The 57,375-nt window shown below is 70.4% G+C and carries 50 protein-coding genes (2 of these 50 running past the window's edge); 40 read left to right on the forward strand and 10 right to left on the reverse strand.

Features of this window, described 5'->3' with window-relative positions; all coding sequences use genetic code 11:
- Positions 1–1,167: the 5' portion of an Ig-like domain repeat protein gene (locus tag ACFWGD_RS05215; protein ID WP_377777533.1), read on the reverse strand. 1,422 nt of this gene lie to the left of the window's left edge; the window shows 1,167 of its 2,589 coding nt (coding positions 1–1,167); it begins with the start codon at positions 1,165–1,167; its stop codon lies off the left edge, out of view.
- 270 nt (positions 1,168–1,437) lie between these two features.
- Here ACFWGD_RS05215 and ACFWGD_RS05220 point away from each other — a divergent pair, with 270 nt between their 5' ends.
- Together ACFWGD_RS05220 and ACFWGD_RS05225 are read left to right on the forward strand one after the other, a co-directional pair.
- A complete protein-coding gene (locus ACFWGD_RS05220; RefSeq protein WP_377777534.1) occupies positions 1,438–2,910 on the forward strand; it encodes an NAD-dependent succinate-semialdehyde dehydrogenase in 1,473 nt (490 codons plus the stop codon).
- A gap of 7 nt (positions 2,911–2,917) precedes the next feature.
- Entirely contained in the window at positions 2,918–3,373 is a 456-nt protein-coding gene (locus tag ACFWGD_RS05225) for a hypothetical protein (protein WP_377777535.1), read from the forward strand.
- 1 nt (position 3,374) lies between these two features.
- Here the strand turns inward: ACFWGD_RS05225 and ACFWGD_RS05230 are convergent, their stop codons facing one another.
- Together ACFWGD_RS05230 and ACFWGD_RS05235 are read right to left on the reverse strand one after the other, a co-directional pair.
- On the reverse strand, positions 3,375–4,682 hold the full coding sequence (locus ACFWGD_RS05230; protein WP_377777536.1) for an MFS transporter: 1,308 nt from the start codon (positions 4,680–4,682) through the stop codon (positions 3,375–3,377).
- Positions 4,683–4,722: 40 nt separating this feature from the next.
- Positions 4,723–5,031: a chorismate mutase gene (locus ACFWGD_RS05235; RefSeq protein WP_377777537.1), complete on the reverse strand. Its 309-nt coding sequence runs from the start codon at positions 5,029–5,031 to the stop codon at positions 4,723–4,725.
- A 54-nt stretch (positions 5,032–5,085) separates the two neighbouring features.
- Between ACFWGD_RS05235 and pcrA the strand changes: the two genes are divergently transcribed.
- Positions 5,086–7,557 (forward strand): DNA helicase PcrA, encoded by a 2,472-nt coding sequence (gene pcrA, locus ACFWGD_RS05240; protein ID WP_377777538.1) that lies wholly within the window; start codon positions 5,086–5,088, stop codon positions 7,555–7,557.
- On the opposite strand, the gene ACFWGD_RS05245 is transcribed toward pcrA, so the two are convergent.
- Together ACFWGD_RS05245 and ACFWGD_RS05250 are read right to left on the reverse strand one after the other, a co-directional pair.
- Positions 7,554–8,075 (reverse strand): hotdog fold domain-containing protein, encoded by a 522-nt coding sequence (locus ACFWGD_RS05245; protein WP_377777539.1) that lies wholly within the window; start codon positions 8,073–8,075, stop codon positions 7,554–7,556. The genes pcrA and ACFWGD_RS05245 overlap by 4 nt on opposite strands.
- An 817-nt stretch (positions 8,076–8,892) precedes the next feature.
- Positions 8,893–9,615, reverse strand: a complete 723-nt coding sequence (locus ACFWGD_RS05250; RefSeq protein ID WP_377777540.1) for a M23 family metallopeptidase — start codon at positions 9,613–9,615, stop codon at positions 8,893–8,895.
- Positions 9,616–10,061: 446 nt separating this feature from the next.
- On the opposite strand from ACFWGD_RS05250, the gene ACFWGD_RS05255 reads away from it, so the two are divergent.
- Genes ACFWGD_RS05255 through ACFWGD_RS05275 form a run of 5 tightly spaced genes read left to right on the forward strand, consistent with a single transcriptional unit; the run spans position 10,062 to position 16,128 of the window.
- Positions 10,062–11,750, forward strand: coding sequence for a DUF6350 family protein (locus ACFWGD_RS05255; RefSeq protein WP_377777541.1), 1,689 nt, complete (start codon positions 10,062–10,064; stop codon positions 11,748–11,750).
- A gap of 52 nt (positions 11,751–11,802) precedes the next feature.
- Positions 11,803–12,444, forward strand: a complete 642-nt coding sequence (gene purN, locus ACFWGD_RS05260) for a phosphoribosylglycinamide formyltransferase (protein WP_377777542.1) — start codon at positions 11,803–11,805, stop codon at positions 12,442–12,444.
- Complete coding sequence (gene purH / locus ACFWGD_RS05265; protein WP_377777543.1) at positions 12,441–14,045, forward strand: bifunctional phosphoribosylaminoimidazolecarboxamide formyltransferase/IMP cyclohydrolase; 1,605 nt, start codon at positions 12,441–12,443, stop codon at positions 14,043–14,045. The genes purN and purH overlap by 4 nt, the downstream gene beginning before the upstream one ends.
- A 55-nt stretch (positions 14,046–14,100) precedes the next feature.
- On the forward strand, positions 14,101–14,790 hold the full coding sequence (locus ACFWGD_RS05270; protein ID WP_377777544.1) for a TetR/AcrR family transcriptional regulator: 690 nt from the start codon (positions 14,101–14,103) through the stop codon (positions 14,788–14,790).
- Positions 14,791–14,808: 18 nt separating this feature from the next.
- Positions 14,809–16,128, forward strand: a complete 1,320-nt coding sequence (locus tag ACFWGD_RS05275; RefSeq protein ID WP_377777545.1) for a flavin-containing monooxygenase — start codon at positions 14,809–14,811, stop codon at positions 16,126–16,128.
- Here the strand turns inward: ACFWGD_RS05275 and ACFWGD_RS05280 are convergent.
- Positions 16,125–18,242 carry an AMP-dependent synthetase/ligase gene (locus tag ACFWGD_RS05280; RefSeq protein WP_377777546.1) on the reverse strand — a complete coding sequence of 706 codons (2,118 nt, stop codon included), beginning with the start codon at positions 18,240–18,242 and terminating at the stop codon, positions 16,125–16,127. The two genes, ACFWGD_RS05275 and ACFWGD_RS05280, sit on opposite strands and share 4 nt — an antisense overlap.
- Positions 18,243–18,511: 269 nt before the next feature.
- On the opposite strand from ACFWGD_RS05280, the gene ACFWGD_RS05285 reads away from it, so the two are divergent.
- From ACFWGD_RS05285 to ACFWGD_RS05330, 10 genes are all read left to right on the forward strand, one after another.
- Positions 18,512–20,083, forward strand: a complete 1,572-nt coding sequence (locus tag ACFWGD_RS05285) for a carboxyl transferase domain-containing protein (RefSeq protein WP_377777547.1) — start codon at positions 18,512–18,514, stop codon at positions 20,081–20,083.
- Positions 20,084–20,121: 38 nt separating this feature from the next.
- Complete coding sequence (locus ACFWGD_RS05290) at positions 20,122–22,113, forward strand: acetyl/propionyl/methylcrotonyl-CoA carboxylase subunit alpha (RefSeq protein WP_377777751.1); 1,992 nt, start codon at positions 20,122–20,124, stop codon at positions 22,111–22,113.
- Positions 22,114–22,152: 39 nt separating this feature from the next.
- Entirely contained in the window at positions 22,153–23,313 is a 1,161-nt protein-coding gene (locus ACFWGD_RS05295) for an acyl-CoA dehydrogenase family protein (RefSeq protein WP_377777548.1), read from the forward strand.
- Positions 23,314–23,324: 11 nt separating this feature from the next.
- Complete coding sequence (locus ACFWGD_RS05300) at positions 23,325–23,816, forward strand: MaoC family dehydratase (protein ID WP_377777549.1); 492 nt, start codon at positions 23,325–23,327, stop codon at positions 23,814–23,816.
- On the forward strand, positions 23,813–24,658 hold the full coding sequence (locus ACFWGD_RS05305; protein WP_377777550.1) for an HpcH/HpaI aldolase/citrate lyase family protein: 846 nt from the start codon (positions 23,813–23,815) through the stop codon (positions 24,656–24,658). Before ACFWGD_RS05300 ends, ACFWGD_RS05305 begins: the two co-directional genes overlap by 4 nt.
- A gap of 27 nt (positions 24,659–24,685) precedes the next feature.
- Entirely contained in the window at positions 24,686–26,383 is a 1,698-nt protein-coding gene (locus ACFWGD_RS05310; RefSeq protein ID WP_377777551.1) for an AMP-binding protein, read from the forward strand.
- A 5-nt stretch (positions 26,384–26,388) separates the two neighbouring features.
- Positions 26,389–27,114, forward strand: coding sequence for a CoA transferase subunit A (locus ACFWGD_RS05315; protein ID WP_377777552.1), 726 nt, complete (start codon positions 26,389–26,391; stop codon positions 27,112–27,114).
- A 1-nt stretch (position 27,115) separates the two neighbouring features.
- A complete protein-coding gene (locus ACFWGD_RS05320; protein ID WP_377777553.1) occupies positions 27,116–27,784 on the forward strand; it encodes a 3-oxoacid CoA-transferase subunit B in 669 nt (222 codons plus the stop codon).
- Between the two features lie 126 nt (positions 27,785–27,910).
- Entirely contained in the window at positions 27,911–29,119 is a 1,209-nt protein-coding gene (locus ACFWGD_RS05325; protein WP_377777554.1) for an acetyl-CoA C-acetyltransferase, read from the forward strand.
- Between the two features lie 30 nt (positions 29,120–29,149).
- Positions 29,150–30,016 (forward strand): HpcH/HpaI aldolase/citrate lyase family protein, encoded by an 867-nt coding sequence (locus ACFWGD_RS05330; RefSeq protein WP_377777555.1) that lies wholly within the window; start codon positions 29,150–29,152, stop codon positions 30,014–30,016.
- Between the two features lie 3 nt (positions 30,017–30,019).
- Here ACFWGD_RS05330 and ACFWGD_RS05335 read toward each other — a convergent pair whose 3' ends face one another.
- Positions 30,020–31,618 carry an LCP family protein gene (locus tag ACFWGD_RS05335; protein ID WP_377777556.1) on the reverse strand — a complete coding sequence of 533 codons (1,599 nt, stop codon included), beginning with the start codon at positions 31,616–31,618 and terminating at the stop codon, positions 30,020–30,022.
- A 132-nt stretch (positions 31,619–31,750) separates the two neighbouring features.
- Between ACFWGD_RS05335 and rfbD the strand changes: the two genes are divergently transcribed.
- The 5 genes from rfbD (at position 31,751) to ACFWGD_RS05360 (ending at position 37,802) form a co-directional block, all read left to right on the forward strand.
- Positions 31,751–32,632 (forward strand): dTDP-4-dehydrorhamnose reductase, encoded by an 882-nt coding sequence (gene rfbD / locus ACFWGD_RS05340; protein ID WP_377777557.1) that lies wholly within the window; start codon positions 31,751–31,753, stop codon positions 32,630–32,632.
- Positions 32,633–32,998: 366 nt separating this feature from the next.
- Positions 32,999–34,855, forward strand: coding sequence for an HNH endonuclease signature motif containing protein (locus tag ACFWGD_RS05345; RefSeq protein ID WP_377777558.1), 1,857 nt, complete (start codon positions 32,999–33,001; stop codon positions 34,853–34,855).
- Positions 34,856–35,089: 234 nt separating this feature from the next.
- Complete coding sequence (locus ACFWGD_RS05350) at positions 35,090–36,064, forward strand: glycosyltransferase family 2 protein (protein WP_377777752.1); 975 nt, start codon at positions 35,090–35,092, stop codon at positions 36,062–36,064.
- A gap of 53 nt (positions 36,065–36,117) precedes the next feature.
- Positions 36,118–37,212 (forward strand): sugar phosphate nucleotidyltransferase, encoded by a 1,095-nt coding sequence (locus ACFWGD_RS05355; RefSeq protein ID WP_377777559.1) that lies wholly within the window; start codon positions 36,118–36,120, stop codon positions 37,210–37,212.
- A gap of 224 nt (positions 37,213–37,436) precedes the next feature.
- A complete protein-coding gene (locus tag ACFWGD_RS05360) occupies positions 37,437–37,802 on the forward strand; it encodes a WhiB family transcriptional regulator (protein WP_377777561.1) in 366 nt (121 codons plus the stop codon).
- Positions 37,803–37,822: 20 nt separating this feature from the next.
- Here ACFWGD_RS05360 and ACFWGD_RS05365 read toward each other — a convergent pair whose 3' ends face one another.
- On the reverse strand, positions 37,823–38,281 hold the full coding sequence (locus ACFWGD_RS05365; protein WP_377777563.1) for a metallopeptidase family protein: 459 nt from the start codon (positions 38,279–38,281) through the stop codon (positions 37,823–37,825).
- 123 nt (positions 38,282–38,404) lie between these two features.
- Here ACFWGD_RS05365 and ACFWGD_RS05370 point away from each other — a divergent pair, with 123 nt between their 5' ends.
- From ACFWGD_RS05370 to manA, 4 genes are read left to right on the forward strand one after another with little or no spacing between them, the layout of a single operon-like run.
- Entirely contained in the window at positions 38,405–38,797 is a 393-nt protein-coding gene (locus tag ACFWGD_RS05370; RefSeq protein ID WP_377777564.1) for a DUF3499 domain-containing protein, read from the forward strand.
- A 52-nt stretch (positions 38,798–38,849) separates the two neighbouring features.
- The gene (locus ACFWGD_RS05375; protein ID WP_377777566.1) at positions 38,850–40,229 is read left to right on the forward strand and encodes a phosphomannomutase/phosphoglucomutase; all 1,380 of its coding nucleotides are present in this window, start codon (positions 38,850–38,852) and stop codon (positions 40,227–40,229) included.
- Between the two features lie 24 nt (positions 40,230–40,253).
- Positions 40,254–41,249 (forward strand): hypothetical protein, encoded by a 996-nt coding sequence (locus tag ACFWGD_RS05380; protein ID WP_377777567.1) that lies wholly within the window; start codon positions 40,254–40,256, stop codon positions 41,247–41,249.
- A gap of 7 nt (positions 41,250–41,256) precedes the next feature.
- Positions 41,257–42,447, forward strand: a complete 1,191-nt coding sequence (manA, locus tag ACFWGD_RS05385) for a mannose-6-phosphate isomerase, class I (protein WP_377777568.1) — start codon at positions 41,257–41,259, stop codon at positions 42,445–42,447.
- Between the two features lie 3 nt (positions 42,448–42,450).
- On the opposite strand, the gene ACFWGD_RS05390 is transcribed toward manA, so the two are convergent.
- Positions 42,451–43,092: a hypothetical protein gene (locus tag ACFWGD_RS05390; RefSeq protein WP_377777569.1), complete on the reverse strand. Its 642-nt coding sequence runs from the start codon at positions 43,090–43,092 to the stop codon at positions 42,451–42,453.
- 217 nt (positions 43,093–43,309) lie between these two features.
- Between ACFWGD_RS05390 and ACFWGD_RS05395 the strand changes: the two genes are divergently transcribed.
- The 10 genes from ACFWGD_RS05395 (at position 43,310) to secA (ending at position 54,930) form a co-directional block, all read left to right on the forward strand.
- On the forward strand, positions 43,310–43,675 hold the full coding sequence (locus ACFWGD_RS05395) for a hypothetical protein (RefSeq protein WP_377777570.1): 366 nt from the start codon (positions 43,310–43,312) through the stop codon (positions 43,673–43,675).
- A gap of 39 nt (positions 43,676–43,714) precedes the next feature.
- A complete protein-coding gene (ahcY, locus tag ACFWGD_RS05400; protein WP_377777571.1) occupies positions 43,715–45,169 on the forward strand; it encodes an adenosylhomocysteinase in 1,455 nt (484 codons plus the stop codon).
- 2 nt (positions 45,170–45,171) lie between these two features.
- Entirely contained in the window at positions 45,172–45,822 is a 651-nt protein-coding gene (locus tag ACFWGD_RS05405) for a dTMP kinase (RefSeq protein ID WP_377777572.1), read from the forward strand.
- A 10-nt stretch (positions 45,823–45,832) separates the two neighbouring features.
- Positions 45,833–46,507, forward strand: coding sequence for an MtrAB system response regulator MtrA (mtrA, locus tag ACFWGD_RS05410; RefSeq protein WP_377777573.1), 675 nt, complete (start codon positions 45,833–45,835; stop codon positions 46,505–46,507).
- A gap of 10 nt (positions 46,508–46,517) precedes the next feature.
- Positions 46,518–48,176 (forward strand): MtrAB system histidine kinase MtrB, encoded by a 1,659-nt coding sequence (gene mtrB, locus ACFWGD_RS05415; protein WP_377777574.1) that lies wholly within the window; start codon positions 46,518–46,520, stop codon positions 48,174–48,176.
- Entirely contained in the window at positions 48,173–49,939 is a 1,767-nt protein-coding gene (locus tag ACFWGD_RS05420; protein WP_377777575.1) for an LpqB family beta-propeller domain-containing protein, read from the forward strand. The genes mtrB and ACFWGD_RS05420 overlap by 4 nt, the downstream gene beginning before the upstream one ends.
- 10 nt (positions 49,940–49,949) lie before the next feature.
- A complete protein-coding gene (locus ACFWGD_RS05425) occupies positions 49,950–50,603 on the forward strand; it encodes a ComF family protein (RefSeq protein ID WP_377777576.1) in 654 nt (217 codons plus the stop codon).
- Between the two features lie 171 nt (positions 50,604–50,774).
- Positions 50,775–51,428, forward strand: a complete 654-nt coding sequence (gene hpf, locus ACFWGD_RS05430) for a ribosome hibernation-promoting factor, HPF/YfiA family (protein ID WP_377777577.1) — start codon at positions 50,775–50,777, stop codon at positions 51,426–51,428.
- A 105-nt stretch (positions 51,429–51,533) separates the two neighbouring features.
- Positions 51,534–52,118, forward strand: coding sequence for a hypothetical protein (locus tag ACFWGD_RS05435; RefSeq protein ID WP_377777578.1), 585 nt, complete (start codon positions 51,534–51,536; stop codon positions 52,116–52,118).
- Positions 52,119–52,227: 109 nt separating this feature from the next.
- On the forward strand, positions 52,228–54,930 hold the full coding sequence (gene secA, locus ACFWGD_RS05440) for a preprotein translocase subunit SecA (RefSeq protein ID WP_377777579.1): 2,703 nt from the start codon (positions 52,228–52,230) through the stop codon (positions 54,928–54,930).
- On the opposite strand, the gene ACFWGD_RS05445 is transcribed toward secA, so the two are convergent.
- Positions 54,927–55,367, reverse strand: a complete 441-nt coding sequence (locus ACFWGD_RS05445; RefSeq protein ID WP_377777581.1) for an Rv3235 family protein — start codon at positions 55,365–55,367, stop codon at positions 54,927–54,929. The two genes, secA and ACFWGD_RS05445, sit on opposite strands and share 4 nt — an antisense overlap.
- Before the next feature lie 36 nt (positions 55,368–55,403).
- Here ACFWGD_RS05445 and ACFWGD_RS05450 point away from each other — a divergent pair, with 36 nt between their 5' ends.
- The 3 genes from ACFWGD_RS05450 to ACFWGD_RS05460 form a co-directional block, all read left to right on the forward strand.
- Positions 55,404–55,889, forward strand: coding sequence for an HAD family hydrolase (locus ACFWGD_RS05450; protein ID WP_377777582.1), 486 nt, complete (start codon positions 55,404–55,406; stop codon positions 55,887–55,889).
- Complete coding sequence (locus tag ACFWGD_RS05455; protein ID WP_377777584.1) at positions 55,889–56,389, forward strand: DUF6912 family protein; 501 nt, start codon at positions 55,889–55,891, stop codon at positions 56,387–56,389. The genes ACFWGD_RS05450 and ACFWGD_RS05455 overlap by 1 nt, the downstream gene beginning before the upstream one ends.
- 127 nt (positions 56,390–56,516) lie before the next feature.
- A protein-coding gene (locus ACFWGD_RS05460) for a ferredoxin reductase (protein ID WP_377777753.1) crosses the window boundary here: on the forward strand, positions 56,517–57,375 show its 5' portion. The gene runs 128 nt beyond the window's last position; 859 of the gene's 987 nt are visible here — the first part of the coding sequence; the start codon lies at positions 56,517–56,519; the stop codon falls past the right edge of the window.

The following is a 57,375-nucleotide window of genomic DNA, read 5'->3' on the forward strand; positions in this document are numbered from 1 at the left end:
CGCACCCGGCTCGACGGTCGCGGTGGCCTCGACGTTGTTGCGCGCCGGGGCGGACTCGGCGGCGGTGACCGCCAGGTTCGACGCCTGGCCGGCGACGGTGACCGTGCTCGTGGCCGACGACGCGGTGTGCGCTTCGGCGTTGGCCGGGGTGAATGCGGCGGTGACCTCGTAGTCGCCGGCCTCCGGGAACGTCAGCTCGCCGGTGGCGCGGCCGTCGACGACCTCGACCGGCTCGGAGACGTGCTCGCCCGAGGAGAACACGACGGTGCCGGCGGCGTCGGCCGGATCGATGGTCGCCGTCAGTGCGACCGGGTTGCCGGCGACGGCCTCGGAGACCTCTCCGATGGCCAGCGACGTGTCCACGGCCGCCGGCTTCGGGTTGACCTTGACGGTCGCGAGCTGGCTGGCGCGAGTATCGATCGGAGCGCTTTCCGACGCCCGCGGCGAACACTGGGTCGGGGCCCAGATCTGGCCGACGGGGAAGACCCACGACGTTTGAGCGTTCATCGTGAGGAAGTTCTCGTCGGCGCCGAAGTTGCCGGCGGCCCCGGCGGTGCGGACGCCGAAGTTCTTGTCGCCCTCGGTGTCGGCGCGAAGGTTGAGCTTGATCACCGGGAACCGCAGGTCGATGGTCGAGCCCGTGATGTTGTAGCGGATGCCGCCGTGGGCGTTCTTGTTGGAATTCGGCCCATTGCCGATGGTGGCGTTGTCGGCGCTGGTCAAGCGGAGGATGCGGCCATTCGGGTCGGGATGTCCCGACTCGTTGACCTGCAGGACGCGGAAGCCGTTGAGGTTGGCGTTGGACTCGTCGATGTCCGCGCCGGTGAAGGTGACGCCATCGGGCAGCGCGAAGTCCAGCTTGAGGCGGGACGCGGATTCGAGCCGCGCGCTCATCGGCAGCGAGGGAACCGCGACGCTGACCGGATCGATGGTGTAGGTGGTGCTGAACTCTTCGCCGATCTCCACGTCGGTGGGGGAGGTGACGTTGACCGAAACGTCGTCGGCGGAGAAGACCTGGGGGCCGGCCAGCGAGGTGCTGGGCGTGGCCTTGCACGTCAGGGACATGGAAGCGGTGTTGGTGACCTCGTCGGCGGTTGCCAGCGGCAGTACGACGAAGCCCGCGACGGCCACTGCTGTGGCCGATGCGAAGGCGGTGATCTTGCGCATGCTCATCCTCGGGTTTCGGGTGATGCGTGTGAAGGTGCCCGGCGGGCGGTGGGGAAAATCTTGGGTCGTTCACAGACTTTATTGACGTTAAGTAACGAATCGTTACGCGTCCACCGCAGCCGTGGTCACCCGTTTTTCGGCGACCTGGGGTTATCCGTCGAAAAGCCCGAACATTGTTCACCTTTTAGATGTTGATGTGACCCCGAAGCGGGGTGGCCCATCTGCCGGGCACCGTCGACAAATCCCGCCCCCGCGCGCACCATGGACGCCATGGGACATTCAGTGAACGACATTCTTTCCGGCGCCCCGACCCAGCTTTTCCTGGGCGGCGAGTTCCGCGACGCGTCCGATGGCGGCACCTTCGAGGTCCGCGATCCCGCCACCGACCGCGTCCTCGTCGAGGTCGCCTCCGCCACCGAGGACGACGCCCGCGCCGCGCTCGATGCGGCCTGCGCGGCCCAGGCCGACTGGGCCGCCACCCCGCCCCGCGCGCGCAGCGAGATCCTGCACCGCTCCTTCGAGCTGATCCTGGAGCGTGACGACGACCTGACGTACCTCCAGTCCCTCGAAATGGGCCGGGCGCTGCCGGATTCGCGCGGCGAGGTCAAGTACGCCGCCGAGTTCTTCCGCTGGTTCTCCGAGGAGGCCGTGCGCCTGCGCGGCGACTACCGCATCTCGCCGGACGGCAGCTCCCGCCTGGTCACGGTGCGACAGCCGGTGGGGCCGGCGCTGGCCATCACCCCGTGGAACTTCCCGCTGGCAATGGGCGCCCGCAAGATCGCGCCGGCGCTGGCGGCGGGGTGCACGATCATCGCCAAGCCGGCGTCGAAGACCCCGCTGACCATGCTGTACCTGGCCAAGTTGCTGGAGGAGGCCGGCGTTCCCGCCGGCGTGGTACAGGTGCTGCCGACGGGCTCGGCGAGCAACGTCTCCGCCATCCTCGACGACGATCGCCTGCGCAAGTTCACCTTCACCGGCTCCACCGAGGTCGGCCAGAAGCTGGCGGCGAAGGCCATGGAGACGTCGATGAAGGTCTCCCTGGAACTGGGCGGCAACGCCCCGTTCGTGGTGCTGGAGGACGGCGACGTGGACAAGGCGGTCAAGGCCGTCAAGGCGTCGAAGCTGCGCAACGGCGGCCAGGTCTGCATCGCGCCGAACCGGTTCATCGTCCACGCGTCGCTGGCCGGGGAGTTCACCGACGGCGTCGTCGCCATGTTCCGCGAGCTGGCCCTGGGCCGCGGCACCGACGAGGACACCGAACTCGGACCGCTGGCCATGCGGGATCAGCAGCGGACCGTCGAAAAGCTCGTGGACGATGCCGTCTCGCGCGGCGCCACCGTGCGCTGCGGCGGAGGGATCCCGGACCTGCCCGGTGAGCTCGCCGACGGCTACTTCTACGAGCCCACCGTGCTCACCGGCTTCCCGCTCGACGCCGACGTGGTCACCGAGGAAATCTTCGGCCCCGTCGTCGCCGTCACCGAGGTCGCCAGCGACGAAGAGGCCATCGAGCGCGCCAACGACACCATCTTCGGCCTCGCGGCCTACGTGTTCAGCGAAAACCTCACCCGCGCCCTCGGGGCGGCCGAGTCCATCGAGTCCGGCATGGTCGCGGTGAACAAGGGAGGGCTTTCCGACGCCTCCGCGCCCTTCGGCGGCGTCAAGCAGTCCGGGCTCGGCCGCGAAGGCGGATTCTCCGGCATCGACGAGTTTCTCGAGGACAAGCTCATCTCGATGGAGGGGTAGGTCCGGGGTGACGTTCACGGTGGCGCCGGCGCCGTGGTGGAAGTGGGCGATGGCCGCCGCGGCGATCCTCGGTGCGGTGGTGTCTCTGCTGGTCGGGTCGGCCGTGGTGGCGGTCGTGTCCGCGGTGATCATCGCCGGGGCGATCTGGTGGTGGCTGGCGTGCGTCCGGCTGCACATCGCCGTGGGCGGCGGGCGCGTCGAGGTGCGCGGCCCGTTCCACCGGACGGTGCTGCGGGTGGCCGACATCGCCGGTGTCGACGTCGTGCCCGTGGCCGACGGCAATGAGCGCCTGTGGAAGTGGCCGGTGATGAAGGGCGCGCCGAAGCCGGGCGACCTCCGGCTCGACGTCGGGGGAACGGTCGGCGTGCGCATGGCGGCCAGGACGGGCGGGGTGGTCCTGGTGGTGTTCCGCGACCACGACGATGCCCGGCGGTGCGCCGCCGCGATCCGCGGGGCGGGATGACCTACGCCCGGGCTTCGGCCACCTCGACGGCGGGGGCGGCCGGGTCCTTGGGCACCAGCGCGAAGAGGATCATGCCCACCACCAGCACCAGGGCGATGCCGGCGATGCCCGCCCGATCGGTGCCGAAAATGGCGACCATCGCGGCGAAGGCAGCCGGCGCCATCCAGCTCACCGCGCGGCCGGTGGTGACGTACAGGCCGAACATCTGCCCCTCGCGGCCCTCCGGCGCGATGCGCGCCAGATACGACCGCGCCGCCGACTGCGCCGGGCCGACGAACAGGCACAGGGCCAGGCCCAGCGGCCAGAACCATGCGGGCCCGTCGACGAACAGCAGCGCGACCGACGTGACCACCATCAGGCCCAGCGACCACAGGATCACCGGGCGCGGGCCAATGCGGTCGTCGAGGAACCCTGCGGTCAGCGCGCCCAGCGCCGAGACGACGTTGGCGGCGATGCCGAAGAGCAGGACGTCGGCGGCCGACAGCCCGTAGACCGTCACCGCCAGGATCGCGCCGAAGGTGAACACGCCGGCCAAACCGTCGCGGAACACCGCCTGGGAAATGAGGAACTTTATCGACCGCGGATCCTCCCGCCACAACTGGCGCAGCTCGCCGAACAAGCGGCGGTAGGAATCCGCGTAACTGGAATCCAGCGCAGCATCCGGCTCGATCTCCGGCACCCGGAAAAACGTCGGCAACGCGAACAGCAGGAACCAGGCGGCCGCCACCAGGGCGACGACGCGGACGTTCATTCCATCGGACGTCGTCAAGCCCAACGCGCCACCCTCGCCCGCGATGAACCCGACGTAGCAGATCAGCAACAGGAAAATGCCCCCGAAATACCCCGCCGACCAGCCGATTCCCGACACCCGGCCCACCGTCTCCGGGGTGGAGACCTGCCGCAGCATGGCGAAGTAGGAGACCTCCGCGAACTCGAACGCCACCGCGGCGACCGCCATGATGGCGATGCCCGGCCAGAAGAACGCCGGCTCGTTCTCGATGAAGAACAGCGACGCCATCAGCGCGATGACAACCAGCGTCCACATGGCCATCGACCACCGCCGCCGGCCCTTCGCATCCGCGCGGCGGCCCTGCACCGGGGCGACCAGCGCAATGATCACGCCCGCCGCGGCCATTGCCCAGCCGTACCACGACGACGCGGGGATCGACCCGCCGATGTCCGCGCCCACCGACTCGGTGAGGTACACGGAATAGATGAACGTGACCATGACCGCGTTGAACGCGGCGGAACCCCAATCCCACGACGCCCAGGCGGCGACGGTGGTGCGGTCCGTGCGGGAGGTGCTCATGTTCCCCAGGCTAACTAGCCGGGGCGAAGTTGGCGGGGCTTTACCCCAGGCGGCCGCGGCCCATCCGCAGCAGTGCGGTGGCGATGGCCGGGCCCTCCGGGCCGAGGGCGTCGCGGAACTCGTTGATGATCTGCACCTCGCGGGTGTGCACCAGCCGCGTGCCGCCCGAACCCATCCGCGTCTTGCCCACCGCCTTGCTCACCTCGGTGCGGCGCCGGATGGCGTCGATGATCAGGTTGTCCAGGCGATTGATTTCCTCGCGGTACTTCTCGATCTCCGACGAGCTCAGAGGATCGTCCGTGCCGGTGGGCGTGCGGACGTCGAAGGCGGCGATGAGGTCGTCGTTCATGCGTTCCATTCTGCCAAATGGGCCATCCGGGGGCTGGGCTAGGCTTGGCCCATCATGGTTGATTCGTTCGGTTTTGCCACCTCCCGCCCCAATCCCGCCGCGGCCGCGGCCGATTCCCGCGACGCGTTCGGCTCGCGCGACGATTTGCTCGAGGGCCTCAACCCGCAGCAGCGGGCGGCCGTGCTCCACGCCGGCCGCCCGCTGCTCATCGTCGCCGGTGCGGGGTCGGGCAAGACGGCGGTGCTGACCAGGCGCATCGCGCACCTCATCGGCGCCCGCGGCGTGCACCCGGGGCAGATCCTGGCCATCACGTTCACCAACAAGGCGGCGGCGGAGATGCGCGAACGCGTCGCGTCGCTGGTGGGGCCGACGGCGCAGCGGATGTGGGTGGCCACGTTCCACTCCACGTGCGTGCGCATCCTGCGCATGCAGCACGCGCTGGTGCCGGGATTGAACTCGAACTTCTCCATTTACGATGCCGACGATTCGCGCCGCCTGCTGTCCATGATCGCCCGCGACATGGACCTGGACGTGAAGAAGTTCACGGGCCGCGTGCTGTCCAACCGGATCTCGAACCTGAAGAACGAGCTGATCGGACCGGACCGGGCGGCGTCGGATGCCGAGGCGACCCGCAATCCCTTCGACGAGGTCGTCGCCCGCGTTTTCCGCGAGTACCAGGTGCGCCTGCGGGCGGCCAACGCGCTGGACTTCGACGACCTCATCGGCGAGACCGTCCGCATCTTCCGCGAGCACCCGGACGTCGCCGAGTACTACCGCCGCCGTTTCCGCCACGTGCTCGTCGACGAGTACCAGGACACCAACCACGCGCAGTACGCGCTGGTTTCGGCGCTGGTGGGCAAGCCGGGCGGGGAGGTCCCGCCGAGCGAGCTGTGCGTGGTGGGCGACTCCGACCAGTCGATCTACGCCTTCCGCGGGGCGACGATCCGCAACATCGAGGAGTTCGAGGAGGACTACCCCGACGCCGAGTCGATCCTGCTGGAGCAGAATTACCGCTCCACGCAGACGATCCTGTCGGCGGCCAATGCGCTGATCGCGCGCAACGAGAATCGCCGCGAGAAGAAACTGTGGACCGATCTGGGCGAGGGCGAGCAGATCAAGGGCTACGTCGCCGACAACGAGCACGATGAGGCGCGGTTCATCGCCAATGAGATCGACGACCTGGTGGATCGTCGCAAAGCAACCTATTCCGACATCGCGGTGTTCTACCGCACGAACAACTCGTCGCGCCCGCTGGAGGACGTGTTCATCCGCATGGGCGTGCCGTACACGGTGGTCGGCGGCACGCGGTTCTACGAGCGGCGCGAGGTCCGCGACATCGTGGCGTACCTGCGGGTGGTCGCGAATCCGGACGATGACGTGTCCATGCGGCGGATCATCAACACCCCCCGCCGCGGCATCGGCGACAAGGCGCAGTCCCACGTCGCGCTGCACGCGGAGGACACCGGCACGTCCTTCGGGGCGGCGCTGCGGGCGGCGGCGCGCGGCGAGGTGGCGATGGTCGCGGCGCGGTCGCGCAACTCCATGAAGGGCTTCGCCGAGCTGCTCGACGGCATCGCCGCGGACATGGGCACCGGCGACATCGGCGACATCGGCGACCTGGTGGAGGCCGTGCTCGACCGCACCGGCTACCGCGCGGAGCTCGAGCGGTCCTCCGACCCGCAGGATGCGACGCGCCTGGACAACCTCAACGAGCTGGTGTCGGTGGCCCGGGAGTTCTCCGCGGAGACGGCGTTGCGGGAGGGCATGGAAGAGCTTGACGACGATGCGGTGGGCGGTGCAGCGGCCGGCGACGGCATGGACGATGGGCAGCCCGAGCCGGGGAGCCTGCAGGCGTTCCTGGAGCGCGTGTCGCTGGTCGCCGACGCCGACCAGATCCCCGACGACGAGCGGGGCGTGGTGACGTTGATGACCCTCCACACCGCCAAGGGCCTCGAGTTCCCCGTGGTGTTCGTGACCGGCTGGGAGGACGGCCAGTTCCCGCACCTGCGGGCGATGGGCGATCCGAAGGAGCTGGCGGAGGAGCGTCGCCTGGCGTACGTCGGCCTGACGCGCGCGCGGAAGCGGCTGTACATTTCGCGGGCGCAGACGCGGTCGTCGTGGGGTACGCCGCAGAACAATCCGCCGTCGCGGTTCCTCGGCGAGATCCCCGATGAGCTGGTCGAGTGGCTGCGCGAGGAGCCGGCGTCGTCGTGGGGCGGGGGATCGGCGTTCGGCCGCAGCTCCGGCTTCGGGTCGTCGGCGCGGTCGGGCGGCTTCGGCCGGTCGGGGCGGTCCGGCGGTGGCGGCGCGGGCGTGGGCCCCGGCGTCGGGTCGGCCGGCGGGCGCAAGAAGAACACGGAGCTCCAGCTCGCCGCGGGGGACAAGGTGGTCCACGACAAGTACGGCCTGGGCACCGTCCTGTCCGTCGATGGCGTGGGCCCGCGGGCCACGGCGACCATCGACTTCGGGTCGGCGGGCAAGGTCCGCCTGATGCTCATCGGCGGCCTGCCCATGGAGAAGCTCTAGCGTCGCTTCTTCGCGGTGATCCAGCAGGTGATCACCGCGTCCTGGACCAGGGTGCCCTCGGCGTCGACGAGCTCGATGCGGACGTCGAGGTTGCGGCCGCCGGACTCCGGGGTGATCTCGGCGAAGTCCGGCAGGTCGGCGGTGGCGGTGGCGGTGAGGCCGCCCTGGGAGATTTTGAGGTAGTTCGTCGTCATGCTCTTGGGCACCCACCGGTGCGAGGAGGGGACGGAGGCCTCGCAGAGCAAGCCCATGACGAACTCCGCGAGATTGCAGGCGGCGATGGCGTGGAACGTGCCGATGTGATTTTGCACCCCCCACCATTTCGGCGCCGACGCGACCGCCAGCCCGGGTTCCATGACGCGCAGCCGCGGCAGCGACGTGCGGAAGTACGGGGCCTTCAGCGACACCGCTGCCGAGAACAGCCGCGTGCCGACCATCGGGATCCGCGACAGCTTCGCCCACATCTCGGCGGTGGCGGTGCGGCTGGCGGGCGCGGCGGGGAGGTTCGTTTCGCTCATCCCGCCAGCGTAGGTCGCGCGCCGCCGGGCCCGGGCGGATTTCCCGCGATCGGTGGGGGTGCGGGGCGGGGCCGCTCCAGGCCGCGGGTCGCAAACTCGGGCGGCAGCGAGCCTTGCGACGGTTCGTCCCCGGCCACATCCGCTCGCGGGCCGCTCGGCCGGGCGCGGGCGTATGAAACTGCACATTTTCGTCGTCGCGAAAATGCCGACCTGGGCTTTTGCGTGGCGGTGGTAGTACTTAGCGACGCCCGCGCCTCGCCGCTCCGGGTTTCCGGCGGCTCGGACGCGGCTCGGGCGTCGAAAGCGACCACAAAACGTTGCCGCCGAAAACACCGACCTGGGCTTTTGTGTGTCGGTGGTAGTAGTTTGCAACGTCCGTGCCCCGGCGTTCGCGATTGGCTGACTGGTTGGGTGGGCGGCAGCGAGCTTCGCGACGGACCGTCCCCGGCCGTATCCGCTCGCGGGCAGCTCAGACGGCGCGGGCGTATGAAACTGCACATTTTCGCGGCCGCGAAAACGGCGACCTGGGCTTTTGCGTGGCGGTGGTAGCACTTTGCGACGCCTGCGCCCCGGCGGACCCGGTTGCGGGGCGCTTCCGCGGAGTCGAGCGTCGAAAGCGACCACAAAACGTCGCTGCCAAGAACGCCGACCTGGGCTTTTGCGTGGCGGTGGTAGTAGTTTGCGACGCCCGCGCCCCGCCGCTACCGGTTGTGGGCCGCAGATGCGGGCGGCCGGGGAGCGGCGCAGCGGGACGTCGTCAAGCAAAAAGGCCGGCCCCGCACGAAGCGGGACCGGCCAGCAAACCGAGGAACGGGGCCTAGAACAGGCCGCCCGAGACGACGTCGAGGCCGCGCTGCAGGAACCACGACACCGGGTCAACCGGGGTGGTGCCGTCGGGGTGGATCTCGAAATGCAGGTGGGTGCCGGTGGAGAAACCGCGGTTGCCCATGCCGCCGATGACCTGACCGGCGGAAACGCGCTCGCCCACGGCAACGCCGAGGGTCTCGAGGTGGCCGTAGACCGACACGGCGCCATCATCGTGGAGCACGCGGATCCACTGGCCGTAACCCTGCGCCGGGCCGGAATCGACGACGGTGCCGTCCATGACGGACATGATCGGGGTGTTCATGACGTTGGCGATGTCGATGCCGTTGTGCATCGTGCCCCAGCGCGGGCCGAAGCCGGAGGTGAAGGCGCCGAGGGCCGGCACGGACAGCTGCGGCGCGCGGGCGGCGCGGTCGGCGGCGGTGCGCTGGTTGTTGTACTCCAGGGCCGTGGCCAGGTGCGTGCCCAGGTCGGACGCCGGGCGGAAGTCGCGGACCGACAGGACCATCGGGGTGGAGGACATCTGCGCCTCGGCGGCGTCCTGGGCGACGAGATCCTTGTCGGCGTCCTTCGCGTCGGCGGCCGCTGCGGTGGCGGCGGCGCCGGAGACGGACACTGCGGAGGAGGTCAGAGCGACCATCGCGATGCGGCTCTTGATGGACTTGCCCGGCTTGCGGTGGGCACCGCCCTTGCGTCGCGTCATCGTCTGCGTCACGTTCACTCCCTGTAGTCCTGTGATCTCTCGGTTACCTTTGGGCCTCGTGTCCTGCCCGGAGGCCGCAAAACGTAACCATGTCGTTATGCAGCGCGTGTAACGATAACGAAACGGCAACTGTCGAGCAAGCCGTTTGACGGCAAAGTCGGGATTATGTGATTTGTTCCTCTCTTCGCCGGTCCGGGCCGCGATTCAGGGGGCTCGTTTTTTCACATAAGCCCCGCTGGTAACGGTGGTCGGCATTTTGTTGACGTGTCCCTGCCCGATTTTCACCCCCGTCACCCCCGCTGCGACGGTCCGCGACGTAACACCGCGACACGGCTTTACGACGACCGCCGCGCCGCCCGTGCCCGATCCGCGCATCGCGATAGTCTCGTCGAAGACGTCTCGGGTGGGCAGAGGCGGCCCGGACAAGTTCGCCCACGGAGGAAAGGCACGGCATCGAAGTGAGTGACGCCAATCCGCGCAAGCGCACCCCGGGGCGGGGCACCCGCCGCACGGGGCCGTCGTCCCGCCGTACCCGCGGCCGTTCCCCGCGCAGGGAGCCGGCGCGCCCCGCCGAGATCACGTCGGTGTCCGGGCCGGCCGTCGATGAGGCGGCCCCCGCGGCCGGCACGCCCCGCCCCGCCGCCGCCACCGCCCGCGCCGCGCGCATCCGCCGCTTCCTCCTCGCCGCCGCCGGCGTGCACGGGGTGGCGCTGCTGTTGATCATCTCGGTCGCGGTCATCGGCGTGACGGTGGCGGGCGCGGGCTTCACGCCGCTGCCGGCGACCATCGCGTCGTCGTGGATGCTGCTCAATCTCGCGCCGTTCGAGTTCGGCGGCACGGACCTGGGCCTGGTGCCGGCGCTGCCGGCGATGGCGTATTTCGCGGCGGTGGCGTGGAAGATCCGCCGGGAGGTGTCGGGCCCGGTGAGCATCCGCGACGTGCGCACCATGGCGGCGGTGTTCGCGGGCGTGCCGCTGGCGCTGACGGTCATCGCGTGGCTGATGTTGTGGGACGCGTCGGGCGTGCTGCGCATCGACGCGCCGTTCTTCCCCGCAGCGATCGCCTCCACCGCGGCCATCCACGCCGCGGCGCTGCTGGCGGGCATGGGGCCGCGGCTGACGCGGGCGCTGCTGCGTCGCCGGGCGCTTCCGGAGTGGCCGCTGGCGTCGCTGCGCCTGGCCGCCGCCTTCGTGGGGTGGCTGTGGGCGGCCGGCGCGGTGGCCGTGGTCGCGTCGATGGTCTGGCATCACGCGTCGGTGCGCGAGACCCTGGGCATCGCCGACGGCGGTGGCTCGCTCCTCGGTTTGCTCCTTCTCTCCGTGGCGTACCTGCCCAACATCGCTTTCGGAGCGTCGGGGATCCTGGTCGGCGCCCCGGCCAACGTCGGTGTCGCGGAGGCCGGCCTATTCGCCGTGTCCCCGGGCACGCTGCCGCCGCTGCCGGTGCTCGCCGCGATGCCGCAGTCGCATCTGAGCCCGTTGTTCGGCGTGCTGCTGGCGGTGCCGGTGGGCATCGCGGTGTGGTGCGTGCACCGCCACTTGAAGAAGGCCGAGTCCGACCGCCCCTACGTCGAGGTCGTCGCGGCGGCGGTGATGGCGGGCGTCATCGTCGCGGCCCTCGCGCTGCTGCTGGGCGGCGAGGTTGGCCAGTACGGCTGGTCGGGCACCACCTGGTGGTTGGCGGGCGTGCTGGCGTCGGTGTGGCTGGCGGTGCCGGGCGCGGTCGTGGCGGTCATGGTCGGCGGGTTCCCTCGTCCGGCTGCGGTGGGGATCCCGGAGCAGGAGCTTGACGACGCCCCCTCCACACCCACGGAAGCCCCCGCCACCGAAGAGGCGGAGACGGAAGAGGCGGAGACCGAAGACGCTGAGGCTGACGAGGTTGAGGCAGAAGAGGCGGAGACTGAAGGAGCACAGGCCGAGGACGCTGAGGTTCAGGCCGAAGAAGTCGAGGCTGACGAGGCTGAGGCCGAGACTGAAGAGGTAGAGGCAGAGGAAGTCGAGGCCGAGGATGCTGGGGCTCAGGCCGAAGAAGTCGAGGCCGACGAACCTCCCACCGAATCCCAGGTGCCGGCCGAACCGGGGGAGGCGGAGGCCGTCGCAAAGCCGGAACCGGATGCGGACGGCGACGGCGAGGCCCCGAGGTCCTGACCGGGGGAGGTCCGGCCGGGGCGATCCGGGCGGGTGGGTAGAGTGTTGAGCCGTGACCGAATCACACAGCGCCGGGCCCGATGACCCGGCGGCGCCCCTGACCATCGTCGTGCTGGCCTCCGGCACGGGCTCGCTGCTGCAGTCGATGCTCGATGCCCTCGACCCCGCCCGCGTGCGCGTGGCGGCCGTCGGCTCGGACAAGGAATGCCGGGCGCTGGAGCGGGCGGGGGAGGCGGGGATCCCGTCGTTCCGCGTCGCCTTCGACGACGCCGCCCGCGCCGACCGTGCGGGCTGGGACGCGAAGCTGCTGGCCGCGGTCCGGGAGCATGAGCCCGACTTCGTCGTGTCGGCGGGGTTCATGCGCATTCTCGGGCAGGGGTTCATCGATGCGTTCCCGGATCGCATCGTCAACACCCATCCCGCGCTGCTGCCGTCGTTCCCCGGCGCGCACGCGGTGCCGGATGCGCTGGCGCACGGGGTGAAGGTCACCGGAACGACGGTGCACATCGTCGACGCGGGCGTGGACACGGGGCCGATCCTCGCGCAGGAGGCGGTCGTCGTCGAGGACGGCGACACCGTGGACACGCTGCACGAACGCATCAAGATCGTCGAGCGCCGGCTGTTGGTCGACGTTCTCCACACCATCTCGGAACGCGGAATCACGCGGGACGGACGAAAGGCGAAGTTTTCATGACCCAGGATCACGGCAGCATGGACCGCAAGCCCATCAAGCGCGCCCTCATCAGCGTCTACGACAAGACCGGTCTGGAGGATCTCGCCCGCGCCCTCCACGACGGCGGCGTGCAGATCGTGTCCACCGGTTCGACGGCCTCGCGCATCGCCGACGCCGGCGTGCCGGTCACCCCGGTCGAGGAGCTCACGGGCTTCCCGGAGTGCCTCGAGGGCCGGGTGAAGACCCTCCACCCGCGCGTCCACGCCGGCATCCTCGCCGACACCCGCAAGGACGATCACCTGTCGCAGCTGTCGGACCTCGGCGTCGAGCCGTTCCAGCTGGTTGTGGTGAACCTGTACCCCTTCACCGAGACCGTCGCGTCGGGCGCCGACTTCGACGCCTGCGTCGAGCAGATCGACATCGGCGGCCCGTCGATGGTCCGCGCCGCGGCGAAGAACCACCCGTCGGTGGCCGTGGTCGTCGATCCGGCGAAGTACGGCGAGGTCACCGAGGCGGTGGCCGGCGGCGGTTTCTCCCGCGCCGAGCGCACGGCCCTGGCCGTCGACGCCTTCCGCCACACGGCGTCCTACGACGTCGCGGTCGCGTCGTGGATGGGGTCGCAGCTTGACGACGATTCGGCCGACTCCTCCGCGGCCTTCCCCGAGTGGTTCGGCCACACCTACGAGCGTTCCGCCACCCTGCGCTACGGCGAGAACCCGCACCAGGCGGCGGCGCTGTACGTCGACCCGTCGGCGCCCGCGGGCCTGGCGCAGGCGGAGCAGTTCCACGGCAAGGAGATGAGCTACAACAACTACACGGATTCCGATGCCGCGTGGCGCGCCGCGTGGGATCACGAGCGCCCGTGCGTGGCCATCATCAAGCACGCCAACCCGTGTGGCATCGCGGTGTCGGACGAGTCGATCGCCAAGGCCCACCTGGCCGCCCACGCCTGCGACCCGGTGTCCGCGTTCGGCGGCGTCATCGCGGTCAACCGCGAGGTGTCGGTGGAGATGGCCAAGCAGGTCGCGGAGATCTTCACCGAGGTCATCGTCGCGCCGGGTTACGAGGACGGCGCCGTCGAGGTGCTCAGCCAGAAGAAGAACATCCGCATCCTCCGGGCGCCGGCGCCGCAGGGCGCGGCCACCGAGTACCGCCAGGTCTCCGGCGGCATGCTGCTGCAGGAGCGCGACGCGCTGCAGGCCGAGGGCGACGACGCCGCGAACTGGACGCTTGCCGCCGGCGAGGCCGCCGACGACGAGACGCTGGCGGACCTGGTCTTCGCCTGGAACGCGGTGCGCGCGGTGAAGTCCAACGCGATCCTGCTGGCCAAGGACGGCGCCACCGTCGGCGTTGGCATGGGCCAGGTCAACCGCGTCGACGCCGCGAAGTTGGCCGTCGAGCGCGCCAACTCGCTGGCCGGCGACGATGAGCGCGCCCGCGGGGCGGTCGCCGCCTCCGACGCGTTCTTCCCCTTCGCCGACGGCTTCGAGATGCTCGCCGACGCCGGCGTGCGCGCCGTGGTCCAGCCGGGCGGCTCCATCCGGGACGCCGAGGTCATCGAGGCCGCCAACAAGGCGGGCGTGACCATGTACCTGACGGGCGCGCGCCACTTCGCCCACTAGGCCGGAGTTACCCATTGTTCACCGGATGTGGCGCACGCCACCTAAGATGAGCGGCATGTCACGCCGAGCCGAACTCAGGGAGCGGCGGCACGCGGAGATCATCGCCGCGGCCGCCGCGATGATCGCCGACCGCGGATTCCACGTCACCAGGCTCGAAGACGTCGGCCAGGTCGTGGGCATTTCCGGCCCCGGCCTGTACCGCTACGTCTCCGGCAAGGACGACATGCTCGCCCAGATCCTGGTCGACATTTCCGTTCGCCTGGTCGACGGCGCCCGCGCGGTGATGGACCGGGCCCGCGCCGAGGAGTGGGAGCCCGACCGCACGCTGCGCGAGCTGCTCGGCTTCCACGTCGAGTTCGCCGTCACCGAACCCGACCGCATCCGCGTGCAGGAGCGCGAGATCGGCAACCTGGCCCCGCAGCAGCGCGAGAAGGTCCGGTCGCTGCAGCGCATGTACATCTCCATGTGGGTCGACGCGCTGCGCCGCTCGAATCCGGAGCTGACGGAGGACGCCGCCCGCGTCCGCGTGCAGCTCGCCGCCGGCCTGATCAATTCCTCGCGCCACGTCGTGCGCTGGGCCGGCGCCGACGCCGTGCGGCGGGAGGCCATGGACATGGCGTTCAGCGCCATGGGCCTGCCCAAGGACGAGGACCCCGACATCGGCGACATCGCCCGCGCGGCCCTCGGCGGCCGCCCCCGCAGCGCCGGCGAGATTCCGGCAAACGGCGACCCCGGGGCGTCGTAAAGCAATAGTCTTCGCCCCATGGACATCCTCATCATCGGGGCCGGGCCGTCGGGGCTGGCGACCGCCGCGGAGCTGCGCAGGGCCGGGCTCGACTACGACCACGTCGAGCGCCACGACGGCGTCGGCGGGCTGTGGGACATCGACAATCCCACGACGCCGATGTACGAATCGGCGCACTTCATCTCGTCGAAGCGCCTGTCGTGCCTGCCCGGGCGGCCGTTCGCCGACGACGTCGCCGACTACCCGCCGCGCACCGAGATCCTGCGCTACCTGCGCGAATTCGCCGACGACGAGGGCATCGCCGAGCGCATCGAGTTCGGCACCGAGGTCGTAGGCGTGGAGCCGGCGGGGGAGAGCGGCTACCTGGTCGAGATGCGCGGGGCCGGCTCCGAGCCACGGACCAAGCGCTACGACCACGTCATCTGCGCCTCCGGCACGCTGTCGGTGCCCAACCTGCCGGACATCCCGGGCGATTTCGACGGCGAGTTCCGCCATTCGGCGACCTACCGCGGCATCGACGAGCTGCGCGGCAAGCGCGTGCTGGTCATCGGCGCGGGCAACTCCGGCTGCGACATCGCGTGCGACGCCGCGCAGGCCGCGGAGTCGGCGGAGCTGAGCATGCGGCGCGGCTACTGGTTCATTCCCAAGCACATATTCGGCCGCCCGTCCGACGAGTGGACGGTGACGGGCCCGCAGCTGCCCGCGCGGATCATGCAGGCCGGGGCGCAGGCGATCCTGCGCCTGTACTTCGGCGACCTGCGCAAACTGGGGCTGCCCAAGCCGGACCACCGCATCTTCGAGACCCACCCGCTGCTCAACGACCAGCTCATCCACCACCTGCGCCACGGGGACATCTCGGTGCGCGGGGACGTGTCGCTTTTCGACGGCCCCGACGTCGTCTTCGCCGACGGTTCCCGCGGGAGCTACGACCTCGTGCTGGCGTGCACCGGGTTCGATCATGCGGTGCCGTACGCCGCGGACCTGTTCGGCGGGGACGGCGGCAACGCCATGGAGCAGCTCTACCTGGGCTGCGCGCACCGGACGCGGCCGGGGCTGTGGGCGCCGGGGCTCATCGAGACCAACTCGGGAGCGTTCGGCGCCATCGGCCAGCAGGCGCGGCTCATTGCGGCGGTGCTCGCCGACGACGACAAGGCCGCCGATTTCGACCGGCGCCGCCGGGACAACGACGTCGATCTCACCGGCGGCCTGACAATGGACCGGTCGGAGCGCCACCGCGGGTACGTCGACTCGCATGCGCTCCACGCCGCGCTGGCCGGCGAGCTCGAGGCGCTGGGCCTCGATGCCCGCCGGGACCAGCTCGGCGGGTTGGCGGGCTAGCTGCCCTTGCGGTGCCGCGACGGCGGCAGCGGGATGTCCTCGCCCTCGCGCAGGACCGGGTGCTCGTGCAGCGCCTGCTGCTCGAAGCTGACCCACTTGACGCCGGCGGAGTCGTGGCAGCCCTTGGGCAGCGGATCCGAGTAGAGCTCCTCGAACTTGTCGCGCATCTTCTCGTGGACGTGCTTGCGGCGCAGCTTCAGGCTGGGCGTCAGCTCGTCGGCCTCGACCGTGAGCTCGCGGTCGAGGATGCGGAAGCGCTTGATCTGCTCCCACGAGTTCAGGCCCTCGTTGAGGCGGCCGAGCGAGGCCTGCACGCGAGCCACGACGCGGGGGTCGCGGGTCATCTCGGCGAAGTCCTCCGGGGCGCCGCCGTTGCGCTCGCACCACTCGCGGGTGGCCTTCTCCTCGAGCACGACCATGCCGACCATGAACTTCTTGCCCTCGCCGTAGCTGACCAGCTCCATGGCCAGCGGGCACAGGCCCTTGAACTCGGACTCGATGGCCGCCGGCGCGATGTACTTGCCATTGGAGGACTTGAACAGTGACTTCTTGCGGTCGGTGATGTACACGAAACCGCGCTCGTCCTTGCGGGCGATGTCGCCGGTGCGCAGGAAACCGTCGCCGGGCAGCGACTCCTGCGTCGCGTCCTCGCGGTTGTGGTAGCCGTTCATGTTCCAGCCGCTCTTGAGCAGCAGCTCGCCGTCCTCGGCGATCTTGTCCTCCACGCCCGGGAAGGGCCAGCCGATGGTGCCGATGCGGTAGGCGTCCAGGCGGGTCAGGTGAGTGATGCAGCCCTCGGTGAGGCCGAAGCCCTCGGCGATGGGCATGCCCACCGACAAGTACCACTTGGTGATGTCCTGGTTGATCGGCGCCGACCCCGAGATGAGCATGCGCACGTTGCCGCCGAGCGCGTCGCGGATCTTCGACAGCACGACCTTGTCGGCGATGCCCAGGCGGAACTTCAGCCAGCCCGGCACCTCCTTGCCCGCCAGGCGCAGCTCGGTGGCCTCCATGGCCAGCTTCATGCTGGTCTTGCCCAGCTTGGCCTTGACGCCGTTGCCCTCGAACTGGGCGTGGATGGCGGAGTAGGCCTTCTCGAAGATGCGGGGGGCGCCGCCCATGATGGTCGGCTTGACCTCCTGGAGGTTCTCCACGATCTTCTCGATGCGCCCGTCGATGGCCGTGGTGATGCCAGTGTTGATGGACACGTAGAGCAGGAAGCGGCCCATCAGGTGCGCCAGCGGCAGCCACAGGAAGTGGACGTCGTTCTGGTACAGGTTCGGCGTCGACGTCACCGAGGCGATGTTGTTCATCCACGCGCCGTGCGAGATGATCGCGCCCTTCGGCTTGCCGGTGGTGCCCGAGGTGTACTGGAAGGTGGAGATCGTCTCCGGGGTGATCTCGTCGATCGCGCGGCGCACGACGTGCGGGTCGTGGCCGAGCAGCTCGCGGCCCTGGGCCATGAGGTCCGACAGCGGGGAAACCCAGTCGAGGATCTCCTCCTCGTCGCAGTCGCGGGACTCGTTGAGGGCCTGCGTCTGCGCCGACCACGAGGGGTCGATGACGTAGACGTGCTCGACCTTGGGGATGGCCCCGCGGATCTTCAGCAGCTTGGACACCTGGTCGCCGTCTTCGGCGATGACCATGCGGGCCCCGGAGTCGTTGATGATGAACTCGATGTCGCCCGGGACCGACGTGGGGTAGATGGCCACGGAGTTGATGCCGACGGACATCAGCGACATGTCGGAGTTGACCCATCCCATGCTGGTGCCGGCGATGAGGGCGGCGGCGTCGCCCTTGCCCAGGCCCGCGGCGAGCAGGCCGGCGGCGTGCTCTTCGATGGTGCGCTGGAACTGGCCCCAGGTGACGTCGGTCCACTCGTCGTTGCCGTCGCGGTGGCGCCAGGCGACGTTGTCGGGGGTGGCGGTGGCGCGGCGCAGGATCATCGCGCCGACGCTGGGGGCGGGGTTGTCCAGGACTTCGCGGTCGATGGGCTCGTCGGCGGGGGTGGCGTAGCCGTCGACGGACCACCCGGCCCCGGTTCCGGACTTGGCCTTCGGCAGTCCGACGGTGCTGACGGGCGGGGGGCTGAGATCGTTCTGCGGAGTGTTCATCGTGTCCCTTTCTCGCTGGCATCAGGCAGTGGAAGTGGCCTGAATCACGTTGGTAACGATGTTATGCGCAGTGAAGTTTCCATGTGGAAGATTTCCCGCATTGTTGCCGCGCCGTGTCTTTTTCGGGTGGGAAACGGGTGGGATACGGGGGGAGTGGGTGGCCCGCGCCATAGTTTCGCTTGGCAAGTGTCGCGCATCACAGTAGTGTTTCGCCACAGAGAGTTAATGGCCATTAACGCAGTGGTCGCCGACACCCCACGGAGAAGGACATGACGGACCCCACCAACCGCGAGAAGCACGAGGCCCTCGTCGAGGATCTGCGCGACCTGCTCGCCCGCACCGCCGAGGGCGGGCCGGAGAAGGCCCGCGAGCGCCACGTCGCCCGCGGCAAGCTCCTGCCGCGCCAGCGCATCACCGAGCTGCTCGATCCGGGCAGCCCCTTCCTCGAGGTCGCTCCGATCGCCGCGCACGAGATGTACGGCGGCAAGGTCCCCGCCGCCGGCGTCGTCGCCGGCATCGGCCTGGTCGAGGGCCGCCGCTGCATGATCGTGGCCAACGACGCGACGGTCTCCGGCGGCACCTATTACCCGATGACGGTGAAGAAGCACCTGCGCGCCCAGGAGATCGCCGGCGCCAACCGCCTGCCCTGCATCTACCTGGTCGACTCGGGCGGCGCGATGCTGCTCAACCAGGACGAGGTCTTCCCGGACCGCGACCACTTCGGCCGCATCTTCTACAACCAGGCCAACCTGTCCAAGAAAGGCATCCCGCAGATCTCGGCGGTCCTGGGCTCGTGCACGGCCGGCGGCGCGTACGTCCCGGCGATGTCGGACGAGGCGGTCATCGTCAAGGACCAGGGCACCATCTTCCTGGCCGGCCCGCCGCTGGTGAAGGCCGCGACCGGCGAGGACGTCACCCCGGAGGAGCTCGGCGGCGGCGACCTGCATTCCAGGACCTCCGGCGTCACCGACCATCTGGCAGTCGACGACGCCGACGCCCTGCACCGCGTCCGGGCCATCGTCGACACGCTCCCGCTTGCCGACGACGCACCGTGGGAGGTCCGCGAGACCCGCGACCCGCTGCGCGAGCAGACCGACCTCTACGACATCGTGCCCGTCGACGCCCGCCAGCCGTACGACGTCCGCGAGGTCATCGAGACCATCGTCGACGCCGGCGAGTACCGCGAGTTCAAGGCCGAGTTCGGCACCACGCTGGTCACGGCGTTCGCGCGCATCCACGGCCACCCGGTCGGCGTCATCGCCAACAACGGCATCCTCTTCGCCGAGTCCGCCCAGAAGGGCGCGCACTTCATCGAGCTGTGCGACCAGCGCGGCATCCCGCTGGTCTTCCTGCAGAACACCACCGGCTTCATGGTGGGGCGCGAGTACGAGGCGGGGGGCATCGCCAAGCACGGCGCGAAGATGGTCAACGCCGTGGCCACCACCCGCGTGCCCAAGTTCACCGTGGTCATCGGCGGCGCGTTCGGCGCCGGCAATTACTCCATGTGCGGCCGCGCCTACTCGCCGCGGTTCCTGTGGATGTGGCCCAACGCCCGCGTCGCCGTCATGGGCGGCCCGCAGGCGGCCATGACCCTGTCGACGGTGCGCCGCAACCAGATCGAGCGCTCCGGCGGGGAAATGACCGCCGAGGAGCAGGAGGCCTTCGAGGCCCCGGTCCGCGAGCAGTTCGAGGAGCAGTCGCACTGCTACTACTCCTCGGCCCGCCTGTGGGACGACGGAGTCATCGACCCCGCCGACACCCGCCGCATTCTCGGCATGGCCCTCGAGGTCGCCGGGGGAGCGCCCCTCGACGACGCCGGCTTCGGCGTCTTCCGCATGTGACCCCGCACCGACAGCAGAGAAAGGAGAGAAGCCCCATGATGATCAATACCGTCCTCGTCGCCAACCGCGGCGAGATCGCCTGCCGCGTGATCCGCACCCTTCGCGACCAGGGGGTCCGCTCCGTCGCCGTCTACTCCGACGCCGACGCCGACGCCCCGCACGTCCGGATGGCCGACGTCGCCGTCCACATCGGCCCGTCGCCGGCGCGCGAGTCCTACCTCGTCGCCGAGCGCATCCTCGACGCCGCCCGCCGCACCGGCGCGCAGGCCATCCACCCCGGCTACGGCTTCCTGTCCGAAAACGCCGACTTCGCCCGCGCCTGCGAGGACGCCGGCGTCATCTTCATGGGGCCGCCGGCCTCGGCGATCGACACGATGGGCGACAAGATCTCGGCGCGGGCGACCGTCGAAAAGCGGGGCGTGCCCACCGTGCCCGGCATCTCCCGCCCGGGCCTGACCGACGAGGAGCTGCTCGACGCCGCGCCGGGCATCGGCTTCCCGGTCCTGATCAAGCCCTCGGCCGGCGGCGGCGGCAAGGGGATGCACCGCGTCGAGCGCATCGAAGACCTCGCCGAAGCACTGGTCACCGCCCGCCGCGAGGCCGCCGGCGCATTCGGCGACGACTCCCTGTTCATCGAGCATTTCGTGGACACCCCGCGCCACATCGAGGTGCAGGTCCTGGCCGACTCCCACGGCAACGTCATCCACCTCGGCGAGCGCGAGTGCTCGCTGCAGCGCCGCCACCAGAAGGTCATCGAGGAGGCTCCGAGCCCGCTTCTCGACGACGCCGTGCGCGCCCGCATCGGCGAGGCCGCCTGCGACGCCGCCCGCTCCTGCGGGTACGTCGGCGCCGGCACGGTGGAGTTCATCGTCCCCGCCGCCGACCCGGACACGTTCTTCTTCATGGAGATGAACACCCGCCTCCAGGTCGAGCACCCCGTCACCGAGGAAGTCACCGGCCTGGACCTGGTCGCCCTGCAGCTGGCCATCGCCCGCGGCGCGGAACTGCCGATCACCCAGGACCAGGTCACCATGACCGGCCACTCCATCGAGGCCCGCGTCTACGCCGAGGACCCGGCCGCCGGGTTCCTGCCCACCGGCGGCACCGTCAGCCGCGTCGCCGTGCCCTCCGGCCCCGGCGTGCGCGTCGACTCCGGCATCGCCGACGGCTCCGAGGTCACGTCGCTGTACGACCCGATGCTGCTCAAGGTCATCGTCCACGGCGCCGACCGCGCCGAGGCCCTCGAGCGCCTCGACCGGGCGCTGGCCAACACCGTCGTCGCCGGCGTCGGCGTCAACGTCGACTTCTGCCGCTACCTGCTCTCCGTGCCCGAGGTGGCCTCCGGCGACCTGGACACCGGCCTGCTCGACCGCGTCGCCGCCGACTACGCCGACTTCCCGGTGCCCGACGAGGCCCTCGTCGCCGCCGCCATGGCGTGGCTGGCGGCCCGCTGGCCCGAGCGCCCGGCGTCCCCGTGGGCGGTGCCCGACGCCTGGCGCTCCGGCCGGCCCGGCGTTCAGCGCCTGCGCCTGGCGTCGACCACCGGCTCCACCCTCATCGCCGTGTCCGGCACTCCGGCCGCCGCGACCGTCACCGTCGGCGAAGAGGAGCCCCGCGACTACGCCTCCGCCATCCACCGCGACGGCGGCCTGTGGCGCGTCGACTGCGACGGCATCGCCCGCCATTGGCAGGTCGAGACCGTCGAGGGCCGCCGCGGCACCGACGTCATCGTCTCCTCCGACGAGGGCACGTGGGTGCTGCACCGCGAAAACGTCGTCCGCTCGGCCGCCGACGACGACGGCACCGGCGACGGCACGCTGACCTCACCGATGCCCGGCACCGTCATCGCACTGTCCGCCGCCGACGGCGACCGCGTCGAAGCCGGCGACCCGGTCCTCGTCGTGGAGGCCATGAAGATGGAGCACACCCTCCGCGCCCCCACCGCCGGCACCGTCGACTACCACGTCGCCGCCGGGGCCCAAGTCTCCACCGAAGTCGCCCTGGCCACCGTGGTCCCCGACGAGAACTAGCCCCGACGAAAACTAGCCCCCGAAAACCAAGGAGTCACCATGACCGACGTCAACACCGCCGACCTGCCCGCCGAGTACCGCGAGCTCCAGTCCGTCGTCCGCCAATTCGCCAACGAGGTCGTCGACCCCGTCGCCTACGAGCACGACCGCAACCACACGTTCCCGTACGACGTCGTCAAGCACATGGGCGAGATGGGGCTGTTCGGCCTGCCGTTCTCCGAGGAATACGGCGGCATGGGCGGCGACTACCTGTCGCTGGGCATCGCGCTGGAGGAGCTGGCCAAGGTCGACCAGTCCGTGGCCATCACGCTGGAGGCCGGCGTCGGCCTCGGCGCCTCGCCGATCTACCACTTCGGCAACGAGGAACAGAAGCGCAAGTGGCTGCCGGACCTCACCGCCGGCAAGGCGCTGGCGGGCTTCGGCCTCACCGAGCCGGACGCGGGCTCCGACGCCGGCGCCACGCGCACCATCGCGCGCGAGGACGGCGGCGACTTCGTGATCAACGGCTCGAAACAGTTCATCACCAACTCCGGCACCGACATCACCTCGCTGGTCACCGTCACCGCCGTGACCGGGCAGAAGGAGGACGGGAAGAAGGAGATCTCCACGATCATCGTCCCCGCCGACTCGGAGGGCTTCGTCGCCGAGCCGGCCTACGACAAGGTCGGCTGGAACGCCTCCGACACCCACCCGCTGACGTTCACCGACGTCCGCGTCCCGCAGGAGAACCTGCTGGGCACCCGGGGCCGGGGCTTCGCCAACTTCCTGTCCACGCTCGCCGAGGGCCGCGTCGCCATCGCCGCGCTGGCCACCGGCGCCGCGCAGGGCTGCGTCGACGAGTCGGTGAAGTACGCCAAGGAGCGCCACTCCATGGGCCGCGCCATCGGCGAGTACCAGGCGATCTCGTTCAAGATCGCCCGCATGGAGGCCCGCGCCCACGCCGCCCGCATGGCCTGGTACGACGCCGCCGCGAAGATGGTGAAGGGCCAGGAGTTCCGCCGCGAGGCCTACATTGCCAAGCTGCTGTCCTCCGAGGCCGCCATGGACAACGCCCGCGACGCCACGCAGATCCACGGCGGCTACGGCTTCATGAACGAGTACCGCGTCTCGCGCCACTACCGCGACTCCAAGATCCTGGAGATCGGCGAGGGCACCACCGAGGTGCAGCTCATGCTCATCGCCCGCGGGCTCGGACTGTAAAGGGGAGCGCCATGAACGACAAGAAGGCAATCATCCAGCGCGGCCTCTGGTTCGACGAGTACGAGGAGGGCGCCCGCTACCTGCACCGCCCCGGCCGCACCGTCACCGAGACCGACGACGTCCTGTTCACCACGCTGACCATGAACACCCAGCCCCTGCATCTCGACGCCCACTGGGCATCGCAACAGCCGGGTTTCGGAGGCAAGCGCCTGGTCAACTCGATGTGGACCCTGTCCACGGTCGTGGGCCTGTCGGTGTCGCAGCTGACGCTGGGCACCATCGTGGCCAATCTCGGGTTCACCGAGGTGTCCTTCCCCAAGCCCATGTTCCACGGCGACACGCTCTACGCCGAGACGACGTGCCTGTCCAAGCGCGCGTCGAAGTCCCGGCCGGGCCAGGGCATCGTCGAGCTGGAGCACATCGGCCGCAATCAGGACGGCGACGTCGTCTGCCGCGCAGTCCGCGCCACCCTGGTGCAGTGCGACCCGGAGGTGGGCCAGTGACCGCCTGGATCCCCGCCGGCCCCGCCATCCTCTTCGTCCCGGCCGACCGCCCCGACCGCTACTCCAAGGCGGCGCAGCGCGCGGACATGATCATCCTCGACCTCGAGGACGGCTGCCGCCCCGAGAACCGCGCCGAGGCGCGCCGGGCGATCATCGCCTCGCAGGACTCCGGCGAGCTCGACCCGGAGCGCGTCATCGTCCGCATCAACCCGGTCGACTCGCCGGAGCACGCCGCCGACCTGGAAATGCTCGCCGACCTGAAGTACGACCTGGTCATGCTGCCCAAGGCCGAGTCCGCCGCGGCGGCCGAGTCGCTGGCCGGGCACCGCGTCATCGCGCTCATCGAAACCCCGCTGGGCGTCCTGCGCGCCGACGACGTCGCCTCCGCCGACAACGTCGTGGCCATGTTCTGGGGCGCCGAGGACCTCACCGCCGGCCTTGGCGGCACGGCTTCCCGGTTTGGCGAGGGAGAAGAAGCGCCCGGCACCTACCGCGACGTCGCCCGCCACGCCCGCGCCCGCACCCAGCTCGCCGCCGCCGCCTTCGGCCGCGCCGCGCTCGACTCCGTCCACGTGGACATCGCCGACGCCGACGGCCTGCGCGCCGAGGCCGCCGACGCCGCCGCCCTCGGCTACGCCGCCACCGTGTGCATCCACCCCTCGCAGGTCGCCATCATCCGCGAGGCCTACCGCCCCACCGCCGATCAAGCCGACTGGGCCCGCCGCCTGCTCGCCGCCGCCCGCGACGACGGGGGAGCGTTCAGCTTCGAGGGCCGCATGGTCGACGCGCCCCTGTTCCGCCAGGCCGAAGCCATTTCCCGGCGCGCCTCCCAGACGTCGTAAAGCAGAAAAAGAAACCAGGAGAAACCGATGTCCCAGCTCAAGACCATCCCCGCCCCCTACGGCAAGGACGTCGTCGACGACGACGGCACAAAGATGTCCCACGTCATCGGCGCCGGCGTCGACCAGGGCGCCGCCCCGCTGCGCACCGAGACCCTCGGCGACAATCTCAGGGCGATCGTGGAGAAGTACCCCTCCAAGGAGTGCATCGTCGACGTCTACGCCGACGTGTCCTTCACCTACGAGCGCTTCTACAACCGCGTCCTGCGCCTGGCCACCGCGTTCGTCCGCGCGGGCTACCGCAAGGGCGACCGCATCGGCATCTGGTCGACCAACCGCTGGGAATGGACCGTCGTCCAGTACGCGTGCCACCACCTGGGCCTGATCCTGGTCAACATCAACCCCGCCTACCGCCAGCACGAGCTCAACTACGTGCTGGAAAAGGCCGGCGTGCGCTGCGTCTTCGCCGCCCGGCGCTACAAGGACTCCGACTACCGCACCATGCTCATCGAGGCCTCGAAGCAGCGCGGCGTGAAGCTGGACAAGGTCATCTACTTCGGCTCGGCCGACTGGTACGAGCGCATGCACGGCGACATCGACGACCTGTCCGAGTACGTTGCCGAGGTGCGGCCCGAGGACCCCATCAACATCCAGTTCACCTCCGGCACCACCGGCTTCCCCAAGGGCGCGACGCTGACGCACCGCAACCTGCTCAACAACGGCTACTTCATCGGCGAGCTGCTCGGTTACACCGAAAACGACCGCGTCTGCGTGCCGGTGCCGTTCTTCCACACGTTCGGCATGGTCATCGGCACGTTCGCCACCTTCACCCACGGCGGGGCGATCATCATCCCGGCCCCGAGCTTCAAGGCCCGCGAGACGCTCAAGGCCGTGCACTCCGCGAAGGCGACGTCGCTGTACGGCGTGCCCACCATGTTCATCAACGAGCTCGAGGAAGCCCACGACCACGAGGAATACGGCAGCCCCTACGACCTGTCGACCCTGCGCACCGGCGTCATGGCCGGCACGTCCTGCCCGTCAAAGACCATGCGCGACGTCATGGACAAGCTGAACATGACCGAGATCGCCATCTGCTACGGCATGACGGAGACCTCCCCGGTGAGCTTCCAGACCCGCGCCGATTCGCCGCTGGACAAGCGCGTCAACACCGTCGGCCAGATCATGCCGCACCTGGAGGCCCGCATCATCTGCGAGGACACCGGCGAGACCCTGCCGCGCGGGGCGCAGGGCGAGGTCGTCGTCCGCGGCTACTCGGTGATGAAGGAGTACTGGCACCACCCGGAGAAGACCGCCGAGGCCATCGACGCCGACGGCTGGATGCACACCGGCGACCTGGGCGTCATCGACGACGACGGTTACCTGGCCATCACCGGCCGCATCAAGGACATGCTCATCCGCGGCGGCGAGAACATCTACCCGCGCGAGATCGAGGAGTTCCTGTTCACGCATCCCGACATCGTCGATGCGCAGGTCATCGGCGTCCCGGACGACAAGTACGGCGAGGAGATCATGGCCTGGGTGATACTTCACGACGACGACGGCGACCTGTCCGCCGACCAGATCGCGGAGTTCGCCCACGGCAAGCTGTCGCGGCACAAGATCCCGCGCTACGTCCACGTGACGGATTCCTTCCCGATGACGGCGTCGGGCAAGGTGCGCAAGGTGGAGATGCGCGAGATGGCGCCGAAGCTGCTGGGCTGGGTGTGATCGCGATGTCGAAGACCACCGAGACGCCCATCCGCGAGCTCGTCGCCGCCAACGTGCGCGACGGCATGACCATCGCCGTCGGCGGGTTCGGCCTGTGCGGCGTGCCGTTCGACCTCATCGAGGGCCTGCGCGATTCCGGGGCGAAGGACCTGACCATCGTGTCCAACAACATGGGCGTCGACGGGCAGGGGCTGGGCATCCTGCTGGAGAACCACCAGGTGACCCGGGTGCTGGCCAGCTACGTCGGCGAGAACAAGCTGTTCGCGCAGCAGTACCTGGACGGCGAGCTGGAGGTCGAGTTCAACCCGCAGGGCACGCTGGCCGAGCGCCTGCGCGCCGGCGGCGCGGGCATTCCCGCCTTTTACACCGCCACGGGCGTTGGCACGCTGGTCGCCGAGGGCAAGCCGCACGCCGAGTTCGACGGCCGGACCTACGTCCAGGAGCGCGGCATCGTCGCCGATCTGGCCCTGGTCCACGCCTGGCGCGGCGACGTCGACGGCAACCTCGTCTACCGCTCGACCGCCCAGAACTTCAACCCGCTGTGCGCGGCGTCCGGGAAGGTCACCATCGCCCAGGTGGAGGAACTCGTCGAGCGCGGCTCCATCGAACCGGATCGCGTGATGACGGCCGGCGTCTTCATCGACCACGTGGTGCGCGCGAGCGACCGGGACAAACTCATCGAGAAGCGAACCACCAGACCGCGGGCCACCGCACCCGGGGAGGAGAACTGACATGGCATCCACCGACACCGACGCCGTGCGCGGCTGGACCCGCGACCAGATGGCCGCGATGGCCGCGGCGGAGCTCGCCGACGGCGACTACGTGAACCTGGGCATCGGCATCCCGACGCTCGTGGCCAACCACATCCCCGACGGCGTGCGCGTGCTGCTGCAGAGCGAGAACGGCATCCTGGGCATGGGTCCCTTCCCGTACGAGGGGGAGGAGGACGCCGACCTGATCAACGCCGGCAAGCAGACCGTCACGCTCGTGCCGGGCGCGGCCGTGTTCGACTCGGCGACGAGCTTCGGCATGATCCGCGGCGGCCACGTGAAGATGGCCGTCCTCGGCGCGATGCAGGTCTCCGAGTCCGGCGACCTGGCCAACTGGATGATCCCCGGGAAGATGGTCAAGGGCATGGGCGGCGCGATGGACCTCGTCGCCGGCACCCCGCGCGTGGTGGTGCTCACCGACCACGTCGCCCGCGACGGCTCGCCGAAGCTGGTCAAGGAATGCGATCTGCCGCTGACCGGCGCGAAGGTGGTCAAGCGGATCATCACCGACCTGGGCAGCTTCGACGTCGGCGACGACCACCTGATCCTGCGCCGCCTCGCGCCGGGCGTGACGCTCGGCGACATCGAGGCCAGCACCGCCGCGGCCTACGTGGTCGACTTGGAGGGATAGGGCCCAGGTGAGGTGATCCCGGTCACCGAATCGCACCCCGCCGACGCCCAAAAACGCTACGCTCCGTTAACTGAAGCCCCGCCCCGATAAAACCGAAACACCATCACCGACCTGGAGACGAACACCATGACCGGAAACACCACCCCGAACGCCGATGACGTCGTCATCCTCGCCGGCGCTCGCACCCCGCAGGGCAAGATGCTCGGCCAGCTGGCGAGCCTGACCTCCGTCGATCTCGGCGCCCACGCCGTCCGCGCCGCCGTCGAGCGCGCGGGCATCGCGCCGGAGGACGTCGGCCGCGTCGTCCTGGGCCAGGTCATCCTGGCCGGCGCGGGCCAGAACCCGGCCCGCCAGACCGCCATCAAGGCCGGCCTGCCGTGGTCGACGCCCGCCGAGATCGTGGCCAAGGTCTGCCTGTCCGGCCTCGACGCCGTCATCCACGCCACCCGCATGATCCGCCTCGGCGAGGTCGACGTCGTCGTCGCCGGCGGCCAGGAGTCCATGACCAACGCCCCGCACATCGCCCACGGCGTGCGCAAGGGCAAGGCCTACGGCTCGCTGAAGCTGGAGGATTCCCTCGAGCTCGACGGCCTGGTCGACTCCTACGACTGCGTGTCCATGGGCACCTTGACCGACGGCCCGAACTCGGATCTGGGCATCTCCCGGACCGACCAGGACGAGGTCGCGGCGCTGTCCCACCAGCGCGCGGCAAAGGCCCAGGCCGACGGCATCTTCGCCGCCGAGATCGCCCCGATCGAGATCCCGCAGCGCAAGGGCGACCCGGTCGTCGTCGACGCCGATCAGGGCATCCGCCCCGACACCACCGTCGAGTCGCTGTCGAAGCTGCGCCCGGCCTTCGTGAAGGAAAACGGCACCATCACCGCCGGCAACTCCTCGCCGATCTCCGACGGCGCCGCCGCCCTCGTCCTCGCCCGCCGCGGCTGGGCGGAGGAGCGCGGGCTGGATTACCTGGCCGTCGTCGGCAAGGCGGGCCAGACCGCCGGCCCGGACAACGGCCTGCACGCCCAGCCCTCCGACTCGCTGGCCGAGGCCCTGCGCCTGGCCGGCTGGGAGGCCTCCGACCTCGACTTCATCGAGATCAACGAGGCCTTCGGCGCCGTCGCCGTGAAGTCCCTGCGCGACCTGGACTACCCGCTGGACAAGTGCAACATCCACGGCGGCGCCATCGCGCTGGGCCACCCCATCGGCTGCTCCGGCGCGCGCCTGGCGCTGACCGCCGCGATGGAGCTGTCGCGCCGCGGCTCCGGCAAGGCCGGCGTCTCGCTGTGCGGCGGCGGCGGCCAGGGCGATGCCCTGCTGCTGTACCGCGACTAATCGGCGCGCGGGGGAGGTAGTTTCGGTGTCATGAACACCGACTCCGTCGCCCCCCACGCCCCGGCCTGGCTGCCCGCCGGCCCCGCGCTCCTGTTCGCCCCGGCGGACCGGCCGGACCGTTTCGCCAAAGCGGCGGAGCGGTCCGACGTCGTCATCGTCGACCTCGAGGACGGCGCCGCCCTCGACGGCCACGACGCCGCGCGCCGCAACATCGTGGACAACCCCCTCGACCCGGCGCGCACGATCCTCCGCGTCACCGGCCCGGATGCCCCGACCTTCGCCGGTGACGCCGAATTGGCGCAGGCCGGGCCGTACGACGTCGTCATGCTGCCGAAGGTCCGCGACCGCATCCCGGAGGAGCTCGCGGGGCTGAAGGTCATCGCGATGATCGAGACCCCGGAGGCCATCCTCAACCTCGGCGCCATCGCGTCGCACCCCGACGTCGTGGGGCTGTTCTGGGGCGCCGAGGATCTCGCCGCCGAGCTGGGCGGCACGTCCTCGCGCATCACCGCCGAGGAAGCGGAGGCCTACGGCGCCCCGCTGCGCCCCTACCGCGCCCCGCAGCAGCTGGCGCGGACGATGATGGCCATCCACGCCGCCGCCAACGGCATCGCCGCCATCGACGCCGTCCACGTCGACTTCCGCGACGAGCGCGGCCAGTACCTCGAGGCCCTCGACGCCGCGGGCTGCGGTTTCGCCGGCACCGCCTGCATCCACCCGGCGATGGTCGATGCCGTCCGCCGGGCCTTCCGCCCCTCCGACGACGAGCTCGCCCGCGCGCGCAGCATCCTCGAGCGCGCCGCCGACAACGTCGGCGCCTTCCAGCTGGACGGCGAGATGATCGACGCGCCCGTCGTCAGGCAGGCCGCGATCACCGTCGCGCGGGCGGGGCTGTAGCCGCTAGTTGACGCACATGACGCCGTCGCCGCCGGCGTCGATGTGCTGGCTGACGTCGCCCTCGGGCGCCATGCCCTCCTGGCCGACGACCTCACCGGTCGCGCCGTCGTCGACGGGCTCGGCCACGGCCTCTTCGGTGGTGGTCGCCGCGGAACCGTCGGCGTTGAGGCCGGGGCCCGCGTAGTCGCCGGCGACGGTGACGGAAATGGTGCCCGGCTGCATGGTCGTGTCGTGGACGACCGGCAGCCCGCCGAGCGCCTCGGCGATCGCGGCGGCGGCCGGGTCATCCGGGTCGGCGGTGTTGACCTGGCTGATGGCCACGCCCGCGAACTCCGCGTTGGCCACGGTGCCCTCGGCGTAGCCCTTCTCGGCCAGGGAACCCGCGACGCGGGAGGCCAGGCCCTCGATGCCCGTGGCGTTGTACACGCTGACGGTGTACTCGGCCGGATCGTGGTCGCGCGGCTTGGCCTCCTCCGCGGCGGCGGCCTCGGCCTCGGGGTCGACGAGGAGCTCGTCGAAGTACTTGTGCACCTGGCCGCGGTCGACGGTGACCACGGACTCGCCGTAGTCGCCGACGCCGTCGATGGAGGTCACGGGGATGGTCTCGAACTGCACGTTGCCGCCGGTCAGGCCCTGCATCTGCGTGGCGAAGCCCATGACGTCCCAGTCATTGTCCAGCACCACCGACCGCTGCACGGCGCCGCCGAGCTCGTTGAGCTTGCCGGGGCTCGACAGCGTGCCCGCGGACAGCAGCTTGTTGGCGAACGACGCCATGAACGCCTGCTGGCGGGTGATGCGGTCCAGGTCGCCGCGGGGCAGGCCGTGGCGCTGGCGCACGAAGCTCAGCGCGTCGGCGCCGGCGAGCGTCTGGCGGCCGGCGTGGAAGTCGGCGCCCGAGAACTCGTCGTAGACGTCGTTGTTCAGGCACACGTCGACGCCGCCGATGGCGTCGGTGAGCAGCACGAAGCCCAGCAGGCCGACCTCGGCGTAGTGGTCGACGGTGACGCCGGTCAGGTCGGCGACGGAGGTGATCAGCGCCTGGCGCCCGGCCTCGGTGGACCGTTTCTCCACCTCCTCGGGCGACTCGCCCGCCGCGACCAGCTCGTCGGCGGTGGCCTGCTTCTTGTCGCCGTAGACGCCGTTGATCTTCTTGTTGCCGTCGACGGTGCTGATGTACGTGTCGCGCGGGATGGAAATCGCCGTCGCCGACGAGCCGTCGTTGGGCACGCGGATGACGATGATCGTGTCCGTGTTCGTCGCCTCTTCATCGCCCGCGCGCAGAAGCTCGATCTCCTCCTGCGTCAGCGGGTTGCCCTGCGCGTCGGCGCGGGAGTCGGAGCCGACGAGGAGGATGTCGGTGGCGCCGTCCTTCTCCTCGCCCAGCGAGAAGTCGCCGCCGGAGCCGAGGTTGCCCGCGGCGCGCCCCACGGTCCACCAGCCGACGGCCGAGACGACCAGGCACAGCACGGACACGAGGATGAGCACCGACCGCATCGGCATGGGCCATGCCTGGCGGACGTCGCGGCCCTGCGTCGGGGGTGCCTGGATCGCCCGGGCGTGCCTCGACTGGGGTTTGCGTGCGCTCAAAATGGTTCCTTCCATGCGTGCACTACGGTTGGTGCCGACAGGTGGGCGTCGTCAAGCAAGGTTTTTTGCTTTGCGACGGCCCAGTCGCCCCCACGATAATGAAACGGATCCCCGATGACCGAACCACGCGCCGGAAAAGCCCATGAAGTGGGGGGACGCAGAGTCGTGGTGGTCGGCGCCGGCGGGCAGCTGGGAACGGCGCTTCGGCGGCGCGTGCCGGGGTCGGGCGTCGACGTGGCGTGGCTGGCGCGGGCGGACCTGGACGTCGCCGATGCCGCGGCCGTGGCGTCCCATCCGGCGCTGCGGGGCGCTGACGTGGTGATCAACGCCGCCGCGTGGACCGACGTCGACGGCGCCGAGACCCCCGAGGGCGGGGCCGGCGCGCACCGCATCAATGCCGTCGCTCCCGGGCTGCTCGCGCGGCGGTGCGAGGCGGAGGGCGCGTTCTTCGTGCACGTGTCCACCGACTATGTCTTCGGCGAGGTGGCCGGGGTGCCGCGCCGCCCGCTGCGCGCCGACGACCCCACTTCGCCGGACACCGCCTACGGCCGCACGAAGCTGGCGGGGGAGCGGGCCGTGCTCGACGCGGCGCCCGGGGCCGCGATCGTGCGCACTGCCTGGGTGTTTTCCGGGCCGACGCAGCCGGACGCGCCCGATTTCGTGTCCACGATGCTGCGCCTCCAGGCCCGCGGCGGCTCCATCGACGTCGTCGACGACCAGCACGGCAATCCCACGTTCGTCGACGATCTCGCCGATGCCCTGTGGCGCCTGGCTTTGCGACCCGTCGCCGGCACCTTCCACGTCACCGGCACCGGCGCCGCGACCTGGCACGAGGTCGCGTCGGAGGTGTTCGCGCTGGCCGCCGGCGAGTCCGCCCGCGAGCGCGTGCGCCCGTGCACCTCGGAGCAGTTTCCCCGTCCCGCGAAGCGCCCCGCGTGGTCCGTGTTGGACGGCTCCGCCTGGGCCGATGCCGGCTTCGAGCCCCTGCCCGCCTGGCGCGACGGCCTGCGGAGGGCCCTCGGCGCGTAGCTGGTCGCCCTCGCTTTGCGACGGTTCGTCGCCCCGGTTGTGCGGCCTGGCCTTGACCCTACCTGTACTTTTTGCGCATTCGCCCGGGCGTGCGATCTCACTGAGTGGAACATTGTACGGCACTGGGTGGGAATATCGGCCGTTTACACTGCAAAAAGTCGCCAAACCGTCACCTCTTGTTCACCTTTGAGCGCTCGAACGCGTGTATGATGAATGGTGAAGCAAGGCAGTGCGGCAGGAACAAGCAGTAATGCAGTAAGACATAGGGGCGGGGCCGGGGGATTGGTTCCGCTGCAGGGCAGATCAGCACCAGCGATCACGCATAGATCCTTTTTGATCCGTACTCGCATTCCCGGGGGAACCGACATGGCTTTCGACCATGACGCAGCCGATGAGCACGACGATCCGGACCACCACTACAACCAACACGAGCAGCACAGGCAGCGCCCGCCCTATCCGGACGATGGCCGCAGCAATGAGCCTGCGTCCGACCCTGAGTCCGAGCCTGGCCCTGATTCTGAATCCGAGCCGCTTCCCCCTCCCAGGAAGCGGTGGGCCACCGAACGCGATGAGTCCGTCACAAACCTCGGCCGGGCACGCAACATCGCGAATGTCGAGATCGCCGTGGCCGTCACACCCGACGGCGACGCCGACGTCGACTCCCATGCCGCCGCCGTCGGCGTCCGATTGGGGATGACCAAGTTCAAGGCCGGCCCCTACTGCGACGTCGGCATCATGTTTCGCCGAATGCCACGGGTCCTCGAGTTTTCCCGCTCGGGGGCGTTGCCCCACGATCATCTCCTGCGCATCGCCGAGGCCATCGTCGCGGTATCCGATGACACCATCGCCGAAGTCGAAGCACGGATCCTCGACTACCTCCGGCCCACCAAGGACCTCCAGGCTCTGCCGGGGATCCGGACTCTGGCCAATGCGCTGCGCTTGATCGTCGAAGAGATCGAGCCGATCTCCACGCCTCCCGACGAGGAGGAGAAGAAGTCGCTGGAGGCGGAGAAGGTGACCATCGTCAACGACTACCCGTGCGACTTCGCGGCGATGGAGGTGTGCCTGCGCAAGGACCGCATGGCCGAGTTCGAGGCCACCATTCGTGCCATCCGCGACGCCAAAATCAAGGCTGGCGTCGACTGCACCCTCGCCGACGCTCTGATGGCCATGTCGCGCGGCGATTTCGCCGGCGCGAAGGTGACCATGAACGTCTATGCCGACGCGAATGCCAACTTCGGCGACGGCAACGGTGATGGTGACGGCAGTGGCGACGGAGATGGCGAGCTGCGATTGTGGCTCGACGGCGCCGGCTGGTTGCCCAAGTACCTGACCAAGCAATGGCTCGAGCGCTGCGATGACGTCCGCCTGTCCGCCGACTCCCAGGTCGATGGCTACGTGCCCTCGGATGCGCAGAAGGCGAGAGTGCGTGCCCGCGATGGCGGGTGCCGCTTCCCCGGGTGTGACGTGCCCGCGCACAGGTGCCAGATCGACCACGTCATCAACTACGACCCCGACGCCATGAAGGGTGCGCCGGGGATGGTCATTGGTGGTGGAACCTGTGAGGGAGATGCCGCTGGTGGAGCTGCTGGTGCTGCCTTCATCGCCGGCGACACTTCCAACCTTCTCGGAGTGACGGCGACGTGGAATCTGCAGTGCCTGTGTCAGCACCACCACAACTTGAAAACCAGCCGCCACTGGAACGCGGTGATGAACGATGACGGTTCGGTGGACTGGTTCGATCACACCGGTGCTGCGTTTGCGACGTCGGTGCCGCACGGTCCCATCGCGCATATCAAGCGGCAGACCTTCGATCAGAGGGCCACTCGGTTGGCCAAGACCATCCGAGGCGCCAATGCTCATCGCATGCGCGCCGATGCTGAGGCCGCCGAGGCGATGCGCAACGCGGACGTCACAGAGGCGCTGGCAAAGCACGCCCGCGAGACAGTCGAATACGAGCAGGCGATGGCCGAGTACACCGCCGGCCCGCTCAACGATCCCGATCCGGAGGTCGCCGAGGAAGCACGATGCCTGGCCGATGCCGCCGATGATGGGTGGCCGTGTGCTGACGATGAGCTCTGGTCGCGCCAGTCGATGGCACCGAGGGTGTGGCGCAGGCGGTCGGAATCGGTGAGGTGCCATAGGGCGCGGGTCGATGCCGATCCCAGTGTGGTGCCGGTGCCGCCAGCACCGCTGGGCCCCGACCCGACAATTCCGTTCTGATCCCCGATGACCTCTGGTGAACTCGAATGACCTCTGCTAACCCTTTTGATCCCTGCTGATCCCCGCGAACGCACTCGACTTGGAGTCGGCCCCAACCGGAACGGAGGACATGGACAGAACCGACCCACCGGAGTGGCGGGACGGAACCGGCCTTGCGGTGTCATAGGGTCTATGCCGGGCAAGACGAGACACGACGAGATAAGACAAGAAAGGTGCCCCACCGTGAATGAAGCGATGAACCGGGCGGACTACGGGCAGGGCGACGAGTCCGGCCTCCCACTCGGCGTCGTCACGGTCACCTATTCGCCGGGCGAGCACCTGCGGGCGCTCGTCGACTCGCTGCCCGCATCGGCCGCCGCCGGCACCGTGCTGGTCATGGCCGACAACGGCTCGAAGGACGGCACCCCCGAAGCCGAAGTCGCCCGCGCCGAAGAAGAAGGCCGCGCCAATGGGGTCAACGACGCGATCTTCCTGCCCACCGGCGGCAACGTCGGCTACGGCAAGGCCGCGAACATCGGCATCGCCGAGCTGGCCACCATGCGCGACGCCGGCCGGATCCGCGGCGACTACGTGCTGCTGGTCAACCCCGACGTCATCTTCGAGGCCGGCGCCATCGACGCGATGCTCGCCTGCGCCGCCCGCAACCCCCGCGCCGGCGCCATCGGCCCGCTCATCCGCGAAGCCGACGGCACCGCCTACCCCTCGGCGCGCGCGGTGCCGGACCTGGTCGGCGGCATCGGCCACGCCCTGCTCGCCGACGCCTGGCCGTCCAACCCGTTCTCCCGCCGCTACCGCGACGACGCCGACATGTCCCGCGAGCGCGACGCCGGCTGGCTGTCGGGCTCGTGCCTGCTGCTCAAGTGGGACGCGTTCGACTCCATCGGCGGGTTCGACGACCGCTACTTCATGTACATGGAGGACGTCGACCTCGGCGACCGTCTCGGCCGCGCGGGCTGGCGCAACGTCTTCTGCCCGGACGCGGTGATCCGCCACGCGCAGGGCCATTCGGCCTCGGCGCACCCGGAGATCACGGTCCGCGCGCACCACGATTCCGCCTACCGGTTCATGTCGGATCGGCTGCCCGGCCCGCTGTTGGCGCCGGTGCGGCTGGCACTGAAAATCGGGCTGTCGCTGCGTGGCACCATCATTGTGGCGATGAAGAAGCGTAGGCAGAAGGCAGAAGCCGCCCCTGAGCGCGACAACAAGTGATTGCTTGGCGACGGACCGTCGTCAAGCGAAAACCCAGGAGGAACCCTTCAACCATGACCACCCATGACACGGCCCTGGCGGCGAACACCGACGCCGTCATCCTCGTCGGCGGGCAGGGGACGAGGCTGCGGCCGCTGACCGTCGGCACCCCGAAGCCGATGCTGCCCACCGCCGGCGTGCCCTTCCTCGAGCACCTGCTCGGGCGCATCAAGGCCGCCGGGATGACGCACGTCGTGCTGGGGACGTCGTATAAGGCGGAGGTCTTCGAGGAGCACTTCGGCGACGGCTCCGACCTGGGCCTGGAGATCGAGTACGTGGTGGAGGACGAGCCGCTGGGCACCGGCGGCGGCATCCGCAACGTCTACGACCACCTGCGCCACGACACCGCGATGGTGTTCAACGGCGACGTCCTCGGCGGCACCGATCTCGGCGCGATCCTGGCCACGCACGCGGAGAAGGACGCCGACGTGACCATGCACCTGGTCCGCGTGCCCGACCCGCGCGCGTTCGGCTGCGTGCCCACCGACGGCGACGGCCGGGTGCTGGAATTCCTGGAGAAGACGCAGGATCCGCCGACCGACCAGATCAACGCCGGCTGCTACGTGTTCCGCCGCGAGCTGATCGGGGAGATCCCGGCGGGGCGCTCCATCAGCGTCGAGCGCGAGATCTTCCCGGCGCTGCTGGAAAACGGCCGCCGCGTGTACGGGCACGTCGACTACGCGTACTGGCGCGACATGGGCACGCCGGGCGATTTCGTGCGCGGGTCGTCGGACCTGGTGCGCGGCATCGCGCCGTCGCCGCTGCTGGAGGGCCGCCACGGCGAGTCGCTCGTCGACGAGTCGGCGTCGCTCGGCGGCGGGGCGCTGCTGTACGGCGGCACCGTCGTCGGCCGCGGCGCGGAGATCGGCGCGGGCGCGCGGCTGGACCAGACCGTGGTGTTCGACGGCGCGAAGATCGGGGCGGGCGCGGTGATCGAGCGGTCGATCATCGCCGCCGGCGCGACGGTCGGGCCGCGCTGCGTCATCCGCGATGCGGTCATCGGCGAAGGGGCGGACGTCGGCGCCCGCTGCGAGCTCATTTCCGGAGCCCGCGTGTGGCCCGGGGTGGTGCTTCCCGACGGTGGCGTGCGCTTCTCCACCGACGTGTGACGCGCCTCACTGGCGGGGGAGGAAAGTCTCAACCCCGGCTTCATCCCCCACGCCGGGGGGACTGCTGTCCGGGGGGTTCCTGAGTTTTCACGGTGAATCAACCCGACCGCTTGACCTCCATGGGGTTTCACGTGTGTAATCACAAGTGTGTGATTGAGGGAGGAACTCCTCCCCGGTTCCGCGAGACCACATTTCCACCCCGTTGACCAGGCAGGAGACGACGCATGGATGAATCCACCATGTTCGGCGGACGTGCCGTGGGACGGGATTCGAGCGTGGGGGAGTCCCAGGTGCACGAAACGACGGCAGTCGAGCAGCCCCGCCCGCTGGTGGATTGGGCCGATGATCTGACCGGTCTTTTCGACGCAGTCGACGAGGACTGGCAGGAACAGGCGCTGTGCGCGCAGACCGACCCGGAGGCGTTCTTCCCCGAGAAGGGCGGCTCCACCCGCGAGGCCAAGCGCATTTGCCGCGCCTGCGGCGTCCGCGACGAGTGCCTGGAGTTCGCGCTGGCCAATGACGAGCGCTTCGGCATCTGGGGCGGCTTGTCCGAGCGCGAGCGCCGCCGCCTGAAGAAGCAGATCGGCTAGTTCGCGGGTCTTTTTCCCGCCTAGAACCCGTCGTCGTAGCCCGGGTCGACGGCGGCGGGGTCGATGTTGAGGTGCACGGCGACCAGGCGGGCCAGCACGTTGCGCAGGACGTCCTGCAGGTCGGACGACGTCGGGGCCCGCTTTTCGACGGGCCGGCGGAACACCACGATCCGCGGCCTCGTCGGCCTGCCCTGGCGATCCACGCCGGCGGGGATGAGGCGGCCGAGGGGGATGGGGCCATCGGCGGCGACTTCGTCGGGAAGCAGGGCGCCGGGGTGCAGGTGCATCAGCGGGACCGTGTCCACCGCGATGTCGAGGTGGGCGAGCTGATCGTGCCAGCGTGCCTCGATGGGGGCGTAGGCGTCGAGGACGGCCTGGTCGAACGCCTCGGTGCGGCTGCGCCACCGAGGCACCTCCGGCGGGAGGAGGGGGCCGCGCGGGCCGCGGCCGCGGCGCTCGATGCGGCGGGAGACGTTCATGGGCGCCAAGTCTATGGGGGTGCCGGGTGAACCGGGTGGAGGCGCTCCGTCGCAAAGCAAGCCGGGCCCTGAATGTGAGGGAGGGACTGCACAAACCTCAACCCAGGGTCTAGACTTCCGGGCGTGAGTCAATTCCGCCGCTGCTGCAGGCCGGGGTGCGGCAAGCCCGCCATCGCCACCCTGACCTACGCATACTCCGAGTCCACCGCCGTCGTCGGGCCGCTGGCCGCCGCCAGCGAGCCCCATAGCTGGGACCTGTGCGAACGCCACGCGCAGTCCATCACCGCCCCCCTCGGCTGGGAGCTGGTCCGCTACGACCTGCCCGCCGAACGCGCCGACGACGATGACCTGACGGCGCTGGCCGAGGCCGTCCGCGAAGCCGGCCGCCAGGCCACCGGCCTGGTCCTGCGCGACGAGGGCGAGCCCCGTTGGTCGCAGGTCGACGCCGCCCGCCACCCGTCGCGACGGCCCGCCCGCACGCATCTGCACGTGGTGCCCGACCCCGAGGACGAATAGGGGTAACATTCCGCTCCGTCAAGACATACGACCAGGAGCGAGGACGGCACCAGTGACCAAGCGCAGCCGGGCGGCGATCGACGCCGTGATCAAGGCCTACGACGTTCGCGGCGTGGTGGGCGATGGCATCGACGAGGAGCTCATGCGCGACGCCGGCGCGGCGTTCGGCCTGCTCATGCGCGGCGAGGGGGCGGAGACCATCGCCGTCGGCCACGACATGCGCGACTCGTCGCCGGGCCTGTCCCGCGCGTTCGCGGAGGGTGCCGCGGCCCAGGGCGTCGACGTGGTCATGCTGGGCCTGACGTCGACGGACCAGCTGTACTACGCGTCGGGCACCCTCAACTGCCCGGGCGCGATGTTCACCGCGTCGCACAACCCGGCCGAGTACAACGGCATCAAGCTCTGCCGCTCTGGCGCGCGCCCCGTGGGCCAGGAGTCCGGCCTGAACGAGATCAAAGACCTGCTCGTCGAGGGCGTCCCGGAGTTCGGCGGCGAGGCCGGCGAGATCACCGAGCGCGACGTCCTGGACGGGTACGCGGGCTTCCTGCGCGAGCTGGTCGACCTCACCGCCGGCCGGAAACTCACCGTCGCCGTCGACGCCGGCAACGGCATGGCGGGCCTGACGGCCCCGGCGGTGCTCGGCGAGGTCTGCGACGTCCGCGACCTGTACTTCGAGCTCGACGGCAACTTCCCCAACCACGAGGCCAACCCGCTGGAGCCGGCCAACCTGGTGGACCTGCAGAAGTTCACCGTCGAGCAGGGCGCCGACATCGGCCTGGCCTTCGACGGCGACGCCGACCGCTGCTTCGTCGTCGACGAGAAGGGCGACCCGGTGTCGCCGTCGGCGATCTGCGCGCTCATCGCCACGCGTTACCTGGAGGACGAGCCGGGCGCGGTGGTCATCCACAACCTGATCACGTCGTCGGTGGTGCCGGAGCTGATCATCGAGTCCGGCGGCATCCCGGTGCGCACGCGGGTGGGGCACTCGTTCATCAAGGCCCAGATGGCGGAGACGTCGGCGGTCTTCGGCGGCGAGCACTCGGCGCACTTCTACTTCCGCGAATTTTGGAACGCCGACTCCGGCATGCTCGCCGCGCTGCACGTGCTGGCGGCGCTGGCGGAGCAGGACAAGCCGCTGAGCGAGTTCATGGCGGAGTTCGACCGCTACGAGCAGTCCGGCGAGATCAACTCGCGCCTGGGTTCGGCGGCGGAGCAGGTGGAGAAGCAGCAGAAGATCTCCGAGCTCTTCGCCGCCCGCACCCGCGACCACGACTGGGTCGACGGCCTGACCATCGGCCTGAAGGATTCGAAGGCGTGGTTCAACGTCCGCGCGTCGAACACGGAGCCGCTGCTGCGCCTCAACGTCGAGGCCCCGACGCGCGAAGAGGTCGACGCGATCGTCGGCGAGGTGCTGTCGATCATCCGCTCCTGACCGGTTTTGCGGCATGCTGGGGGCATGGACCCGCATAGCTTGCCGTTGATCGCGGCCGCCGAGGGCCCGCATTTGCGCGCGGCCGCGTCGGCCGCCGCCGAGGGGCTTTTCGACGGCCTGCCGGAACCCCGCGCCGTCGTCCTGATCACCAACGAATCCCGTGCCCGGCTGGCGGCGGAGGCCGTCATCGCGTTGGCCGCCGACGCGAGGGCGCCGATCACCATCGCCCGGTCGCTGCCGCGGTTCGTGGGCGCGCTGGACCTGGTGTTCGTGCTCACCGACGATCCGGGCGACCCGATCGCGGAGGTGCTGGCGGAGGCCGATCGCCGGGGTGCGGCGACGGTGCTCGTCGATCCGGGGGAGGGGCCGGTGCGCGCCGCCGCGTCGCCGCGCACCGTGGTTGTGCCGCGGCCGGCGATGTCGGCCGTGGGTTCGTTCTGCGGCTATCTGGGCGCGGTGCTGGGGGCGCTCACCGCGGCGCGCGTCACGGCGCTGGGCCCGGCGGCGGTGCTCGGCGACGTCGCCGATGCGGTCGACGAGGAATCCATCGCGTGCGCCCCGGACCGCGACCTGCTGGTCAACCCGGCACGCCAGTGGGCGGAGTGGCTGCGCGGGCATGCCGTCGTCGTCGCCGGCGAGGGCGACGTGTGGCGCACGGTGGCGGAGCTGGCGGCGGCGTGGCTGCTCGATGCGGGAGTGCCCGCACACGGCACGACGGTGTCGGACATGCTGCGGGCGTCGGTGGCGCTGGCCCCGTCGCAGCAGGCGGCCATCGACGATCTTTTCCACGACCCCCTCATCGATGGGCCGGCCGACGGGGGCCGGGTGCTACCCTTGAGCGTTATTGCCGTGACCTCCCCGGCCGACGCGCCCGCCGTGCGCGCGCGCCTGGAGCCCTTCGAATGGGCCCGCGTGGAATGCCCCGCCGAGGAGGTCGAGGTCCGCCATCCGCTGGTGGACGTCTGCGTCACCGCCGCCCGCGTGGCTGCGGCGGCGGCTTATGTACCTGAGGAGGATTGACGGCCTGATGGAGCGCATCGACGCGGTCATGCAGTCGTACCCGTGGGGGTCGCGCACGTTGATCGCGGAGCTCATGGGGCAGGCGTCGCCGTCGGCGCGCCCGCAGGCGGAGGCCTGGTTCGGAGCGCATCCGCTGTCCCCGTCGACGGTCGGCGGGCGGCCGTTGACCGACGTCATCGCCGATGATCCGCCCGCGGCGCTGGGCCCGGCGGCGGAGCTGGCAGACGGCACGCTGCCGTTCCTGCTGAAGATCCTCGCCGCCGAGGAGCCCCTGTCGCTGCAGGCGCATCCCACGCTGGAGCAGGCGCGGGAGGGCTACGCCGCGGAGAACGCGCGCGGCATCGCCCCCACGGCGCCGCACCGCAATTACCGCGATGCGAACCACAAGCCGGAGCTCATCGTCGCCCTGACCCGGTTCCACGCGCTGGCCGGGTTCCGGCCGGTGGAGCGGACCAAGGAGCTTTTCGACGCCCTGGCGATCCCCGAGCTCGGCCACTACACGGTTCTGCTGGACGCCCCGTCGCCGGCGGAGGGGCTGCGCGCGCTGTTCACGACGTGGCTGACCCTGCCCAGCCGGGTGTTGGGCGATCTGGTCGAGCGCGTGCGCGCCGCCTGCGAGGCGTACGAGGGCGGCGGCTGGGTCGGCGAGGTCGCCGCGACGACCGCCGACATCGCGTCGCGCTACCCGGGGGACCCGGGTGTGCTGGCGTCGATGCTGCTCAACCGGATCACGCTGGAGCCGGGCGAGGGCATCTACATGGGCGCCGGCCAGCTGCACGCCTACCTGGAGGGGATGGGCGTGGAGATCATGGCCAACTCCGACAACGTCCTGCGCGGCGGCATGACGTCGAAGCACGTCGACGTCGTCGAGCTGCTGCGCGTGCTGGACTTCACTCCCGCCGACGACCCCGTGGTCGAGCCGGTGGTGGAGGGCTCCGTGGCGTCGTACCCGACGCCGGCCGGCGAATTCCGCCTGGACCGCGTCTCGGTGGCGGCAGACAGCGGGGCCGAGGTGCCCGCGGAGGGCGCGATGATCGTCCTCGTCGTCGACGGCGCCGCCGAATTGTCCTCCGAATCGGGGGAGGTGCGCCTGGTGCCCGGGCGGGCGGCGTGGGTGCCCGCCGCGGAAGGCCCCCGCATGCTGCGGTCGGTCGGCGGGGGAACCGCCGAAGCCTTCGTGGCGTCGGTGCCGGTCTAGCCTCTAGTCTTCGGCCGACCCGGTGGTGGTCTCCGCGGCCGGTGAAGTCTGCGGAGCCGTCTGCGGGGTGGTGGTCGGCTTGGTCGTCGGTGCAGTGCCGGTGGTGGAGTCGGTGCCGTTCTCGGAGTCGGTGGTGGATTCGGTGTCCGTGTCGTTGTCCACCTTCCCCGGCTCCTCCTCGCCGCGCTCCTCGTCTCCGAAGTTCCAATCGGGGATGCCCGGCGGCAGCAGCGGGCGGGGGCGCTGCGGGGTGGGCAGCGTCGGGCGGGGAGTCTCGGTCTCCTCCGACTCCTCCGGCGGCGTCGTCGTCGACGGCGGGGCCGGGCGGGTGGACGTCGGGGGAGCCGGCGTCACCGCGGGCTCGTCGGGGATGACGGCGCGCGGGGGAAGGTACGGATCATCGGCGATGGTGCCGCGGCCCGGGCGCTGCGGGGACGGCACGACGGTGGTCGCGCGGTCCGGCGCCTCGTTGAGGGCCGACGTCGCGGACGTCGAGCCGGGGCCCGGGTCGTCGGCGACGCGGGGCAGCGGACCCTCGGCGGGCTCGACGGGGGCGGGGCCGTCGACGGCCCCCGCGCCGGCGCAACTGGCGATGGCGGTGGCCACAAGGGCGGTGATGCCCAGTCCTGCGGTCCTGGTGCGCATGCTCCACGTCTCCTTCCGAGGGTGAATGACGGTTGCACCGTACCCCGGCACCGTCGGAGGCGCTGAGATAACGATTCGGTCACCGTTTGGTCGGTTAACTTAACACACTCGTTATGGAACCGGTAGTGCCCGCGAACACTCGCCGCCGCGAGGCCGGGTGGGGTAGAACATCGGGGTATAGGCGATCACCCGTCCTGCACCCGAAGGAGAAGCGCCAATGTCCACCTGGGATTCCATCATCTTCCGCAGCGATGCCGTCACCGATCTCTTCGAGGAGGCGTCGTCCCTCGACGGCGACGATCTCTCCGACGTCCTGCGCGACGCCTGCCGCCTGGCCGCCGGCGACGCGGACGACGACGAGGCCCGCGCGGGCCTGGGCGCCGCGACCGTCGCCGCGATCTGGTCGGGCGCCCCGTTCAGCGCCGGCCACCTCGTCGACGAGTACCCCTTCATCCGCGAGGGCATCGGGTCGTGCCCGGAGGAGCTGCGCGAGGCGGCGGCCGAGACCTTCGACGCCCTGGTGCCCGGCCTGAACGAAGAGGAGCAGGAGGCCGTCGAGGACTTCGCCGAGGCCGTCAACTAACCTGGTTGCGATCGCCGCAACGCACATGGAAGAGGTCGCATGTCCCAGACTGTCATCGAGCACAAGGTCGCAGATGTCTCGCTCGCGGAGGCCGGCCGACACCAGATCCGCCTGGCCGAGCACGAGATGCCGGGCCTGATGGCCCTGCGCGAGGAGTACGGCGCGGAGCAGCCGCTGGCCGGCGCGCGCATCGCCGGGTCGATCCACATGACGGTGCAGACGGCGGTGCTCATCGAGACGCTGGTGGCGCTGGGCGCCGAGGTCCGCTGGGCGTCGTGCAACATCTACTCCACGCAGGACGAGGCCGCCGCGGCGGTCGTCGTCGGCCCGGAGGGCACCCCGGAAGACCCGAAGGGCGTGCCGGTGTTCGCGTGGAAGGGCGAGACCCTCGACGAGTACTGGTGGTGCCTGGAGCGCATCTTCGACTGGGGCGATGAGCTGCCGAACATGATCCTCGACGACGGCGGCGACGCCACGATGGCGGTCATCCGCGGCCGCCAGTACGAGGAAGCCGGCGTCGTCCCGCCGGTGGAGGAGGACGACTCCGACGAGTTCGTCGCCTTCAAGGAGATGCTGCGCCGCGTGCTGGCCGACAAGCCGGACCTGTGGACCCGCACCGCCGAGGCGGTCAAGGGCGTCACGGAGGAGACGACGACGGGCGTCCACCGCCTGTACCACTTCGCGGAGGAGGGCGTGCTGCCCTTCCCCGCGATGAACGTCAACGACGCGGTGACCAAGTCAAAGTTCGACAACAAGTACGGCACCCGCCATTCGCTGCTCGACGGCATCAACCGCGGCACCGACATGCTGCTGGGCGGCAAGAACGTCCTGGTGTGCGGCTACGGCGACGTGGGCAAGGGCTCGGCGGAGGCCATGGCCGGCCAGGGCGCGCGGGTGCGCGTCACCGAGGCCGACCCGATCAACGCACTGCAGGCGCTCATGGACGGCTTCCCGGTGGTCACGGTCGACGAGGCCATCGCCGACGCCGACGTGGTCATCACGGCGACGGGCAACATGGGCATCATCACCTTCGACCAGATGCGCAAGATGAAGAACCACGCGCTGCTGGGCAACATCGGCCACTTCGACAACGAGATCGACATGCACGCGCTGCACCACCGCGACGACGTCGAGCGCATCGAGATCAAGCCGCAGGTCGCCGAGTACCGCTTCGAGCACGAGGACGGCGAGGTCAAGTCGCTCATCGTCCTGTCGGAGGGCCGCCTGCTCAACCTGGGCAACGCCACGGGCCACCCGTCGTTCGTCATGTCCACGTCCTTCGCGGACCAGACGATCGCGCAGATCGAGCTGTTCACCAAGGGCGACGAGTACGACAATCAGGTCTACCGCCTGCCGAAGATCCTCGACGAGAAGGTCGCGCGCATCCACGTGGAGGCGCTGGGCGGGTCGCTGACCACGCTGACGAAGGAGCAGGCGGAGTACATCGGCGTCGACGTCGAGGGCCCGTTCAAGCCCGAGCACTACCGCTACTAGCCATGGGGTACATCGTCGCGATCGAGGGCATCGACGGGGCAGGCAAGAACACGCTGTCGCGGGCCCTGGAAAGCACGCTTGACGACGCCGGCGTGACCGTCGCAAAGCTCGGTTTCCCCGCGTACGGCCGGACCCCCTTCGCGGACTTCGCCGACGACGCCCTGCATGGGCGGCTCGGCGACGTCGCGGAGTCGGCGTGGGCGATGGCGCTGTTGTTCGCCCTGGACCGCCGGGACCTGCGCGACGAGGTCATCGCGGCGGCCGAGACCGCCGACGTGCTGGTGCTCGACCGGTACGTGGCCTCCAACGCCGCGTACTCGTGGGGGCGCACCGGCGACCGGGCGATCGTGGACTGGGTGCGCGAGCAGGAGTTCGGCCGGCACGCGATGCCGGTGCCGGACCTGCAGGTGCATCTGGGCACCGGCGTGGCCGAAGCCGCTCGCCGGGCCGAGCACCGCGAGGCCGCCGACGTCTCGCGCACCCGCGACGCCTACGAGCGCGACGGCGGGCTGCAGGCGCGCGTCGCCGCGGCGTATTCGGACCTGGCGGCGGAGTCGTGGGCCTCGCCGTGGCACGTCGCGGGGGACTCCGCGGAGGGGCTCGCCGCGCGGATCCTCGAGGACCTCGGACGGCCGATCCGCCCGGGCGGATAGGATGGGGCGCATGAGCGCCAAAATCCTGGTCGTCGACGACGACCCCGCCATCGCCGAAATGTTGACCATGGTCCTCCAGCGCGAGGGCTTCGACACCGTGGTGGTCGGCGATGGGCTGGAAGCGGTCGAGGCCGCGACGCGCGAGCACCCGGACCTGATCCTGCTCGACCTGATGCTGCCCGGCATGGGCGGCGTCGACGTGTGCCGCAACGTGCGCGAGGACAGCGCGGTGCCCATCATCATGCTCACGGCGAAGACCGACACCGTCGACGTCGTGCTGGGCCTGGAGTCCGGCGCGGACGATTACGTGACCAAGCCGTTCAAGCCGAAGGAGCTCGTCGCCCGCGTGCGCGCCCGCCTGCGCCGCCAGGACGACGAGCCCGGCGAGGTCATCGAGGTCGGCGACCTGGTCATCGACGTCCCCGGCCACGCCGTGTCGCGCGGCGGCCGCGAGATCTCGCTGACCCCGCTCGAGTTCGATCTGCTGCTGGCCCTTGCCCAGCGTCCCAAGCAGGTGTTCAGCCGCGAGGAGCTGCTGGAGAAGGTGTGGGGCTACCGCCATTCCTCCGACACCCGCCTGGTCAACGTCCACGTCCAGCGCCTTCGCTCCAAGATCGAGCAGGACCCGGAGAACCCGCGCATCGTGCTGACGGTCCGCGGCGTCGGCTACAAGACCGGCGAGTAGCAGGGGACCCATGTCGGAGGGGATGCGCGAGCTCGGCGAGCGGCTGGGGGCGAAGTGGCGCCGCGTGATGCGCGCCTGGCGCACGTCGCTGCAGGTCCGCGTGGTCACGTCCGTCATGGTCGTGTCGGTGCTCGTCGTCGGCATGCTCGGTTTCGCGCTGGTGTCCATCGTGGCGCAGCGGCTGCTCGACGCGAAGTTCACCGTCGCCAACGAGGAGATCGACCGCGCCCGGGTGGCCGTCGAGCAGACCATCGCCGCCTCCGGGGCCGATGGCACGCAGGCCAAGCTCAACGTCGGCCGCGAGGCGATCGCCGACCGCGAGACGGGGTCGGCGTCCGGGGCGGCGACGGTGTACGAGGCCGTGCTCATCGCCCCCGGCGCCGACGGCGAGGCGGTGCGCTCGCCCGTCGACGGGTACGTGCCCACGCAGCTGCGGCCGTTCATCCAGCAGGGCCAGATCAGCTACCAGTACGCCACCATGGACGCCCGCGACGGGTCGAATTATTCGGCGCTGGTCATCGGCACCCCGACGTCGGCCGACGTGCCCGGCCTGGAGCTGTACCTGATCATGCCGCTGACGTCGGAGGAATCGACGCTGGCGCTGGTGCGCGGCCTGTTCGCCGGCGCGACCGTGGTCATGACCCTGCTGCTGGTGGGCATCACGTGGCTGTTCGCCAACCAGGTCACCGGCCCGGTGCGGTCGGCGGCGCGGATCTCCGAGCGCTTCGCCGCCGGCCACCTGCGCGAGCGCATGGCCGTCGAGGGCGAGGACGAGATGGCCAGGCTCGCGGTGAGCTTCAACAAGATGGCCGAATCGCTGGCGCTGCAGATCCACCAGCTGGAGGAATACGGCGACCTCCAGCGCCAGTTCACCTCCGACGTGTCGCACGAGCTGCGCACGCCGCTGACCACGGTGCGCATGGCCGCCGACCTCATCGCCGACGGCGCCGAGGATCTCGACCCCGGCACGCGCCGCGCCTCCGAGCTGATGATCGCCGAGCTCGACCGCTTCGAGATGCTCCTGGCGGACCTGCTGGAGATCTCCCGCCACGACGCCGGCGTCGCCGACCTCTCCGCCGAGCGGGTGGACGTGCGCCGCTGCGTCGAGTCTGCGCACCAGCCGCTGCAGGTCGTCGCCCAGGAAACCGGCACGGAGGTCATCCTGGACATGCCCGACGAGCCGGTGCCCGCCAGCGTCGACTCGCGCAGGGTCGAGCGGGTGCTGCGCAACCTCATGGCCAACGCCATCGATCACTCCGAGGGCAACCCCGTCGTCGTCGCGCTGCGCGCCGACGACCGCGTCGTCGCGTGCACCGTCACCGACCACGGCGTCGGTCTCAAACCGGAGCAGGAGGAGCTGGTGTTCAACCGCTTCTGGCGCGCCGACCCCTCCCGCGAGCGCCGCACCGGCGGCACCGGACTGGGCCTGGCCATCGCCCGCGAGGACGTGCTGCTCCACGGCGGCAAGCTGGAGGCCCACGGCGTGCCGGGCCACGGCAGCTGTTTCCGGCTGCGCCTCCCGCTCGTCCCCGGCGATCCCGTGGACAGCGAGCCGCTGCCGCTGGAGGTGCCCGGGTCGCCCGCACCGGTGCCGAAGGCCGAGGTGATCGACGCGATCGTCGTCAAGCGCGGGGAACGCGAACTGGAAGCGGAGGGGGACGCGCAATGACCCGGCGCAGCAGAAGGACGGCACGGGCCGTCGTCGCCGCGGCGAGCGCCGCCGCACTGGCGCTCGGCGGCTGCACGACCATGCCCGGCGACACCACGCCCCAGGCGATCCGGACGTTCGAGGCGCCCGCGCACGACATCGAGATCCCCGAGCCCCGCGCCGACGCGGCGCCCGACCTGGTGCTGCGCGACTTCTACGCGGCGTCGGCGCACCCGACCGACGGGTACGCGGCGGCGAAGGCCTTCCTCACCCCGGAGGCGCGGGAGACGTGGAACCCGGACGACGGGACGTGGATCGTCGACGGCATCAACGTCATCGGCGACGGCGGCGCGGACGGGGACGCGCGGAGCTTCGGCACCCGCGCGGCGATCGTCGGGTCGCTGACCGGCAGCGGGGCGTACGAGACACAGTCGTCGCTCTACGAGGACAACGTCGAGCTGCGCATGAACTCTGAGGGGCAGTGGCGCATCGCCGAACTGCCGGACGGCGTGCTGCTGGAGCGCCAGGCGTTCCTGGACAGCCACGCGCCGCGCAACGTGTACTTCGTCGACCCCACGGGCAATCAGCTCGTGCCGGACCGCCGCTGGATCTACCGCGGCGTCGAGGATGCGGCGATGGAGCTGCTGGGCACCATGCGCGGGGGTCCGCGGCCGCGGCTGCTGCCGGGCGTGACCACGGCGATGCCGCCGGAGGCCGGCATCGAGGTCGGGCGCCAGGAGGGCGGGCCCGGCCGGGTGATCCGGCTGACCGGCGTCGACGAGCTCGACGAGACCCTGCGCCGCCTGCTGGCCGCCCAGATCGTGTGGACGCTGGCCACCGCCGACGTCCGCGGCCCGTGGCTGCTCGAGGCCGATGGGCGCCCCCTGGTGGAGGCGCATCCCGGCCCGTGGACCCGCGACTCCGACGAGTTGCGCCCCCTCGATCCCACGCGCGGCCCGGGCGACCGTGCGCCGCTGCACGCCGTCGAAGCCGGCGGACTCGCCGAGCTGACCGACGGCGGCCGGCGGACCCTGCCGGGCTGGGCCTCGCAGGGCGGGGAGGTGCTGGTGTCGGCGGGCATCGGCGTCGACGAGTCCGGCACCCGCCTCATCGCCGGGGTGGCGCGCAACGACCGCGGCGGGACCGGCGAGTCCACGCTGATGCTGGGCCGCGTCGGCGGCGAGCCGGAGACGGTGCTCACCGCCCAGAGCCTCACCCGCCCGAGCTGGTCGCCCGACGCGGCGTCGGTGTGGACGGTCGTCGACGGCGACCGGGTCCTGCGGCTGGTGGGAAATTCTTCCGGAGTGCCGGCGGTGGAGGAGATCGATCTGTCGGGCATCCCCGAGGTCGAGGGCGGCATTTCGGAGCTGCGCGTCGACCCGTCGGGCACCCAGGTGGCCATGATCGCCGGCGGCAACATCTGGATCGCCACCATCGTCCAGTCCGAGTCGGCCCCGTGGCGCCTGGCCAACGCCCGCCGCCTGACGCTGACGGAGGGCACGACCCCGGTGACGCTGGCGTGGGCGCCGAATTCGACGATCATCGTCGGCGCGTACGGCGAGACGGCGCCGATGTGGCGCATCTACCCGGACGGGTCGGTGAACTACATGCTGCCGAAGCTCAACCTCAGCGCGCCGGTGTCGGTGGTGACGGCGACGTCGTCGAAGATCTACGCGCTCGACGACAACGCGCTGATGGAGCTGGTCACCGGCGAGGGCGAGGCGCAGTTCTGGCGCGCCGTGGCCGGCGTCGAGGGCCGGGCAGCGCCGGTGACGGTGCAGTAGCCTCCACGGCATGTGGGGGGAATTGGCGGACGTCGCGGTGCCGGGGGCGTGCCCGGGGTGCGGGGCCCCGGCGTCGCCCGGAAGTCCATGCGCGGGGTGCCGCGGCGAGTTCGCGCGGCCGCCGGTGCGCCTGTCGCCGCGGGTGCACGTGCCCGCGCCGGTGTGGTCCTGCGGTGCGTACGCGGGGCCCAGGCGGGCGGTGGTCCTGGCGGCGAAAGAGCGTTGCGACGACTCGGCCCGCCACGTGATGGGCGCCGTCGTCGGGGCGGCCGTGCTGAGGTTGGCGGCGGACGGGGCGGTGGCGCATCCGTCGCAAAGCAGGGTGACGCTCGTGCCGGCGCCGACCCGGGCCTCGGCGGCCAGGCGCCGGGGAGGCGACCCCGTCACCGCCGCGTGCAGGGTCGCCGCAGGGCGCATACCGGGGGCGAGCGTGGCGGCGGGGCTGCTGCGCACGGCCGAGGGGGCGGAGGATTCATCGGGGCTCACCGCGGCCGGGCGGCGGCGCAACATCGCGGGCCGGATCGTCCCGTCGGGCACCGCCGCGGGGCCGGTCCTGCTCGTCGACGACGTGTTGACGACGGGGGCGACGGCGGCGCATTCGGTGCTCGTGCTCGCGTCGCTGGGAATCCGGGTGGGCGGCGTCATCGTGTTTTCCCACGCCTAGGGCCAAATGCCCCCGGAAGTACCCGCGCGGCGCGCAATTCGGGCGGCAGGTTCGTGGCAGCGGGGGTAACCGCGTCTGTATCCTAGAGGCACAGTTAGTCGCGTCACCGTGGACGCCGTGAGTAATCCCGCTCACGGAAGGGCGGTGGCCATACCGGGAGGTAGGAAGCAAGTGACGACACCTGCTGACAACAACGAGGTCCTCAGCCCCAACGCCCAGGTGACCATCACCGGGCGCAACGTGGAGGTCCCGGAACACTTCGCCGAGCGAGTCAACGGCAAGCTCGCCAAGATTGAGCGCCTCGATCCGACCCTGACGTTCTTCCACGTCGAACTGCAGCACGAGCCGAACCCCCGCCGCGCGGACCGCTCGGACCGCATCCAGATCACCGCCACCGGCAAGGGCCACCTGGCCCGCGCCGAGGCCAAGGAGGACAGCTTCTACGCCGCCCTCGAGTCCGCGCTGGGCAAGATGGAGCGCTCGCTGCGCAAGGTCAAGGCCCGCCGCAAGATCAGCCGCTCCGGCCACCGCGCCCCCATCTCCGTGGGCGAGGCCACCGCGACGCTGGTCGAGGAAGCCGCCGACTCCGCCCCGAAGGCCGATCCGTACGAGGATCAGGTCGAGGAGATCCAGCTGGGCAAGGTCGTGCGCACCAAGGAGCACACGGCCACCCCGATGTCCGTGGATGAGGCGCTGTCGGAGATGGAGCTCGTCGGCCACGACTTCTTCCTCTTCGTCGACGAGGCCACCGGGCGCCCGTCCGTGGTCTACCGCCGCCACGCCTACGACTACGGCATGATCGCCCTGGCGGACGACGCCCAGTAGGCACCGTCCCCGCGCCCCCGGCCCTCCCCGTTTTCGGGAGGTGGCCGGGGGTTTTGCCGTCGAAGGGATAAGCTGGGCGCAGAAGCCGGAGAAGGGGACACTACCATGACCCAGCAGTGGGCGCCACCGCCACAGCCGCCGCAGCAGCCCGCCCGGGGAGGCGGCGGAAATGGCGTCGTCTACGCGCTCGCCGGATTGGTCGCGGTGCTCGCCGTGGTCCTCGGCGTCGTCGCCGTCATGGCCTTCGGGGGAGACGGGCGTGACGGGGGAGGGGAAGCAGTCGCGCCTGCGCCGCCGGCGCCTGCCGCACAGCCCGACAAGCCGCGGCCGACGGGCGCCGGTGCCGCTCCGGTGACGGAGACGGTGACGGAGGCGGAGGCGGAGGCGGCTGATTCCCGGGAGGGGAACCACGCGCGCCGCGGACCGTGGAAGGGGCAGATCTACCGGAGCTGCTCCAACGGAGGCGTGACCGGCAGTGCGGAGACGAGCTGCGCCTTCGCCAAGAGGGTTTCGGACGAGGTGTGGGAGCAGGACCTCCTCGCCGACCGCTTCAGCGTGCGGGTCTACAGCCCGGTGACGGAACAGAGGTACACGATGGACTGCCGGCGGGGAACGATGACCGGCCACGACATCTACTACCGGTGCACCGGCGGAAACAACGCGATCGTGTTCGTCGGCATCGCCGGCTGATCGGCACCCGCACCTCACACCGGGGTGCGGGTTGCTCGTATACTGGGGGACTTGAGCGCCCCGCGTGGGGTGCGGACATGAGTCGTCTGCCGGAAAGGTCCCATCCGCAGTGTTTTCTTTCAGCAAGTTGCTCCGCGTCGGTGAGGGGCGCGCCGTCAAGCGCCTCAAGGGCATCGCGGACGCGGTGCTGGAGCTCGACGACGAGTACGCGGCACTGTCGGATGACGAGCTGCGGCTGAAGACCGAGGAGTTCAAGACCCGCATCAAGGACGGCGAGACTCTCGACGACCTGCTGCTGGAGGCGTTCGCCACCGCCCGCGAGGCGTCGTGGCGCGTGCTCGGCCAGAAGCACTACCCGGTCCAGGTCATGGGCGGCGCCGCGCTGCACTTCGGCAACGTCGCCGAGATGAAGACCGGCGAGGGCAAGACGCTGACCTGTGTGCTGCCCGCCTACCTCAACGCCCTCGAGGGCAAGGGCGTGCACGTGGTCACCGTCAACGACTACCTGGCCAAGCGCGACGCCGAATGGATGGGCCGCGTGCACCGCTTCCTCGGCCTGGAGACCGACGTCATCCTGTCGGGGCTCAGCTCCGACCAGCGCCGCAAGGCCTACGCCGCCGACATCACGTACGGGACGAACAACGAGCTCGGCTTCGACTACCTGCGCGACAACATGGCGCACTCCCTCAACGACCTGGTGCAGCGCGGCCACCACTACGCCATCGTGGACGAGGTCGACTCGATCCTCATCGACGAGGCCCGCACCCCGCTGATCATCTCCGGCCCGGCCGACGGCTCGCCGGAGTGGTACCAGGCGTTTTCCGGGATCGTCAAGGGCATGCGCCTGGACATCCACTACGAGGTCGACGTGCGCAAGCGCACCGTCGGCGTGCGCGAGGAGGGCGTGGCATACGTCGAGGACCAGTTGGGCATCGACAACCTCTACGCCGCGGAGAACTCGCAGCTGGTCAGCTACCTGAACAACGCCATCAAGGCGAAGGAGCTGTTCACCCGCGACAAGGACTACATCATCCGCAACGGCGAGGTCCTCATCGTCGACGAGTTCACCGGCCGCGTGCTGGCGGGCCGCCGCTACAACGAGGGCATGCACCAGGCCATCGAGGCGAAGGAGGGCGTGGAGATCAAGAACGAGAACCAGACCCTGGCCACGGTGACCCTGCAGAACTTCTTCCGCCTCTACGACAAGCTCTCCGGCATGACGGGCACCGCCGAGACCGAGGCCGCCGAGCTGCACCAGACGTACAAGCTCAACGTCATGGCCATCCCGCCGAACCGCCCGAACCAGCGCAAGGACCACCCGGACCTGGTCTACAAGACGCAGGAGTCGAAGTTCTACGCGGTCATCGAGGACATCCGCGAGAGCCACGAGAAGGGCCAGCCGGTGCTGGTGGGCACGGCGTCGGTGGAGATGTCGGAGCACCTGTCCAAGCTGCTGCAGCGCGAGGGCATCAAGCACAGCGTGCTCAACGCCAAGCACCACGAGAAGGAAGCCGAGATCGTCGCCGAGGCCGGCCGCCCCGGCGCCGTGACGGTGGCCACCAACATGGCCGGCCGCGGCACCGACATCGTGCTCGGCGGCAACCCGGACATCATCGCCGACCTCAACCTGCGGGCCAAGGGCCTGTCCCCGACGGAGACGCCGGAGGAGTACGAGGCCGAGTGGGACGCCGAGATCGCCCGCGTGCGCGAGTCGGCGGAGAAGGAGGCCGAGAAGGTCCGCGAGGTCGGCGGCCTCTACGTCCTGGGCACCGAGCGCCACGAGTCGCGGCGCATCGACAACCAGCTGCGCGGCCGCACCGCCCGCCAGGGTGATCCGGGCGAGACCCGCTTCTACCTGTCCATGCGCGACGACCTGATGGTCCGCTTCAACGGCCAGCGCATGGAAGCGCTGATGAACACCCTCAACGTCCCCGATGACGTCCCCATCGACTCGAAGGTCGTGTCCAACTCCATCAAGAGCGTGCAGACGCAGGTGGAGAGCCAGAACTTCGAGGTCCGCAAGAACGTGCTCAAGTACGACGAGGTGATGAACCAGCAGCGCAAGGTGGTCTACGCCGAGCGCCGCCGCATCCTCGACGGCGAGGACCTGAAGGACCAGGTCCGCGACATGCAGGACGACGTCATCGCCGCCTACGTCTCGGGCGCGACCGCCGACGGCTACGTGGAGGACTGGGACCTCGACGAGCTGTGGAACGCCCTGGAGTCGCTCTACGGGCCGACCATGTCGTGGCAGTCGCTGGTCGACGGCGACGAGTACGGCTCGGCCGGCGACCTGTCCGCCAAGGACCTGGAGACGGTCCTGCGGGAGGACGTGCGCCGCAACTACGACGAGCTGGAGGAGGCCGTCGCGGCGATCGGCGGCGAGGAGCAGATGCGCAACATGGAGCGCTTCACCATCCTCGGCGTGATGGACCGCAAGTGGCGCGAGCACCTCTACGAGATGGACTACCTCAAGGAGGGCATCGGCCTGCGCGCCATGGCCCAGGCCGACCCGTTGGTGGAGTACCAGCGCGAGGGCTACGACATGTTCAGCGGCATGATGGAGGGCATCAAGGAAGAGTCCATCCGCCAGCTGTTCCTGGTGCGCAAGCAGGTCATGCAGACCGAGCAGGCGGCGCCGGCCGGCGAGAAGGAGCTTGCCCCCGAGCTGCCCCGCACCGAGGCCGAGCCGACGCAGATGACGTACTCCGGCCCCGCCGCCGACGGCACCGCGGAGGCCAAGCGCACCGAAGGCGAGTCGGGCAACCGCGCCCAGCGCCGCAAGTCCGCCCGCCGCGGCCGCAACCGCTAAATGAAGCGCAGGGCGGTGATCGTCCAGCCCCGGCCGTCGTCGATCATCGCCCCGGCCAGGGCCCGCACCCGGCCCGAGTGGGCGTAGGACCCGACGAATTCGACGCGGGTCCCGCACGGCCGGCCCGATGGGTGGAGGGTGCGCAGCACCGCGCCGCGCATCCCGCCCGCCCGCAGCCGGTGGCGCAGGCCGGCGAGCACGCGCTCGTCGATGGCGGCCCCGGCCAGCGCCTCTGGCCGCCGCCGGCCGGACAGCACCTCGATGACCACCGTCATCGTCCGCGCCAGCGCCTCGCGCGCGGCGTCCCCGCACGAGGGCAGCGAAGGGCCGGACGGCCGGCCGTCGTCACGCGAAAGGCCGGCCCCGGCACCCGGCCGCAGGCCCCGCAACAGCTCGAAACCCCGCAGCGGCGCCAATTCGCCGATGTCCCCGATCATCCCCGCCGATCCCCCGATCCGAAGTCCTGGCGGCCATTGTGCCAGCCAGCCGGGGCGCCCGCCCGGCGGGGCGGTCGGCGAAGCGCGGCGCGGGCAACTACTGTCGTGGTCATGCGTGGTCTCATCATCGATTATTGCGGTGTCCTGGACGGCACCGACGAAGAGCGGGCGCGGTGGCGGAAGCTGCTGACCGCCGCCCGCGCCAACGGCGTTGCGCTGGCGGTGCTGTCGAACGATCCCGGCGGGCCGGACGCGGACCCGATCCGGAAGTTCGAGGCGGACGGCCTCGTCGACGCGGTCGTGCTGTCGGGGGAGGTCGGGGCGGAGAAGCCCGAGCCGGAGATCTTCGACATCGCCGCGCAGCGCCTGGGGCTGCCGGTGCGCGATTGCGTGCTGGTCGACGATTCGATCGTCAACATCCACGGCGCGGTGTCGCACGGCATGGTGGGCGTGTTCTACCAGCAGTTCGACCGGGCGGTCGTGGAAATCGTGGGGCTGTTCGACCTGGAGGGCGAGTTCTAGTGCGCGTGTATCTGCCGGCCACGTTCGGGATGCTCCGTGAATTGCTCGACGACGATGCCGTGGTCCCGCGCCGCGGCTGGGCCTTCGCCGTGACTCCCGCGCTGCGCGAGTTCTACGTGGAGGGCGACGACGAGGAGCTGGCGGACATCGCCTTCGACGATGCCTCGCGCGCGTCGCTGCGGCTGCTGTCGGCCTACGACGGCAAGTTCCCGCACCGCCGGGTGGTCATCGCCGCCGACGTCGCCGATGACGCCGTGGAGCTCAAGCCCGACATGGGGGAGGCCGTCGTGGCGCTGTCGGGCCCCGTCTCGCGGGACGACGTCGCCGCCGTGCATGTCGACGTGGAGGAGTCGGCCGCGGCCGTGGAGAAGGCCATCGCCGCCGTCGACGCCGCGGATCTGGGCGACGAGGACGCCGAGCTGACCGTGGGCGATTGCCTGGAGCGCCCCCTGGCCTGGTACGACGCCGCCGAGCTGCCGATGCTCGTGGAGCTGCTCTGATCTTTTCCTGCGCTTGACCGAAAAGTTACCCGCCCGTAAGCTACGCTTCCGTAATCTACGGAAAGGGGAACCGGTGAGCATTGGCAATCGCCTCCGCAGCGCGTTCCGTCACCTGTCCACGCCGCTGATGCCCGACGACTACACCCGTCTGGTCAATCCGCTGTGGTCGAAGCGCGAGCTGCGCGGGCAGATCGAGCGCGTGGCGCGCCCGGCCGACGACGTCGTCGAGCTGGTCATCAAGCCCGGCTGGGGAGTCCCCGCCGACTTCCGCGCCGGCCAGTACGTGGGCATCGGCGTCCGCGTCGACGGCCGCCTGGTGTGGCGCTCGTACTCGCTGACCAATGCGCCGCAGTCGGCCGACGGCATGCTGACGGTCACCGTCAAGGCCCAGGACCAGGGCCGCCTGTCGCAGCACCTGGTCGCCAACGTCACCCCCGGCACGGTGGTGCGCCTGGCTGCCCCGGCCGGTGATTTCCACCTGCCCGAGCCGCCGCCGGCGAAGCTGCTGTTCATCACCGCCGGCTCCGGCATTACCCCGGTGATGTCGATGCTGCGGGATCTCGAGCGCAAGGGCGCCGTCGCCGATGTCGTGCACCTGCATTCGGTCCGCGACCGTGCGGGCCTGCTTTTCGACGACGAGCTCGCCCGCTTGAGCAGCCAGCAGCCCGGTTATTCCCTCACCGTCCGCGAGACGGGCATCGACGGCCGCCTGACCATCGACGAGATCAAGGCCCTGGTGCCGGACGTCGCCGACCGCGCGATCTACGCGTGCGGTCCGTCGGCGATGCTCGACGAGCTCGAGGCCGGCCTGCCCGGCGTGCGCACGGAGCGCTTCACCCTCGACCGGGGCAACACGGACGCCCAGGGCGGCGTCGTCAGCTTCCCGGGCCGCGGCGAGATCGAGGTCGACGGCGCCACGACGATCCTGGAGGCCGGCGAGAGGGCCGGGGTCCAGCTGCCCTATGGCTGCCGGATGGGCATCTGCG

Source organism: Corynebacterium sp. NPDC060344, assembly GCF_042725215.1.
Classification (GTDB): domain Bacteria; phylum Actinomycetota; class Actinomycetes; order Mycobacteriales; family Mycobacteriaceae; genus Corynebacterium.

Excerpts from the sequence above, each read along its gene's own strand:
- ACFWGD_RS05220 (WP_377777534.1), top strand. The coding sequence starts at position 1,438 with ATGGGACATTCAGTGAACGACATTCTTTCCGGCGCCCCGACCCAGCTT.
- ACFWGD_RS05230 (WP_377777536.1), bottom strand. The coding sequence starts at position 4,682 with ATGAGCACCTCCCGCACGGACCGCACCACCGTCGCCGCCTGGGCGTCG.
- ACFWGD_RS05235 (WP_377777537.1), bottom strand. The coding sequence starts at position 5,031 with ATGAACGACGACCTCATCGCCGCCTTCGACGTCCGCACGCCCACCGGC.
- pcrA (WP_377777538.1), top strand. The coding sequence starts at position 5,086 with ATGGTTGATTCGTTCGGTTTTGCCACCTCCCGCCCCAATCCCGCCGCG.
- ACFWGD_RS05245 (WP_377777539.1), bottom strand. The coding sequence starts at position 8,075 with ATGAGCGAAACGAACCTCCCCGCCGCGCCCGCCAGCCGCACCGCCACC.
- purH (WP_377777543.1), top strand. The coding sequence starts at position 12,441 with ATGACCCAGGATCACGGCAGCATGGACCGCAAGCCCATCAAGCGCGCC.
- ACFWGD_RS05270 (WP_377777544.1), top strand. The coding sequence starts at position 14,101 with ATGTCACGCCGAGCCGAACTCAGGGAGCGGCGGCACGCGGAGATCATC.
- ACFWGD_RS05275 (WP_377777545.1), top strand. The coding sequence starts at position 14,809 with ATGGACATCCTCATCATCGGGGCCGGGCCGTCGGGGCTGGCGACCGCC.
- ACFWGD_RS05280 (WP_377777546.1), bottom strand. The coding sequence starts at position 18,242 with ATGAACACTCCGCAGAACGATCTCAGCCCCCCGCCCGTCAGCACCGTC.
- ACFWGD_RS05285 (WP_377777547.1), top strand. The coding sequence starts at position 18,512 with ATGACGGACCCCACCAACCGCGAGAAGCACGAGGCCCTCGTCGAGGAT.
- ACFWGD_RS05290 (WP_377777751.1), top strand. The coding sequence starts at position 20,122 with ATGATCAATACCGTCCTCGTCGCCAACCGCGGCGAGATCGCCTGCCGC.
- ACFWGD_RS05295 (WP_377777548.1), top strand. The coding sequence starts at position 22,153 with ATGACCGACGTCAACACCGCCGACCTGCCCGCCGAGTACCGCGAGCTC.
- ACFWGD_RS05300 (WP_377777549.1), top strand. The coding sequence starts at position 23,325 with ATGAACGACAAGAAGGCAATCATCCAGCGCGGCCTCTGGTTCGACGAG.
- ACFWGD_RS05310 (WP_377777551.1), top strand. The coding sequence starts at position 24,686 with ATGTCCCAGCTCAAGACCATCCCCGCCCCCTACGGCAAGGACGTCGTC.
- ACFWGD_RS05315 (WP_377777552.1), top strand. The coding sequence starts at position 26,389 with ATGTCGAAGACCACCGAGACGCCCATCCGCGAGCTCGTCGCCGCCAAC.
- ACFWGD_RS05320 (WP_377777553.1), top strand. The coding sequence starts at position 27,116 with ATGGCATCCACCGACACCGACGCCGTGCGCGGCTGGACCCGCGACCAG.
- ACFWGD_RS05325 (WP_377777554.1), top strand. The coding sequence starts at position 27,911 with ATGACCGGAAACACCACCCCGAACGCCGATGACGTCGTCATCCTCGCC.
- ACFWGD_RS05330 (WP_377777555.1), top strand. The coding sequence starts at position 29,150 with ATGAACACCGACTCCGTCGCCCCCCACGCCCCGGCCTGGCTGCCCGCC.
- ACFWGD_RS05335 (WP_377777556.1), bottom strand. The coding sequence starts at position 31,618 with ATGGAAGGAACCATTTTGAGCGCACGCAAACCCCAGTCGAGGCACGCC.
- ACFWGD_RS05345 (WP_377777558.1), top strand. The coding sequence starts at position 32,999 with ATGGCTTTCGACCATGACGCAGCCGATGAGCACGACGATCCGGACCAC.
- ACFWGD_RS05350 (WP_377777752.1), top strand. The coding sequence starts at position 35,090 with ATGAACCGGGCGGACTACGGGCAGGGCGACGAGTCCGGCCTCCCACTC.
- ACFWGD_RS05355 (WP_377777559.1), top strand. The coding sequence starts at position 36,118 with ATGACCACCCATGACACGGCCCTGGCGGCGAACACCGACGCCGTCATC.
- ACFWGD_RS05360 (WP_377777561.1), top strand. The coding sequence starts at position 37,437 with ATGGATGAATCCACCATGTTCGGCGGACGTGCCGTGGGACGGGATTCG.
- ACFWGD_RS05365 (WP_377777563.1), bottom strand. The coding sequence starts at position 38,281 with ATGAACGTCTCCCGCCGCATCGAGCGCCGCGGCCGCGGCCCGCGCGGC.
- ACFWGD_RS05380 (WP_377777567.1), top strand. The coding sequence starts at position 40,254 with ATGGACCCGCATAGCTTGCCGTTGATCGCGGCCGCCGAGGGCCCGCAT.
- manA (WP_377777568.1), top strand. The coding sequence starts at position 41,257 with ATGGAGCGCATCGACGCGGTCATGCAGTCGTACCCGTGGGGGTCGCGC.
- ACFWGD_RS05390 (WP_377777569.1), bottom strand. The coding sequence starts at position 43,092 with ATGCGCACCAGGACCGCAGGACTGGGCATCACCGCCCTTGTGGCCACC.
- ACFWGD_RS05395 (WP_377777570.1), top strand. The coding sequence starts at position 43,310 with ATGTCCACCTGGGATTCCATCATCTTCCGCAGCGATGCCGTCACCGAT.
- ahcY (WP_377777571.1), top strand. The coding sequence starts at position 43,715 with ATGTCCCAGACTGTCATCGAGCACAAGGTCGCAGATGTCTCGCTCGCG.
- ACFWGD_RS05405 (WP_377777572.1), top strand. The coding sequence starts at position 45,172 with ATGGGGTACATCGTCGCGATCGAGGGCATCGACGGGGCAGGCAAGAAC.
- mtrA (WP_377777573.1), top strand. The coding sequence starts at position 45,833 with ATGAGCGCCAAAATCCTGGTCGTCGACGACGACCCCGCCATCGCCGAA.
- mtrB (WP_377777574.1), top strand. The coding sequence starts at position 46,518 with ATGTCGGAGGGGATGCGCGAGCTCGGCGAGCGGCTGGGGGCGAAGTGG.
- ACFWGD_RS05420 (WP_377777575.1), top strand. The coding sequence starts at position 48,173 with ATGACCCGGCGCAGCAGAAGGACGGCACGGGCCGTCGTCGCCGCGGCG.
- ACFWGD_RS05425 (WP_377777576.1), top strand. The coding sequence starts at position 49,950 with ATGTGGGGGGAATTGGCGGACGTCGCGGTGCCGGGGGCGTGCCCGGGG.
- ACFWGD_RS05435 (WP_377777578.1), top strand. The coding sequence starts at position 51,534 with ATGACCCAGCAGTGGGCGCCACCGCCACAGCCGCCGCAGCAGCCCGCC.
- ACFWGD_RS05445 (WP_377777581.1), bottom strand. The coding sequence starts at position 55,367 with ATGATCGGGGACATCGGCGAATTGGCGCCGCTGCGGGGTTTCGAGCTG.